General features: G+C 63.7%; 59 protein-coding genes (1 of these 59 cut by a window edge). 36 read left to right on the plus strand and 23 right to left on the minus strand.

Annotation, left to right across the window (positions count from 1 at the left end; translation table 11 throughout):
* Nucleotides 1–1,027: 1,027 nt before the first annotated feature.
* The 3 genes from ACTGJ9_RS18380 to ACTGJ9_RS18390 all read right to left on the minus strand — a co-directional run bounded on the left by ACTGJ9_RS18380 (nt 1,028) and on the right by ACTGJ9_RS18390 (nt 3,068).
* Complete coding sequence (locus ACTGJ9_RS18380) at nt 1,028–1,216, minus strand: hypothetical protein (RefSeq protein WP_456678191.1); 189 nt, start codon at nt 1,214–1,216, stop codon at nt 1,028–1,030.
* 170 nt (nt 1,217–1,386) lie between these two features.
* Nucleotides 1,387–1,716, minus strand: a complete 330-nt coding sequence (locus tag ACTGJ9_RS18385; protein WP_456678192.1) for a hypothetical protein — start codon at nt 1,714–1,716, stop codon at nt 1,387–1,389.
* A complete protein-coding gene (locus ACTGJ9_RS18390) occupies nt 1,716–3,068 on the minus strand; it encodes an AAA family ATPase (RefSeq protein WP_456678193.1) in 1,353 nt (450 codons plus the stop codon). The genes ACTGJ9_RS18385 and ACTGJ9_RS18390 overlap by 1 nt, the downstream gene beginning before the upstream one ends.
* Before the next feature lie 196 nt (nt 3,069–3,264).
* On the opposite strand from ACTGJ9_RS18390, the gene ACTGJ9_RS18395 reads away from it, so the two are divergent.
* The 6 genes from ACTGJ9_RS18395 (at nt 3,265) to ACTGJ9_RS18420 (ending at nt 6,497) form a co-directional block, all read left to right on the plus strand.
* Nucleotides 3,265–3,777: a hypothetical protein gene (locus ACTGJ9_RS18395; protein ID WP_456678194.1), complete on the plus strand. Its 513-nt coding sequence runs from the start codon at nt 3,265–3,267 to the stop codon at nt 3,775–3,777.
* Nucleotides 3,778–4,506: 729 nt separating this feature from the next.
* Complete coding sequence (locus tag ACTGJ9_RS18400) at nt 4,507–4,854, plus strand: hypothetical protein (protein WP_456678195.1); 348 nt, start codon at nt 4,507–4,509, stop codon at nt 4,852–4,854.
* A 26-nt stretch (nt 4,855–4,880) separates the two neighbouring features.
* Nucleotides 4,881–5,387 carry a hypothetical protein gene (locus ACTGJ9_RS18405; protein ID WP_456678196.1) on the plus strand — a complete coding sequence of 169 codons (507 nt, stop codon included), beginning with the start codon at nt 4,881–4,883 and terminating at the stop codon, nt 5,385–5,387.
* A gap of 20 nt (nt 5,388–5,407) precedes the next feature.
* The gene (locus ACTGJ9_RS18410) at nt 5,408–5,818 is read left to right on the plus strand and encodes a hypothetical protein (RefSeq protein WP_456678197.1); all 411 of its coding nucleotides are present in this window, start codon (nt 5,408–5,410) and stop codon (nt 5,816–5,818) included.
* Nucleotides 5,819–5,904: 86 nt separating this feature from the next.
* On the plus strand, nt 5,905–6,156 hold the full coding sequence (locus ACTGJ9_RS18415) for a hypothetical protein (protein ID WP_456678198.1): 252 nt from the start codon (nt 5,905–5,907) through the stop codon (nt 6,154–6,156).
* Nucleotides 6,135–6,497 (plus strand): hypothetical protein, encoded by a 363-nt coding sequence (locus ACTGJ9_RS18420; protein ID WP_456678199.1) that lies wholly within the window; start codon nt 6,135–6,137, stop codon nt 6,495–6,497. The genes ACTGJ9_RS18415 and ACTGJ9_RS18420 overlap by 22 nt, the downstream gene beginning before the upstream one ends.
* Before the next feature lie 240 nt (nt 6,498–6,737).
* Here ACTGJ9_RS18420 and ACTGJ9_RS18425 read toward each other — a convergent pair whose 3' ends face one another.
* The 3 genes from ACTGJ9_RS18425 to ACTGJ9_RS18435 form a co-directional block, all read right to left on the minus strand.
* Complete coding sequence (locus tag ACTGJ9_RS18425; RefSeq protein WP_456678200.1) at nt 6,738–7,343, minus strand: hypothetical protein; 606 nt, start codon at nt 7,341–7,343, stop codon at nt 6,738–6,740.
* 758 nt (nt 7,344–8,101) lie between these two features.
* Entirely contained in the window at nt 8,102–9,253 is a 1,152-nt protein-coding gene (locus tag ACTGJ9_RS18430; protein WP_456678201.1) for a hypothetical protein, read from the minus strand.
* A 770-nt stretch (nt 9,254–10,023) separates the two neighbouring features.
* Nucleotides 10,024–10,161 carry a hypothetical protein gene (locus tag ACTGJ9_RS18435; RefSeq protein ID WP_456678202.1) on the minus strand — a complete coding sequence of 46 codons (138 nt, stop codon included), beginning with the start codon at nt 10,159–10,161 and terminating at the stop codon, nt 10,024–10,026.
* A gap of 715 nt (nt 10,162–10,876) precedes the next feature.
* Between ACTGJ9_RS18435 and ACTGJ9_RS18440 the strand changes: the two genes are divergently transcribed.
* Nucleotides 10,877–11,395 carry a hypothetical protein gene (locus ACTGJ9_RS18440; protein WP_456678203.1) on the plus strand — a complete coding sequence of 173 codons (519 nt, stop codon included), beginning with the start codon at nt 10,877–10,879 and terminating at the stop codon, nt 11,393–11,395.
* On the opposite strand, the gene ACTGJ9_RS18445 is transcribed toward ACTGJ9_RS18440, so the two are convergent.
* Nucleotides 11,364–11,645, minus strand: a complete 282-nt coding sequence (locus tag ACTGJ9_RS18445; RefSeq protein ID WP_456678204.1) for a hypothetical protein — start codon at nt 11,643–11,645, stop codon at nt 11,364–11,366. The genes ACTGJ9_RS18440 and ACTGJ9_RS18445 overlap by 32 nt on opposite strands.
* Nucleotides 11,646–11,783: 138 nt before the next feature.
* On the opposite strand from ACTGJ9_RS18445, the gene ACTGJ9_RS18450 reads away from it, so the two are divergent.
* The 9 genes from ACTGJ9_RS18450 to ACTGJ9_RS18490 all read left to right on the plus strand — a co-directional run bounded on the left by ACTGJ9_RS18450 (nt 11,784) and on the right by ACTGJ9_RS18490 (nt 16,151).
* A complete protein-coding gene (locus ACTGJ9_RS18450) occupies nt 11,784–12,074 on the plus strand; it encodes a hypothetical protein (protein WP_456678205.1) in 291 nt (96 codons plus the stop codon).
* Nucleotides 12,071–12,655: a metallophosphoesterase gene (locus ACTGJ9_RS18455; protein ID WP_456678206.1), complete on the plus strand. Its 585-nt coding sequence runs from the start codon at nt 12,071–12,073 to the stop codon at nt 12,653–12,655. Before ACTGJ9_RS18450 ends, ACTGJ9_RS18455 begins: the two co-directional genes overlap by 4 nt.
* Nucleotides 12,652–13,560, plus strand: coding sequence for a metallophosphoesterase (locus tag ACTGJ9_RS18460; RefSeq protein ID WP_456678207.1), 909 nt, complete (start codon nt 12,652–12,654; stop codon nt 13,558–13,560). Before ACTGJ9_RS18455 ends, ACTGJ9_RS18460 begins: the two co-directional genes overlap by 4 nt.
* Complete coding sequence (locus ACTGJ9_RS18465; RefSeq protein WP_456678208.1) at nt 13,548–13,694, plus strand: hypothetical protein; 147 nt, start codon at nt 13,548–13,550, stop codon at nt 13,692–13,694. Before ACTGJ9_RS18460 ends, ACTGJ9_RS18465 begins: the two co-directional genes overlap by 13 nt.
* Nucleotides 13,694–13,999, plus strand: a complete 306-nt coding sequence (locus tag ACTGJ9_RS18470; RefSeq protein WP_456678209.1) for a hypothetical protein — start codon at nt 13,694–13,696, stop codon at nt 13,997–13,999. Before ACTGJ9_RS18465 ends, ACTGJ9_RS18470 begins: the two co-directional genes overlap by 1 nt.
* A 648-nt stretch (nt 14,000–14,647) precedes the next feature.
* On the plus strand, nt 14,648–14,980 hold the full coding sequence (locus ACTGJ9_RS18475; RefSeq protein WP_456678210.1) for a hypothetical protein: 333 nt from the start codon (nt 14,648–14,650) through the stop codon (nt 14,978–14,980).
* Between the two features lie 85 nt (nt 14,981–15,065).
* The gene (locus ACTGJ9_RS18480) at nt 15,066–15,590 is read left to right on the plus strand and encodes a hypothetical protein (protein WP_456678211.1); all 525 of its coding nucleotides are present in this window, start codon (nt 15,066–15,068) and stop codon (nt 15,588–15,590) included.
* A gap of 189 nt (nt 15,591–15,779) precedes the next feature.
* Nucleotides 15,780–15,953 carry a hypothetical protein gene (locus ACTGJ9_RS18485; protein WP_456678212.1) on the plus strand — a complete coding sequence of 58 codons (174 nt, stop codon included), beginning with the start codon at nt 15,780–15,782 and terminating at the stop codon, nt 15,951–15,953.
* 60 nt (nt 15,954–16,013) lie between these two features.
* Nucleotides 16,014–16,151 carry a hypothetical protein gene (locus tag ACTGJ9_RS18490; protein WP_456678213.1) on the plus strand — a complete coding sequence of 46 codons (138 nt, stop codon included), beginning with the start codon at nt 16,014–16,016 and terminating at the stop codon, nt 16,149–16,151.
* Between the two features lie 265 nt (nt 16,152–16,416).
* On the opposite strand, the gene ACTGJ9_RS18495 is transcribed toward ACTGJ9_RS18490, so the two are convergent.
* From ACTGJ9_RS18495 to ACTGJ9_RS18520, 6 genes are all read right to left on the minus strand, one after another.
* Nucleotides 16,417–16,587, minus strand: coding sequence for a hypothetical protein (locus ACTGJ9_RS18495; protein ID WP_456678214.1), 171 nt, complete (start codon nt 16,585–16,587; stop codon nt 16,417–16,419).
* A 17-nt stretch (nt 16,588–16,604) separates the two neighbouring features.
* On the minus strand, nt 16,605–16,754 hold the full coding sequence (locus ACTGJ9_RS18500) for a hypothetical protein (protein WP_456678215.1): 150 nt from the start codon (nt 16,752–16,754) through the stop codon (nt 16,605–16,607).
* Between the two features lie 61 nt (nt 16,755–16,815).
* The gene (locus tag ACTGJ9_RS18505) at nt 16,816–17,658 is read right to left on the minus strand and encodes a hypothetical protein (protein WP_456678216.1); all 843 of its coding nucleotides are present in this window, start codon (nt 17,656–17,658) and stop codon (nt 16,816–16,818) included.
* A 445-nt stretch (nt 17,659–18,103) separates the two neighbouring features.
* A complete protein-coding gene (locus ACTGJ9_RS18510; RefSeq protein ID WP_456678217.1) occupies nt 18,104–18,532 on the minus strand; it encodes a GlcG/HbpS family heme-binding protein in 429 nt (142 codons plus the stop codon).
* Nucleotides 18,525–21,497: an FAD-binding and (Fe-S)-binding domain-containing protein gene (locus ACTGJ9_RS18515; protein ID WP_456678218.1), complete on the minus strand. Its 2,973-nt coding sequence runs from the start codon at nt 21,495–21,497 to the stop codon at nt 18,525–18,527. Before ACTGJ9_RS18515 ends, ACTGJ9_RS18510 begins: the two co-directional genes overlap by 8 nt.
* Before the next feature lie 106 nt (nt 21,498–21,603).
* On the minus strand, nt 21,604–22,353 hold the full coding sequence (locus ACTGJ9_RS18520; RefSeq protein WP_456678219.1) for a GntR family transcriptional regulator: 750 nt from the start codon (nt 22,351–22,353) through the stop codon (nt 21,604–21,606).
* A 133-nt stretch (nt 22,354–22,486) separates the two neighbouring features.
* Here ACTGJ9_RS18520 and ACTGJ9_RS18525 point away from each other — a divergent pair, with 133 nt between their 5' ends.
* The 7 genes from ACTGJ9_RS18525 (at nt 22,487) to ACTGJ9_RS18555 (ending at nt 30,503) form a co-directional block, all read left to right on the plus strand.
* Entirely contained in the window at nt 22,487–23,689 is a 1,203-nt protein-coding gene (locus tag ACTGJ9_RS18525) for a pyridoxal-phosphate-dependent aminotransferase family protein (RefSeq protein ID WP_456678220.1), read from the plus strand.
* A gap of 52 nt (nt 23,690–23,741) precedes the next feature.
* Nucleotides 23,742–25,025, plus strand: coding sequence for an MFS transporter (locus ACTGJ9_RS18530; RefSeq protein ID WP_456678221.1), 1,284 nt, complete (start codon nt 23,742–23,744; stop codon nt 25,023–25,025).
* A gap of 115 nt (nt 25,026–25,140) precedes the next feature.
* Nucleotides 25,141–26,340, plus strand: a complete 1,200-nt coding sequence (locus ACTGJ9_RS18535; protein ID WP_456678222.1) for a pyridoxal-phosphate-dependent aminotransferase family protein — start codon at nt 25,141–25,143, stop codon at nt 26,338–26,340.
* Between the two features lie 30 nt (nt 26,341–26,370).
* Nucleotides 26,371–27,168, plus strand: a complete 798-nt coding sequence (locus ACTGJ9_RS18540; RefSeq protein WP_456678223.1) for an enoyl-CoA hydratase/isomerase family protein — start codon at nt 26,371–26,373, stop codon at nt 27,166–27,168.
* Between the two features lie 154 nt (nt 27,169–27,322).
* Nucleotides 27,323–28,297 (plus strand): Bug family tripartite tricarboxylate transporter substrate binding protein, encoded by a 975-nt coding sequence (locus tag ACTGJ9_RS18545; RefSeq protein ID WP_456678224.1) that lies wholly within the window; start codon nt 27,323–27,325, stop codon nt 28,295–28,297.
* 134 nt (nt 28,298–28,431) lie between these two features.
* On the plus strand, nt 28,432–28,974 hold the full coding sequence (locus ACTGJ9_RS18550; RefSeq protein ID WP_456678225.1) for a tripartite tricarboxylate transporter TctB family protein: 543 nt from the start codon (nt 28,432–28,434) through the stop codon (nt 28,972–28,974).
* An 11-nt stretch (nt 28,975–28,985) separates the two neighbouring features.
* Nucleotides 28,986–30,503: a tripartite tricarboxylate transporter permease gene (locus ACTGJ9_RS18555; protein WP_456678226.1), complete on the plus strand. Its 1,518-nt coding sequence runs from the start codon at nt 28,986–28,988 to the stop codon at nt 30,501–30,503.
* A gap of 288 nt (nt 30,504–30,791) precedes the next feature.
* On the opposite strand, the gene ACTGJ9_RS18560 is transcribed toward ACTGJ9_RS18555, so the two are convergent.
* A complete protein-coding gene (locus tag ACTGJ9_RS18560; RefSeq protein ID WP_456678227.1) occupies nt 30,792–31,721 on the minus strand; it encodes a dTDP-4-dehydrorhamnose reductase family protein in 930 nt (309 codons plus the stop codon).
* A 239-nt stretch (nt 31,722–31,960) separates the two neighbouring features.
* Nucleotides 31,961–33,154 carry a CaiB/BaiF CoA transferase family protein gene (locus ACTGJ9_RS18565; protein ID WP_456678228.1) on the minus strand — a complete coding sequence of 398 codons (1,194 nt, stop codon included), beginning with the start codon at nt 33,152–33,154 and terminating at the stop codon, nt 31,961–31,963.
* A gap of 359 nt (nt 33,155–33,513) precedes the next feature.
* On the opposite strand from ACTGJ9_RS18565, the gene ACTGJ9_RS18570 reads away from it, so the two are divergent.
* The 3 genes from ACTGJ9_RS18570 (at nt 33,514) to ACTGJ9_RS18580 (ending at nt 37,531) form a co-directional block, all read left to right on the plus strand.
* Nucleotides 33,514–35,721: an NF038122 family metalloprotease gene (locus ACTGJ9_RS18570; protein WP_456678229.1), complete on the plus strand. Its 2,208-nt coding sequence runs from the start codon at nt 33,514–33,516 to the stop codon at nt 35,719–35,721.
* Between the two features lie 110 nt (nt 35,722–35,831).
* Entirely contained in the window at nt 35,832–36,602 is a 771-nt protein-coding gene (locus tag ACTGJ9_RS18575; protein ID WP_246229849.1) for an acetyltransferase, read from the plus strand.
* Between the two features lie 50 nt (nt 36,603–36,652).
* Nucleotides 36,653–37,531, plus strand: coding sequence for a hypothetical protein (locus ACTGJ9_RS18580; RefSeq protein ID WP_456678230.1), 879 nt, complete (start codon nt 36,653–36,655; stop codon nt 37,529–37,531).
* A gap of 5 nt (nt 37,532–37,536) precedes the next feature.
* On the opposite strand, the gene ACTGJ9_RS18585 is transcribed toward ACTGJ9_RS18580, so the two are convergent.
* The 4 genes from ACTGJ9_RS18585 to ACTGJ9_RS18600 all read right to left on the minus strand — a co-directional run bounded on the left by ACTGJ9_RS18585 (nt 37,537) and on the right by ACTGJ9_RS18600 (nt 41,130).
* Nucleotides 37,537–38,364, minus strand: coding sequence for a phytanoyl-CoA dioxygenase family protein (locus ACTGJ9_RS18585; protein WP_456678231.1), 828 nt, complete (start codon nt 38,362–38,364; stop codon nt 37,537–37,539).
* Nucleotides 38,361–39,425, minus strand: coding sequence for a class I SAM-dependent methyltransferase (locus ACTGJ9_RS18590; RefSeq protein ID WP_456678232.1), 1,065 nt, complete (start codon nt 39,423–39,425; stop codon nt 38,361–38,363). Before ACTGJ9_RS18590 ends, ACTGJ9_RS18585 begins: the two co-directional genes overlap by 4 nt.
* A gap of 80 nt (nt 39,426–39,505) precedes the next feature.
* Nucleotides 39,506–40,153 (minus strand): class I SAM-dependent methyltransferase, encoded by a 648-nt coding sequence (locus ACTGJ9_RS18595; protein ID WP_456678233.1) that lies wholly within the window; start codon nt 40,151–40,153, stop codon nt 39,506–39,508.
* The gene (locus ACTGJ9_RS18600; RefSeq protein ID WP_456678234.1) at nt 40,150–41,130 is read right to left on the minus strand and encodes a glycosyltransferase family 2 protein; all 981 of its coding nucleotides are present in this window, start codon (nt 41,128–41,130) and stop codon (nt 40,150–40,152) included. The genes ACTGJ9_RS18595 and ACTGJ9_RS18600 overlap by 4 nt, the downstream gene beginning before the upstream one ends.
* Nucleotides 41,131–41,622: 492 nt before the next feature.
* On the opposite strand from ACTGJ9_RS18600, the gene ACTGJ9_RS18605 reads away from it, so the two are divergent.
* Complete coding sequence (locus ACTGJ9_RS18605) at nt 41,623–42,657, plus strand: right-handed parallel beta-helix repeat-containing protein (RefSeq protein ID WP_456678235.1); 1,035 nt, start codon at nt 41,623–41,625, stop codon at nt 42,655–42,657.
* Nucleotides 42,658–42,757: 100 nt separating this feature from the next.
* On the opposite strand, the gene ACTGJ9_RS18610 is transcribed toward ACTGJ9_RS18605, so the two are convergent.
* Together ACTGJ9_RS18610 and ACTGJ9_RS18615 are read right to left on the minus strand one after the other, a co-directional pair.
* Complete coding sequence (locus ACTGJ9_RS18610; RefSeq protein WP_456678236.1) at nt 42,758–43,453, minus strand: WbqC family protein; 696 nt, start codon at nt 43,451–43,453, stop codon at nt 42,758–42,760.
* A 137-nt stretch (nt 43,454–43,590) separates the two neighbouring features.
* The gene (locus ACTGJ9_RS18615) at nt 43,591–45,231 is read right to left on the minus strand and encodes a hypothetical protein (protein WP_456678237.1); all 1,641 of its coding nucleotides are present in this window, start codon (nt 45,229–45,231) and stop codon (nt 43,591–43,593) included.
* Between the two features lie 212 nt (nt 45,232–45,443).
* Between ACTGJ9_RS18615 and ACTGJ9_RS18620 the strand changes: the two genes are divergently transcribed.
* On the plus strand, nt 45,444–46,004 hold the full coding sequence (locus tag ACTGJ9_RS18620) for a tetratricopeptide repeat protein (protein WP_456678238.1): 561 nt from the start codon (nt 45,444–45,446) through the stop codon (nt 46,002–46,004).
* Nucleotides 46,005–46,144: 140 nt separating this feature from the next.
* On the opposite strand, the gene ACTGJ9_RS18625 is transcribed toward ACTGJ9_RS18620, so the two are convergent.
* Nucleotides 46,145–46,741 carry a prepilin peptidase gene (locus ACTGJ9_RS18625; RefSeq protein ID WP_148751213.1) on the minus strand — a complete coding sequence of 199 codons (597 nt, stop codon included), beginning with the start codon at nt 46,739–46,741 and terminating at the stop codon, nt 46,145–46,147.
* A gap of 4 nt (nt 46,742–46,745) precedes the next feature.
* Entirely contained in the window at nt 46,746–49,130 is a 2,385-nt protein-coding gene (gene gspD, locus ACTGJ9_RS18630) for a type II secretion system secretin GspD (RefSeq protein ID WP_456678239.1), read from the minus strand.
* A gap of 138 nt (nt 49,131–49,268) precedes the next feature.
* Between gspD and ACTGJ9_RS18635 the strand changes: the two genes are divergently transcribed.
* The 8 genes in view from ACTGJ9_RS18635 to ACTGJ9_RS18670 are tightly spaced (at most 25 nt apart) and all read left to right on the plus strand, a layout consistent with a single transcriptional unit that may run on beyond the window.
* The gene (locus ACTGJ9_RS18635; protein ID WP_456678240.1) at nt 49,269–50,954 is read left to right on the plus strand and encodes a GspE/PulE family protein; all 1,686 of its coding nucleotides are present in this window, start codon (nt 49,269–49,271) and stop codon (nt 50,952–50,954) included.
* A gap of 4 nt (nt 50,955–50,958) precedes the next feature.
* Complete coding sequence (locus ACTGJ9_RS18640; protein WP_456678241.1) at nt 50,959–52,170, plus strand: type II secretion system F family protein; 1,212 nt, start codon at nt 50,959–50,961, stop codon at nt 52,168–52,170.
* Between the two features lie 25 nt (nt 52,171–52,195).
* Entirely contained in the window at nt 52,196–52,651 is a 456-nt protein-coding gene (gspG, locus tag ACTGJ9_RS18645) for a type II secretion system major pseudopilin GspG (RefSeq protein ID WP_354110605.1), read from the plus strand.
* Complete coding sequence (locus tag ACTGJ9_RS18650) at nt 52,614–53,123, plus strand: pilus assembly FimT family protein (RefSeq protein WP_456678242.1); 510 nt, start codon at nt 52,614–52,616, stop codon at nt 53,121–53,123. The genes gspG and ACTGJ9_RS18650 overlap by 38 nt, the downstream gene beginning before the upstream one ends.
* Nucleotides 53,101–53,499 carry a type IV pilus modification PilV family protein gene (locus tag ACTGJ9_RS18655; RefSeq protein ID WP_354083147.1) on the plus strand — a complete coding sequence of 133 codons (399 nt, stop codon included), beginning with the start codon at nt 53,101–53,103 and terminating at the stop codon, nt 53,497–53,499. The genes ACTGJ9_RS18650 and ACTGJ9_RS18655 overlap by 23 nt, the downstream gene beginning before the upstream one ends.
* Nucleotides 53,496–54,236: a general secretion pathway protein GspJ gene (locus ACTGJ9_RS18660; RefSeq protein WP_246229852.1), complete on the plus strand. Its 741-nt coding sequence runs from the start codon at nt 53,496–53,498 to the stop codon at nt 54,234–54,236. The genes ACTGJ9_RS18655 and ACTGJ9_RS18660 overlap by 4 nt, the downstream gene beginning before the upstream one ends.
* Nucleotides 54,233–55,162: a general secretion pathway protein GspK gene (locus ACTGJ9_RS18665; RefSeq protein ID WP_456678243.1), complete on the plus strand. Its 930-nt coding sequence runs from the start codon at nt 54,233–54,235 to the stop codon at nt 55,160–55,162. The genes ACTGJ9_RS18660 and ACTGJ9_RS18665 overlap by 4 nt, the downstream gene beginning before the upstream one ends.
* A gap of 1 nt (nt 55,163) precedes the next feature.
* Nucleotides 55,164–55,529, plus strand: the beginning of a protein-coding gene (locus ACTGJ9_RS18670) for a PilN domain-containing protein (protein ID WP_456678244.1). 672 nt of this gene lie beyond the right edge of the window; 366 of the gene's 1,038 nt are visible here — the first part of the coding sequence; it begins with the start codon at nt 55,164–55,166; its stop codon lies beyond the right edge, outside the window.

A 55,529-nucleotide genomic window follows, 5' to 3' on the forward strand; every position in this document is an offset into this window, starting at 1 on the left:
CTCCACAGGGCAACTAAACGGAGCGACAGAATGTCAAAACCGAAAGATATGCAGCGCATCATCCGATCTTATAAGGATGAGACCGGAAGCCAGACAATCGACATGAAGAAAGTTGCGGCGTGCGCTAACCCTAAGGGCCGCTGCCTAAGCCGCAGGACCCACTGGACTTGCTCGCCAAGCAATTCACCGAGGCGGCGCGCGAAGGAGTCAGCCACGACAAGGAAACCGGAAAGCCGTTCTGGGTCCCCGCGCAGCAAACGACGCGGCCGCGCGCAAATCGCACGCTCGCCGAGCTCAGTCGCCTGAGCTTCGCGTCCGAATGCATGAAGTGCTTCCGGACGGTCTCGTTGACGCGCGAGGAGGCGCGGGCGCGCTACGATCCCGGATCACTGTGGAAGCCCGTCGCGTTGCGGCTGCTCGCCGACGGCTGCATGCACCGGACCGAGCGTCACGAGGAGGACGGTTGCGGGCCTGACTTGCGGTCGTCAGGCAAGGTCTCAAATTCTTCTCCTAGGTCCCAAATCGTTCTTTTTCGAGCGCCCAGGTCTCATATTCTTCCCCAGTCAGATCGCATCGTATCTCACCCGCATCATATGGTGCGATAGCTCTGCTGGGGCTCCGAGCGCGCCGCAGCCTGTAGTGCGTGAGCTATGTATACCTAAGCCGAATTAGCTTCCCCAAAAATCAGGAATCTTAGTCATTCCAATGGTTCCGCGCATATCCGCGCCAGACGAAATGCTCGATGTCGACGGCGTGCCAATGCTCCGCGTTTGCCTGGTCGGCGTAGCAGTCGAGCGCCACCGAACGCCGCTTTGGCGGCGGCATCGTCGGCGTTCTCGATTTTCATCGCCAGGTCGTACCTCGGGATGTGCCGGCCGGCGCGGGGCGTCACGCTCTGGATCTGGCCGATGCAGTGCGGGTTCGTCGTCGTCGGCATGGCCACGAGCAGACGCTCGCCGAGCCGGTGGGACACCGTTCGTGGAGAGGATTGCGTGCCAGTCCGAGTGAACAACTTTCACCATCGCACCTACTGCACCCTCTCCCGGTGGTGCTTGACGAGCATGCCGAGCAGCAGTGCGCGCTCGTATTCCGTCAGATCTGCGACCCGCACAGTCTCGACGCCGTTCGGCCCGGACCGCTCGACCGTCTCCATCTTGGCCATCGTCTGCATGGCGGATTTGACAGCCGGCGACTTGGCGACTTCTTCAGTCATCATGACAAAATCAGGAACTTGTCCGTCATCTGCGTAGCCTCACATATTGAACCGGCGCCGGCATCCGCGAACGCCCGGCATCGCCCACACGCCGGCGCGGCCGGAGGTCGCGGGCCTCGCCGGCGACGACAGCGAGCAGCGCCATGACGGCGAATCCGATCAGCGCGACCGCATCAGAGGTTCCCTGCGTCGATCCCGATCTCGTCGCCGGCGTGCTCGCCCAGGCGGTAGACCCGCTGCGCCGTCCGGATCCAGCGGCACTTGCGGTCGAACCAGATCACCGCGGCGGTGCATATGTCGTCGCCGTCCTGGAAGGCCGGGTCCGGGTGTCCCTTCACCTTGCCGCTCACGACCATTTTGAATTCATTGCCGACCGCCTCCACCTCGCTCTGCCACTGCTCGATGGTCGGCGCGTGCAGCATCAGCCGCGGCGAGGGATCGCGGTCCCACGTGTAGTCGGCCATGTCCCGCGCGAGGGTCTCCTTGAATCCTGTGTTCGACATCAGTGCCTCATTGCGTGTGCGTCGCGGGCTTCAAGCGTGGCTCGGACGATCTTCTGCAGCTTGCGCATGGAGAACTTCGCTTTTTCCCAGGCCTTCGCCATGACCTGCAGCTCGTCCGGGGCGAACGGCGCCACGAACCCGCCCCACTCATCTTCCTTCAGCATGTCGTCGACGATGCTTCCGGCCAGCAGCGGCAAATCCACGAGCCGCGGCGCCGGCACCTTCAGGATCCTGAATCGATCGCGCAGGAAATCCGGCAGCGCGCTGACGTCGTTGGCAGTGCAAAGGTACAGGCATCCCGAAAGATCCAGCTCGGCATCGAGGCTGGGATCGCGAAAGCGTGCCGCCGTCTCTGCTTCGGTGAGGCCCGCGAGAGCTTCCCATAGTGTACCGTTCAACCCACCACGCGGCGAACCCTTGTCGAGCTCGTCGACCAAGATCAGCGGGTTGCCCGTGCGCGACGCCAGCACCGCGCGCGCCGGAACGCTCGGCTCGGTCGTCGACCAAGATTTTGAAACGCCGCCGAAATGGTTGTCGCCGGATGCGCCGCCGTCCACTCGGTGCACATGCTGCACCCCGATTGCCGCCGCGAACTTGCGCACGAGCCGACTCTTGGAGCAGCCCGGCGGTCCCACGAGGATCGTCGGCCGCAGGCGCGCGGGCTTGCCCTCGCGCAGGTCGCGAAACAGAGCGCTCAGCGCCGCTGAGCAGTGCGGAAACTGGTAGCCTAGCTTGCGCTGCGCCTCGGTGAGGTTTCGTGCGACGGCCAGCGGCAGCGGCTTGTCGAGGATGGACTCGAACGCTCTGGTGTTGGGACCGAGCTTCGTCGCCTTCGCCCTCGGCATGACGACCAAGGTCGGGCCCGGGTAGGGCGCCGAGAACCATCGCGGCGGCGCGTGCGCGAGCTGTGGCTTCTGCATTTCGGTCAACTCGGTCTCGGCGAGGCTGTGCATGGACAGCTGCTGCGGCCGGTCGGCGAAATCCCCGCGCGCCGCCCGCCACCAGATGCGGAGGCGGTCGCGTAGGTCGGAGTGGTCGTCGGAATCCATGTCCGAGCAATCGAGCGCGGCCTGCAGCTGCGGCAGGATGCCTCGAAAGCTTGCCGGGCGGCTCGGGCTGCACCTCAGCATCGACCAGGCCAGCGCCAGCTCGCCCGCGGCGACCGTACCCCTCGCGTAGAGGGACTCGATCAGCTCCGGGATCGCTTGGGTGATCAGCGCGCGATCGCCGACGAGCGTACGCAGGTCGTCGGCGGCCCCGGCGCCGATGGACGGGTGGCTCTGCTCGAGCAGAGCGCGGAACGCTGCGTCCCATGTGGGCCGCCGCAGCGTAGCGAATGCGGGATGTGTCATGGGCGTCTCCTTCGCGGGCACCGGCGCGCTCTCGGCCCGGTCCTCTTCGATCAGGCGGAGCAACTCGGCCCGAGCGGCGGCGGGGCGACTGGACGAATCCTTCGGACGAGCGTATGCCAATGGTGCACCAAGTTGCCATCACTAGAGACACCGTAGTGGCACATCAGGTGTGACGAAGCAAGGATGAGCTACCGACATGGTTAAGGATTTGAAACCGAAACCGACTTCATTTCCAAGACCCGTCCCGAAGAAGGACGACCCCGCGGACGGGAAGGGCAATCGACTGACCCTGCGCATGCATCCGGACATCATGGAGTTGCTGTCGGCGCGCGCGCACGAGCAGGGCGTGTCCAGGTCTCACCTGGTCGAGCAGATCCTGGTCGGCTTCATGCGCCTCGACCCCCGCAACCCGAAAATGGACGCCGTCGGCCGGATAATCGACGGGGCCGAGACGCCTTTGGCGCTCTACGATAAGCCGCTCCAGCTCGCTGCCCGCTGGCAGAAATTCACCGAGGCGCACACCTTGGTCATCGGTACCCGCCCCGTTCCGACCTCATGGAAGACCGGTCGGGGTACTGGGACGCGCCGTCGCATGCCGCTCGAGAGCCCGACGAGGAGGAGGCCATCCAGGAGAGAGCGCAACGCGGCCGATGGGCGCGGCGCCGCCTGCGGAACCCGTGACGATACAACTCTTGGAACGTCGTTCTGAGTTGAATCAATAGGTTGGGTTTTTTTGCTCGCCGTTCCCAGCGATTACCCACTAGCGAGCGTTTGTGGGTAATCACGTCCTTGCCGCCTGTACACTTACGGTCTATGCTCCGGGGCGGATCGACCGCATGCACCCAGCTCAGAGCACCAGCACCGAAGGATCTGCGCGCCGGGCTTCCCATCCGATGGCGACGCGCGTCGTCGAGCCGCGCATCGACCATGCCATGCTCGAGGCCCTGCCTGAGACCGAGCGCGCGTCCTACTGGAAGGCACGCCAGAAGGTCCGGATACTCGAGAAGGCACGGGATAAGGCGGCCGAGCGCCGCGTACGGGACGATCTCTGGATCGAGGACTTAGCCAACAGTTTTCTCGACATCGGCGATATGGATCCTTTGAGGTTCGAGCGCATCTCCGATGCTCAGCTGGCCGTCGGTGCCGAGGTCCAACTCAGCCAGGCCAGGCGCTTGCGTAAAGATGCCCTCTGGCTGGCGCGCGATCAGGCCGAGACCGATCGGCTGCGCGGCCTGAACGACCGGACGCCGGACCAGGAACGCGAACTGGCGAAGCGGCAGGCTGAGACCGCCTGTGAGCGCGATCTCCGGATCGCCTACGACGCTTTAGCCTCCGGGACCGTCAAAACGAAGAATCTTAAGCCCGCGGAGAAGCACTACAGCCCGCGGCAGCGCCAGCTCGTCCGGGCGGATACCAACCGAAGGAGTATCTACGCCGCATGGCCGACGAGCCGCGCGACCAGTCCCACATCATCGAGCGCCGCGAGGCGGACGGGGTCGTCGTCACCCGCCATCAGAGCGCCAGCGACCGCTTCGACCCCGGCGGGCGCGGCTTCGTCGGCCAGCCCGGCTATGTCGGCGGATCGTCGACACAGGAAAATGGCGGCAGCTGCTGGCAGAACGCGTTCGTCGAGAAGGGCAAGCGTTCGGAGACGAGCGTCCTGGACCAGCGTTACCTCGCGGCGACCCCGAAGGCGCCCGGCAAGCGGCGGAAGGTTATCTCCAAGGACAAGGTTCTCCAGCGCATCGCGTACCTGGACGGGATCGGCAGAACTCCGAGGAGATAGCCGCCGACGATCTCGTCAATGAGACCGTGAGCCGCATCAAGGGCGCGCTGTACATCCTGCAAAACGACACCCGCCACTGGACCGGCGACAACAACGACCGCCGCCACGTCCACCAGGCGAAATGGGTGTCTCTCGACCAGATCCACGGCAACACGCGCACCGACTGCCGCGAGATCATCCGCGTGGACAAGGACTACGTCTTCGAGTCCTGGGATGAGTGCAATGCCTACCTGAACACGCTCAAGGTCAGGCCTCAGAAGGTCAACTACGTCCGCGACGACGAGTTTCCGGAGCGCGTGACCAAGCCGCACTGGATGTACTTCCTGCCTGCGGGGAGCGGCGTTTGGTACGACGAGCCGACTGGGATGGCCATGCTCGAGGCCGTCGCGGCCGCTCTGACGATCGATGCCGGTGGCGACATCGGCGGTCTGGCGAACATCGGCGACTGCAAGCAGCCGACCTCGCCGCGCGTCGTGAGCATCGAAGTCGAGACGCGCCCCTCTATGACCTCTCCGAGCTCTGCAAGATCCTGAACGTCGACCTGAAGGCGAATTTGGCCGTCACGATGCGGCAGCAGAGCGTCGCGCACATGGAAGCCGCTGGCATCTCGAAAACGCAGTCCGGCCTCATCTATTCGCTGGCGTGGAAGCGCGGCATCGAGCTTTGCATGCTGTGGGAGAGCACGAAGCAACTCCGCGTCGACGCCGATCTCGACCGCCGGATCCTGGGCGAGCAGATCGCCGAGGCCGTGCGTGAAGACCGTTGCATGGCCGACCAGCTCGGTCAACTATGCGCCTCCGCCCGCGATGCCGCCGAGAACAGCATCCGCGTCGCGGCAAAGAAGGCCGCCGAATCCTATGGCAAGGGTCCCCGCGCTTCGAGCCGGGGTATGACCTGCGCGCCGCCGAGGCTGAGGTCGCCGAGAAGGTCGCCGAGGTCCGCGCGAACGCGCCCGCCGACCTGACCCCTGCCGAACTCAAGAAGCTGGAGATCCGCGCCGCCCAGGTCGCCGGCCGGGTCTACTGCAATCGCACGCAGGTCCAGCGTAGCGTGCGCCGGATCGCCGACGCCATGCTCGAGATCTCCAAGACTGCGGTGCCGGACCGAAAGTCCGTCAAGACGCTGACCGGCATGGATATCCGCACCGTGGGCACCCACTGGGACGCCGCCGTCGCCCTGAACGCGGCGAATGCGATCGTTGCGGTCGTGCTCGACGCTCCGCCGACCGTTGCCGCGCCCGAAAACGAGGCCGTCACGACCCCTGCGACCGCGGATGCAAAATGCTCCGATGTACGGGGGTAACTGGAACAGGCCGCAGGGAGGAGCAGCCCGATCAGCCCGCCGACGAGACCAACGGGCGGGCCGGAAGCCCACCTGTCGAGACGCTGACCCTCGAAACCATCATCCCGGGGACCATCCTGCCCCTCGTCAACGCGCTCCGGCCCCGGAATACGGCCTCCGGCACCCCGCCGATCGGCGCGGTGCTCCTCAATTTCTGCCGACCCGGGGTCCGGGTGTACCGCTCCAAGCTGGGAATCCGGAAGCAAGAACGCCTCCGCTCGAAGGGCCGGCCGGCCCACGATAAATACCGACAATCGATCATCGATGACATCGACGCATGGCCGGAGGCGCTGCCGGCCTGACGGCCACAGACCTTCGGGTCTCGGTCGTGCAGCAACAGCGACCTTGGGACAGTCGCATTGTCCAGGCATGCTGAGGAGATCGACGACATCGTCGCGTGGAGCCGACCAACAGCAACGCCGGACACACCTCATCATTCGAGCGCCGCAGGCTCGTTGGCTCGATCGCAACGCGCGCGGCGCCGTCGAGGGCAAAGCCTCCGGCCGCAGCGTCTGTTGTCTTGGGCTTTGCCGACGCCTCCTCTAGAATCCTGGATCAGGATGGCGGGTCACCGGCACTGACGAGAGGCAAACCAGCAGATGAGCCAAAAGTTGAGAGACGAAGACGTCGACCGGATCCGTGAGATGGACTCCGTGCGCGGCACGCATTTTTTCCGTGATCCGGATCGCGCGGACGCATCGTTCGTGAAGGTGCGTCGCCGTGTGCCACCGGAGGTCCGGAGAGCCCAAGGCCGCATGCGGACGGCGCGCTGGCGCAGCGCCATGGACTCGCGCAAGGCGCCGACGGCAGAACAGATCGGCATGGCCATGGTCATGGCGTTGGCGACGACGAGCCGTCGGTCGGACCTGACCGTAGACGACCGGCAGCTGGTCCAGGCCGCGCTTCACTACCTCGGAGGAACGGATTCTCGATCGACGAAGCGAAGTCCACAATGCGCCGCCTGCGCAACAAGCTGCTCGATCCGGCCGGCCACGAGGGCGAGTCATCGCCATAACCGCCGCCGAACGCCAGCGCCGCTGCCGCGCCCACAGGCCGAGCGTGGAGAGCCCGCCGTCGCCGCGTTCGACGCGGCGCTGCGTGAGCACGTCCTTCGAACTCCACCACGACGGCCAGTTCTCGATCGACATTCCTGGCGTTCGTGCAGGCCGTCGTCGACCGCCTCAGCGCCGCAGGCGCTGCCTCCGAGCGCGGATGCCGCGATAAGGTGCGCACGCTCCTGGCCAAGGCGAAGCAGCTGGAGGCCGGCCATGCCGCAGTTTGATCCGAACCAAATCAACCGGAATCCCGTGCCATCGCCTCCGCCAGAGGCCGCTTGCGGCCGGTCCGTCAAGGCCATGGCCTGAACAACAAGCGCTCGGTCGCTCGGAGCGCTGGAAGTACGTCAACCGGCCCTCGCCGTTCATCCTGCGCAAGAGCGCGTCCACTATGGAGTCGCGAAGTCCGAGAAACACTTCCGGACCGGGCGAGGCCTGACGCCGAGGTCGCCAAGGCTCGATGACCGGATGCAGGTGAAGCCCGAACTTCGTCGTCCTCGAACAGCGGATTGCTCAGGCCGTCGCCTTCTGAAGCCGATTTCCTAAGGCCTTTTCTGGCGGCGTCATGGATTTTGCGCGCCGGCGGCCGGGGTCTCCTCACCGGGCGTAGCGCGGCGGTTCGGCAGCGAACGCTGCGCCGGCTGCCGGGCAGGGAACTCACCCTTAAATTAGCTTCCCATCCATCATCGACCTCAGGCAGCGATGCAACATTATCACACAGTAACTTACGGTATCTTGCCGTATCTTACCGTGCGATCGCTCGGCTGCGTCACGCGTGACGCCGTCACCGGTGATGGCTCAAACCTCGACACCCCCCGTTACTACCCAGGTAGCGTCACTATTGATTTTTACTACCCAGGTAGCGTCACTATTGATTTTTGGGTTTGTCTGATTTCGCCGCAATTCCGCTCGCCGCCAGCCAGGCGAACCCAGCGGCAGACGCGCGCCAGTCGAACCGGTCGATGGGCTCGACGAACCCGAGCCGGATCAACGTGCGCGGGGCTCGCGCATGAACGCTTTCGTAGGATCTCGAATTCGTCGGATGCACCTGGCGGCCGGATCAGACAGAACGAGGAGTTGCGGTCGTAGCGGCGGAGCACCGCTCCACGCGCGATGGAGACCAGCAGATGCAACGGCGCTGACGTCAGGCGAGGGATGTCAGGCTGGGACATCGGCGGTTTCGCGCAAACCGCGCTTGCCGAACACCACCACGTGCTGCCGACCCTGACCGAGCGGAATGCGTAGAGCGAGTCCGGCGTCGAGGAGGAGGGAGAGACAACGTCGTTGAGAGTCTCGGCGGATTCGGCGTGGCGCGGGTGCGGCTGACCCGGAACGCGCGCCCGTTCCGGTGAGTGGTAAACGCCGCACGATGTGAGCGAGCAGTGCGGCGTGCCGTTGTGGACGTTGGCTGGGTCCAGGAGCGACATGTAAATTGGGTCGTGGACACAGCGGATGCCGCGTTTGCCAAGCGGCTTGTAGCGCTCGCCCAGCGCGGTCATGAAATCCCCGGCTGGGTGGCAGCCCGGAGTGAAGTAGGCGAACACGCTCGCCGCAGTCGTCGATCGTCGGCGGCAGCGGGTCAGGCATCTTCCATTTCGACTGGCCGCGATGCCTTCCAGGAAGTCTCGCTGTGCCTTCGAGAGCGCGCCGGTGTTTTCGAGGTGCATGGCGATGGAAATGACGAATCCTGCGGTGCCAATCTGCATCGGCCTCGACCGCAGGTACCCGACGGCTACCGCATTGCGCGGGTCCATCGTGTAGTCCGTTGTGTTCATGCTCGGCTCTTCAAATGCTGCCGGCTTCGACGGCATCGTCGGCCGACGCGGACTCACGTTCGGACTGATCAGCCCGGCGGCCTGGGGGATCGGCTTCGCTGCCCCCGCCTCGATCTCCGGCGTCAATGCAGTCGGCGCCGGGCGCGGACCCGGTTGCACCGGCCGCCGGATCAACAATCGTCCATCTTCGTCGTGCGTATCCTCGTCATCGACGGCAGGATCCGCCATCGGCTGAGCGACGGTGCCGACCGAGGGCGTTGTCGGACGAAGATCCCGCTGCGCCGACTCTGTCAGGCGCCGCGCGGTCTCCGCCGCGTGCGCTTTCGCCGACCGAGCACCAGAATAGCGAGCACCTCTGGAGGCGCCGGCAACGGTCGCGGCGGAGGAGATTCTGCCGAGCCCATTCATCGCGTTGCCGAGGGCCGTCCGCGATGCGCTGCCACATCTCCGCGATCATCTTTGGGCGATCGAGGGCCCACGCAGCGCTCTCCTCGGGAGTCCGCATCGGCGGAGCCTTCGGCCGAGGGAGTGCCGACGTGGACGGCGCCGTGACCACGGGCGCCGGCGCCGGCTCGGCGGGCTTCGGTTGGGGGCGGGGCGTGAATCCTTTGATCAGCAAGGCGTTGCATCCAGTCGGTTATTGCGCTCGGTCAGGTCGAGCATGCCCGTGATGATTGCGTCGCACTCCGCGAGGTGCTTCTCGCGCTTGGCCTGCCGGATTTCGAACCTGCGATTCTCGACGCGAGCCTGAGCGTCTCGGCAGCGTCTCGGAGTGCGATCAGATTCATCTCGCGTTCAACGATCTTCAGGCGCATGTCACCGAGGATGCGATCCTCGATGTCGGAGAGCCTGTCGTTGGCGGCATCGACGTGCGGCCCGCAGGCCGCCGTACTCGACCCTCAGCAGGCGCCTGCCGCCAGGGAGAAATGACCTGCGGTAGAACTTCCGAATGCCGGCCTTGATGTATTTCCAGCGGCGGTCCTTCTCCTTTCGCTCGCTCACAGCGGGTCTCCTCCGGTGGACTGCGGACGGGGATTGGCGAGTGCGTCACGGCGGCCGACGTAGGCGCCGTCCAACCAGGCCATGATAAGGTCGCCAATGCGCTCTTGCGGGAAATCGGCCATCCGCAGGAACATGATGGAGCCGGCGGCATCCGCACGGTGAACCAGCCGCGGCCGGTCCGGGCGCAGACGGTGCGCCGGACCGTGAAATCGCGGCCGAGCACCGTCAATGGCGTCTCGGTCGTCACGACCACGGCCTCCGGCTGGCGGCGGATTTCGTCGAGAAGCACGTTGTTCATTAGGTGCACTCCTTGAACTCGGGGGTTGTTTGCACTGCCGACACCGACGGACCCGGCGGCGGTGCGCCGACCAGAAATCGTCGCGACACCGGAGGCAGCGCTTGCAGCGCGGCGTTCGGCCCGCCATTCTCGAACGAGGAGGCCGATGGGCGAGACCTGTGAATACGTTTTGCCCGTAGCTTTTGTGACAGCGACACGTCGGGGCGAGCGCTCACGACGGAGAGAGGAACATCCACAATACGTCAGCCTTCGGCCAAACGACGGACCACAGCCGTCGGCGCCGGACCAGAGAGGCTGGCGTGACGTGAAATTGAAGGCAAGCTCCATCGGCCAAGCGGCGGCGGCAGGCATAGCCGTAGAGGCCCGATGCCGGTCGTCTGGATCCGGTCCGACAAGGTCGAACTGTGTCACTTCAGACTTCCTAGTTACATCACTACGCACACCATATGTTCAGTTACTGAAGCGGTCAAGCGACCCCAAAGTGCTTGGGGCGGGGCTTTGGTTTTGCTGGCCGGCGTGAGAGGGTGCCCGCAATCAAGAGGAGGCTGCTCATGAAGATGATTTTCGCTGCCATCGGTGCCGCGCTGCGGGCCGTCATCTCGTGCATGAAGTTCGTGCTCTCGATGCCCGGAAAGTTGCTCGGCACGGCGTTCGGTGGGCCGCTCGCGGGACCGCCTGCCGGCGACTCTCCGGTCGTCGAAGACCTTGCTAGGCGCGTCGCCGAGGAGGACGCGAGGACCCGCGAGAATTGCAGGAAAATCGCGGAGGCGATCTGGTATTGGGCGATGGATTCCTTGATCGCCGGCGACCCCATTGCTGTCCCGACGTGGCTCCCGCGAGACGTCCAGGCGTGGTTACCAGGCGTGACCGCGGCGGAGGCTGAAAGGCTGGTTGCTGCTGATAACGCTGCAGTTCAAGCGCATTTTCGCGGTCTGTACGGCCTGCCGGGTGTTCGCAAGGTGCAGAAGCTGGTTCCCGTCAAGTGGCCGCCGGGGCCTCTCTACGTCGAGCCGACCCCGGGGTGGGCGTCACAGTTCGCTATGCCCGTGCCCGGCCGCGCGCCCGCTTGAGAGCGAGCATCTTGATCTTGCGGAGCTTACCCTCGGCCTTCTCGGCACGGTGCACCGCGTGCTTGCGGAGCGCCTCCGACAGGTCAAGGGTCTTCTCGAGCTGCTCGCGGTTGTAGTTCGCCCATGCGCTGGCGTTGGCCTGGGCAGCGTTCTGCATGCCGGAGACGAGCGCGCCGGCGATCGTCATGGCACCACCGACGGCGGCTCCAGTGAAACTCGGGGCGTGGAAGGCGGTGTGGCTGTCGCTCATGATGCGACTCCTCGTATGGTTGAACATGTCGTATCTACTGATATTGACATTAGTGGCACATAAGCATTAACGTTGCGCGCGGTCAACGGATCCTATTTTACGGATCGCGCTGATTTCGAGTCCTGCAGGAGGCACCGAATGAGCGACGCAAAGGCCACCACGACCGCCGCGCTCGCGGCGTCTCCGTTCTCTAAACATCACCGCAGCCTGCTCACCGAGCTGCTCGCCGGCGCTCAGGAGTTGACCGCCAAGATCGAGAGCGCCGCTTCGGTGACCGAGCTCTCTACTAACCTCGAGAGCGCCAAAGCCGCGCTCCTCAACTGCGCGCGGCACATCTATGAGCACTTCGAGACACTGGAAGCTAAGGTGAAGGCCGAAACGGACGCCAACTGGATGAGCATCAACACCGCTTTGGGGAGGATGAAGTGACGACTTGGTTCATTTCGGACCCGCATTTCTTCCACGCGTCCCCGGATAAGCCCGACGGTATCATTCGGATGTGCGCATCGACACGGCCGTTTGCCAACGGGCGAGAGATGAATTCTGCTCTTGCAGATGCCTGGCGATATCGTGTCGCGAACAATGACGACGTGATCTGCCTCGGCGACTTTGCGCACCGCGCCGATCCGACGGCACTCAAGAAGCTTTTCGAATCTTTGCCGGGACGGAAGCACTTGGTCGTCGGCAATCACGACGATGATGTCACCAAGAGCCTCGGTTGGCAGTGGGTAAAGGACATCGCGTTTGTGACAGTCGAATCCACGAAGTTGGTCCTCTGCCACTACCCGATGCTGAGCTGGCCCGGCTCTCGCAAACCGACAACACTCCAACTCTGGGGTCATCATCACGGCAAGCTGCGCGGCAACAACCAGTCGTGCGACATCGGCGTCGACGTGCTGGGATTTGCGCCGGTGAGGTTGTCGCAGATCAAGGCCCATATGGCGATGCTGCCGCCGCGCGTGGATCCCGAGGCGGGCGACGACTTCGAGGCCGTAGGAGTGAAGCCGTGAGCGTCATCCGCATGCATGTCGCCAGTGATTTTCACCACGACCACGCCGGCAACCGGATCACGAAGCGTCCGTACGTCCAGGCCGACGTGATCGTCGTTCCCGGCGATGCCATGGAGCCCGGATCGCACGCGCTGCGGCTGGTGCGGTGGATGTACCCCGACTTGTCGATTCCGGTGATTTACGTCCCCGGGAATCACGATTTCTACAGCGAGTCCAATCCGAAGCAGGTCCGCTTGGACCCGACGACGCGGACGACGTGGGAGGCCGAACGCGCCACTATGCGCGAGGTTGCCGCCGAGCTAGGGATCCTCTACGGGGACGACGACGTCATCCCATTGGAGATCAACGACGAGCCTCTGCGTTTCATCTGTAGCACGGGATGGAGCTCGTTCGCGGCGCGGCCGCCCTACATGATGTTCGGCGAGGCGGTGATGGAAGCCAAGAAGTGGATGCGCGACTACAGGGCGATCAAGGTCGGGCGGGGCCGCTCGAAGGACCGGCTGACGCCGGGCATGACGATTGATGCGCACAAAAAGTCCGTCGCTTTCATCGAGCAAACTTTGGCTGAACCCTTCGACGGCGAGACCGTGGTCGTGACTCACATGTGCCCTTCGTACCGATCGCTCGCAAAGTGGGATCCCGAGAAGCCGCGCGAATTCCAGCATCTCGACTGGTGCTACGCGTCTGATTTGGAGAAATTAATGCGCGGCGACAGCGCCCCGGCAATTTGGTGCCACGGTCACGTTCACGAGAACCGCGACTACGTGTGCGGCGACACGCGCGTTGTCAGCAACCCGCGCGGATATCCGGACCCGCGTGGCCCCGGCGGCCGCGAGAACCCACACTTCGATCCGTTGTTCGTGGTCGAGCTCGAGCCGAAGCCGAAGTTGGAATGGAAACCGTGAGCGCGATGCGTGGCATCCCGCGGGGCTACGTCTGGATCCGCCCCTTCGACAGCACGGCACTGCAGATCGTGCAGGTCGGCGGGTGCGCCTGGCAGGGCGGGATGACGCACTCGACAATGATGGAGAAGGCCTGATGCAGTCACAAATGTTCGACCCCCGGATTACGCCGACGGCTACGGCCGAGATGCTGGCAGACGGCGATCTGCACGACGCCATCAACGCTATGCGCCGCGGCGTGGTCCGCCAGTGGCCGTATGTCGAGCGATTGTGCAAAATCGATGATGCCCTCGTGTGGGCCGTCGACGACGAGGGCGAACGCTACGTGGTTGTCCGCGGCCTGGTCTGGACGATCCCGGATCTGGTGCTGGCGGAGCGTAAGATCCGCAACGCGGCGCTCGAGGCGTTCGCTCGGTTGGATGACTGCTGGAGCGCGGCCTGATACTGGAAAAAAGTCCGGGAATTAGTTTTTAGCTTACTCGGTGTCGAAAGCGGTTCTACGCACCTAGGAGCATGTGGTCGATACGGCTGGCGTCGGCGCTGAGGGGGCAAAGAACCGTGGTCTCCACCAAGACGAACTTGCTGAATCTGCATCAAATGTTCCTGAGGGCCATTCCGCCGACGAGAAGGACGTCGCATCTTGAAAGCACCAAAATATTGCTCGCGAGGTCTCTCGATCGCGCTCCTGCGGATGCGCTTTACCCAATCTCGCCACTTACGAGTTTATCGTCGGTAACGTGCGCAGCTTCATACACTGTCACTAACCTGACAATGTCAGGTCTGATTGCTAGAGCGCACAGTCAAACTCCAAAACGTTAGAGTTCTCGACGATTAACGACGGATCGCGCAGTGCAGTTTCGGATTGAACAGAGCCGCACCCTGTTGAAATCGTGGAGAGCGATCTGGTTTTTCAGCCCGCAGTAGCTTGCCAAAACTTCAATTTTGGTTGGTTTTGCAGGGAAATTTCCGTCGGTGGGAAGCTAAACTCTCAGACGTCAACAAAACATCGGATTGACCTCGGACCTCTTTTGCAACTTTTCCTACTCGTGACGGAGCACAATGGCGCTGCTGTCCCGAAGGAGAAGATCAGATGCCTGACTGGATTGTGATGACCGCAAGTGGCCAGATGCCAGCAAGATGCAAAGGCCGGTACCGCCGCGTGGTCGTCGTCGAGGTCGAGCAGGTCGGTTTCGCTCCGAGGATGATCAGCGAGCGCGCGAAGGGCGTCCGCCGCATCGTCAGGGACTTTGGCCCGTGCAGCGTCGGAAAAACGGAGGCCTGCGCCTACCGGCGCGCCCTCGACGCCGCCAACGCTCTCGCCGAGCGGCTCCGCGGCGAGCACGCCGCGGCAATCGCCCGCATCGCCGATGCTCTGAATGGCGGCACGCCGCTCTCGGCAGCGGAGATGGCGATGCTCGACTGACGCTACCGACTTTGCGTCTCGCCCGGCGCAGGCCCGCCTGCTTTGGGCCGTAGAGGCAACGCCTCGCAACAGCAAGGATCCGCCAATGCCTACCTTCTACGTCATCAAGTCCCTCAACGACCTCGGCGAGTCCGTCATGCTCGCCAATTTCCTCGGAGACGACCCCGCCGACGCTTGGAACGCGGACAACACCTCCGCGATGCGCCACACGCACCATGATGAAGCCAAGGCCGCGCTCGCCTGGTTCTACAAGCGCTGCCTCGAACTCGGCGCGAAGAACTTGGCCGGCACCTTCGAGCGCGCGGTCGTGTGCCGCGACACGAACCCGCCGTCCGAGAATCCGCGCAAGCGCGGCCTCGGCTCGACACCGAACAATGGCGAGGAGGGCGTCGACGCCGAGGGCCGCCGGTACGTCGTGTGCGGCATCCACGCGCCCTCGCTCGTCGAATGGTGCATGGCCGGCGGCGGCTACCATCTCCGCGCCGGGCTGCCGGCGATGGCTAACTTGCTGGCGGCGACGTGGCAGCTTCCTGCCTGGGTCGCGAACGCGATGTTGACCCGCCGCATGCCCTACGCGATCGACGGCGACACGGTCGTCATCGAATACTAGTCGCCACGCATCGACTTCACGCCCGGCGCCGCAAGGCCACCGGGCTCGGAGCGTCAGAGGTGCCGCAGTCGCGGCGCCGAGAGGAGAGGCCACAATGACCATCAAGCACGTCGTTGAACTCAACGTCGGCGGCCACGCTTTTTCGCGCCGCTACGATCCGAGGCGGTCGCTCGCGCCGTGGTGGATTGGGTGACCCAGTATGGTATGGGCATCAGGGACGCGCGCTACCTGCGCGATGGCGCCTTCGTTATGTCGTCGGACGATGTCGAGCTCGGACCCGAGCGCGCGGAGTGCGAAGAAGAGCTGGGCGAATTCGTCGACTGGTTCACCGCGAGCCAGAAACAGGCGAATGCGAGCCGCTAATCGCAACCTACCGAACGAGATGGCGAACCGCATGCTTGTCGAACTGGAGGAGTGACGAAAATGCCCCACTTCGTACTCCTGGAGGCGACGTTCATTGAACGCCGTTCAAACGCGAGCGGTGATGCCGAGTGGTATGAAGTCGACGGCAAGACATGCGGCATCAACCGCTGGCGCGCGATCAGCGACACCGCTGCTTAGTGCCTTCAGGTCCGGATCCAAATTCGACATGTCTGCGTTCGCACGGGTCGACTGATCCATTGGCGTCAGGGGATCCTTCAGAGCCAATTCCTTCGCAGGCGCAATCGCGGTAAGGCGCCCAAAACCCTGGCCTCACGGTCGGGTTTGCTTTGCTGGCGAGCGGCTCGGGCAACACGCCTTCCTGGTCCAGGTACGCCTTGATCAGAGCCTCGGATCACACCTTCATGCCGGCCGTCTTCTCGCGCATTCTTTGGCCGGTCAGATATCATTTGCGCGTCGTCGCTGCCGCTTCTTCGCCGTCGTTCTTCACTTTGTGAGACAGATCAGCGACGACGGCCACGCCGCTGACGTGCTCTTCGATGAGGTCGCCGACGGGAGAGCGGACGAGGCGCGGATTGAACAACGCTATGCCGTCAAGAGCGCCGTCGGCGCGCATGCGCTGCAAGTGTCGGTTTAGACTTTCGGATAAACGCGCAGGTCCTTGATCTCGAGACCGATGCCGCCCGGCTTGGCGCGTTGCTGCGTGGCGAACACCCACTCCGTCTTCGTTCCCGCGGTGCCAGCGCCGTGGTTGTAGTTGATGGCCTTCTGCCAGTCGGCCATGGCGCCCCGGCGACGCCGTAGACGACCGGCGGCAGCGGCAGCCAGAAACCCTCTTTCCCCGTCATCTGCGCGGCCGTCCACTCGGCGCGGCCCGAACCTGGCTCGCCGAATTCCGTCCTGCTCCTTCAGATTGTCGCGCAGCAGTTCGACGGTAGACAGACGACGCTTGCCGGTGAACGCCACCCACCAGAGACCCACCTGATCCCGGCAGTAACTGCGGGGAAGCCCGGTACGCGCTCGTGCGCTGCGCAGTATTTCTCGTGAGCGAGCAGTATTTCTCGTGAGCGATCAGGGTGGCCGCAACCGCGTCGACGTCGAGGTTGGCCTTGGCCTGGCGATGCGTCTTCCGGCGCTGCTCGATCTCCTGCATCGCCGTGGGATCCGGCTTTCCGGCGTTCACGTTCTCCCACCACGGCGACATCTTCTCGGTCAGCCCGCTCTCGTCGGGATGCTCGGCGGCGGCCCAGCTGATGGCGGCCTTGACGTACTCTGTGCATTTTCTGGCGCTGACGGTAAGACGAGACCCATCTCGCGCGGCGTTCAGCTGCACGCGGTCGAGCTGGAGGACCGGGGCGATCCCGAGATACTGATAGCTGGCCTGGCCGAACGCGCGCCTCACATCGTCGTTCGTGGCTTCGCTCGGCGGCTTGGTGCGGTCGTTGATCCAGCGGTCGTGAGCCAGGAACCCCTGATACCCGACGCAGACCTGTCCGAGCGTCCAGCCGGCGGGCGTCTCTTCGGCCGGCGTCTCGTCGGCGGAAACGGGGGTGTCGGTCTTGGCGTAGCGCAGTTCGGTATAGACGTCGGTGGCCCTCTTCCGGGCGGCCGCTACCGACAGATAGTCGGGGCCGCGCTCGCGGATGCCGCCGACGTGCGCAGCTTCTTTTTGGTGCACACCATCCATTTGACCGAGCCGCCCCGGCGTCGAAGCTGCAGCTATGGCAGCGTGGTGTCTGCCCAGATGTCGTTGACCTTCTGGTTCTCGCCGACCCCGATCGCCTTGCCGTCGTCACGGTCGAGGCACTCGCCCCTGGCCGCCTGAAGAGCGTCACGGACGTGCCTGGACGAGATTTCGACGCGGGAAACTCATCTATAACGTACTCACCCTTTGTACCCGCGCATCGCCCAGAATCTCGGCGGCGGAAGGTGATCAGGAGCAGTTTGCCACCATTCTTTTGCGGCTAAATCTTGGAAATAGCTGACCTCGCTCGCCCTGGAATGTGGGGCACGGGAATCATGATCCTGGAGTAGAGGGCTCGAGTTCCTTCGGGAACTAAAATCCATGACAATCCCGCGGCGGCCCCATCTGTGACCTATTACAGTGTGCAGCCCTCCAGTGAGCGACGCGGCTAACCCGCGTTGGCTTTCAAACCTGCCGCCTGGATCCCCGCGACCGCACAGGTCTCGTCATTGTCGGAGGTGTCTCCGGAGACGCCTACCGCGCCAAGCAGTGTGGTGCCGTCCATGATCAGTACGCCGCCGGGGACCGGCACCAGCGCGCCCTTGGCGATCGTGTTCATGGCATCGATGAAATAGGGCTGTTCCTGCGCCCGCTGCAACAGCGCGCGCGAGCCCAGGCCCATGGCGAGCGCGCCATAGGCTTTGCCGTGGGCGATCTCGGCGCGCATCAGGCTGGTGCCGTCCTGCGCGGCGGCGATCTTGAGCACGCCGCGGGCGTCAAGGACGGTGACGACGAGCGGCTTGAGCTTCAACTCAGCCGCCTTCGCTAATGCGGCGTCGAGGATCTTTCGGGCGGTGTCGAGCGTGAGGTCAGCCATGGCTGGGTTCCTTTGCGATGGGAGTGGAATTGGTTGTGGCGCGATCGAGGCTCATCGCCAGCACGCGCGCGACGTGAAGCGCCTCTCGCTGGGTGCCGTCGCGAATCTGGTGGCGGCAGGAGGTGCCGTCGGCGACGACCAACGTCGCCTGATCAGCCCTCCGCACAGCGGGCAGCAATGACAGCTCCGCCATCTCGATCGAGGCATCATAGGTATCGGCGCCGTATCCGAACGCGCCGGCCATGCCGCAGCAGCTCGACTCGATGGTCTCGACCTCGAGGCCGGGAACGAGCCGCAGCACCTGCTCGACCGCCTTGAAGGCGCCGAAGGATTTTTGATGGCAATGGCCGTGGACGACGGCTTTGTCGGCGAGGGTGCCGAGCAGCAGTTGCAGGCTTCCGGCCTCGGCCTCGCGCACCAGAAACTCCTCGAACGTCAGCGCGTGGGCGCCGACGGCCCTGGCGTCGTCGTCCTTGCGCAGCGAGGCGAGTTCGTCACGCAGCGTCAGCAGGCAGCTCGGCTCGAGGCCTATGATCGGCACGCCGCGCGCGGCAAAGGGCGCGAAAGCCGCGACGAGACGATCGAGCTCGGATCTGGCTTCATCGACCAGCCCGGCGGATAAGAATGTGCGGCCGCAGCACAGCGGGCGCTTGCCGCTGGCGGGCTTCGGCATATGCACGCGATAGCCGCCGGCCGCGAGCACGCGCAGCGCGGCCTCAAGATTTTCGCGCTCGTAGATGCGACTAAAAGTGTCGGCGAAGAGAACGACTTCGCGGCCGGTCTCCGGGCCGACGCTGTCGGCAGGCGGCACAAACAAGTCGCTGCGGAAGGCGGGCAGGGCGCGGCGCCCGCTGATCCCGGCAAAGCGCTCGAACAGCTTTCGCAAGAGCGGGCTTCGGTTGCGCAAGTTCGCGAGCGGCGCAAAACGCGACGCGAGGCCGGCGTAACGCGGGAGGTAGCCGACCAGCCGATCGCGCAGCGTCAGACCATGCGAGGCAGCCCGTGCGGCCAGCACCTCGATCTTCATCTTGGCCATGTCGACGCCGGTTGGGCATTCATGGCGGCAGGCCTTGCAGGAGACGCAGAGTTTCAGGGTCTCCATCATCTCGTCGGAGGACAACGCGTCGGGGCCGAGCTGGCCGGAGATCGCGAGCCGCAAAGTGTTCGCACGGCCTCGCGTGACATCCTTCTCGTTGCGCGTGGCGCGATAGGACGGGCACATCACACCGCCCTCGAGCTTGCGGCAGGCGCCGTTATTGTTGCACATCTCGACCGCGCCCTGGAAGCCGCCGCCAGCGCCGGGATAAGCGGACCAGTCGAGCTTTGTCTTGAGCTCCGCGACGCGATAGTCCGGCTTGAAACGGAACAGCGAGCGGTCGTCCATCTTCGGCGCGTCGACGATCTTGCCGGGATTGAGCACACCGTCGGGATCGAACCGGTGCTTGACCTCCCTGAAGTCGGCGACGAGGCGCTCGCCGAACATGGTCTCGTGGAATTCGGAGCGCACCAGACCGTCGCCATGTTCGCCGGAATGCGAGCCCTTGTACTCGCGCACCAGCGCGAACGTCTCTTCGGCGATGGCGCGCATCGCCTTGACGTCCCTCTCCAGCTTCAAATTCAGCACGGGCCGCACATGCAGGCAGCCTTCGGAGGCGTGCGCGTACATCGTACCGCTGGTGCCGTGCCTGGCAAACACCTCGTTCAGCCGCGCCGTGTAGTCGGCGAGATGCGGCAGCGGCACGGCACAGTCCTCGACGAAGGAAACCGGCTTGCCCTCCTGCTTCATCGACATCATGACGTTGAGGCCGGCGGCGCGGAAATCGGCAATGCCGCTCTGCAGTGCCGGCTTGGTGATCTCGACCACGCCGCCCCATTTGCGCCTGTCGTTATTCCAGCCGAAGCCGAGATCGCCCATCAACTCGCCGAGTTGCTTGAGACGCGCGAGATTGTCGGCCTGGTCCTCCTCGGCGAACTCGACCACCAGCACGGCATCCGGATCGCCCTTGATCGCAGCGGAGATGATCGACTGGAACATCGCAATGTCGCGGCCGAGCGCGATCATGGTGCGGTCGACCAGTTCGACCGAGATCGGCTTGAGCTTGACCAGATGCTGGGCCGCGTCCATCGCCTCGTAGAAGCTGCCGAAATGGCACACGCCGAGTGCCTTGTTGCGGATGACAGGCCACAGCTTCAGCTCGACCTTGGTCGTGAAAGCGAGTGTGCCTTCGGAGCCGACCAGGAGATGCGCCATGTTGTTGCGAGCATTGCGCGGCGTAAGCGCATCGAGATTGTAACCACCGACGCGGCGCTGCACTTTTGGGAAGCGCATCGCGATCTCGTCGGCCTCGCGTGAGCCGAGATCAAGCATGTCGCGAAACAGGGCGCGCATGCTGTCGCCGGCGTCGAGATCGGCGAGATCGCGCGAGACCTCGCCGAAGCGGCTCAGCTTGCCGTCGGCGAGCGAGGCCTCCAGCGACAGCGTGTTGTCGCGCATGGTGCCGTAGCGGAGCGAGCGGCCGCCGCAGGAATTGTTGCCCGCCATGCCACCGATGGTGGCGCGGGACGCCGTAGAGACGTCGACCGGAAACCAGAGGCCGTGCTTCTTGAGCTGGCGGTTGAGGTCGTCGAGCACGATGCCGGGTTCGACCACACAGGTCCGGCCCTCGACGTCGAGCGACAGGATGCGGTTGAGGTGTTTCGAGAGATCGACGACGAGGCCATCGTTGACGGTCTGGCCGCATTGCGAGGTGCCGCCGCCGCGCGGGGTGACCTTCACGCCTTCGTCACGGGCGATCGCCAAGGCCCGCAGCGCCTCGTCCATGGTCTTCGGGACGACGACGCCTGATGGCACGATCTGGTAGAACGAGGCATCTGTGGCGTAGCGGCCGCGGCTGAAGCCGTCGAACAGGACATCGCCTGTCATGTCCGCGCGCAGGCGCCGTTCGAGCGAGGAGGCGTTGGTCATCCCTGATCCCGGATTGATCCGACAAGGCCCCCGGCCCCGTCGGATTATTCATTCTTGTTTCTGACCGATTATATTATGAATTCAAAATGAGCAAGCCGGCCACCCTCTAGGACGAGGCTGGCGCCTCACCCTGGTACTCGGTCAGATGCTCGATCGCGGCCGTCCGCTTGTTGCGCAAATGCTGGAACAGGATGTCGCTGAGCTCGCTCGCGGCGCGGCGGCGCAGCGCGTCAAGGATCGCCTCGTGCTCGCGCATCGCCTCCGCCCAGCGCTGCCGCTTGCGGGCGAAATTGGCGGAGTAGCGGACGCGGCGGATCCGTCCGGCAAAGTTGGCGTAAGCGGTCTTCAGCGTCTCGTTGCGCGCGGCCGCGACGATGCTCTCGTGGATGCGTTGGTTGGCCTGGAAATAGCCGTGCATGTCGCGATGCAGATAGTGGCCGTACATCTCGTAATGCAGCTGCTCGATCGCGCTGATCTCTTCGTCCGTAATGGCCTCGCAGGCGAGGCGCCCGGCGAGGCTTTCCAGCCCCGCCATGACGTCGAACAGCTCTTCCAGGTCACGCTGGCTGAGCTGGCGGATCCGGGCGCCACGGTTGGGCAGAAGCTCGATCAGGCCCTCGGCCGCGAGCACCTTTAATGCCTCGCGCAGGGGCGTGCGGGAGATGCCGAACATCTCGCAGAGCTGGCGCTCGGGAACGCGGGCGCCGTCGGGAATGTTGCCTTCCACGACGTAGTCGCGGAGCCGCAGCAGGATCTCGCCATGGAGCGAGGCCTCGTGACGGTTTTCTTGGCGGTCGCCGCCATTTGTGGCGGGCGGGGTGATCGGAACCCCGGTGTCGGGAATCGTGGATTTCATTTGCAGCACAGTAGTTTGCTCGATTAACCGCGTCGACGGCCGTAATCGAATACCAAATTTCGATTGAAATGACAAAAAATGAATGCAAAATGGCCAACAGAGCCGGCCAGAATCCGCCGTCAGGGAGGTTTTCATGCATCAGGGACGCCATTTCCTTCAAATTCCGGGCCCGAGCCCGGTCCCCGAGCGCGTTCTTCGCGCCATGGACATGCCTGTCATCGACCACCGGAGCGCGGAATTCGGCGAGCTCGGCCGCACCGTGCTCGAAGGCAGCCAGAAGATTTTCCAAACCGCGGGCCCCGTCGTGATCTTCCCTTCCTCGGGGACCGGCGCCTGGGAGGCCGCGATCGTCAACACCCTGTCGCCGGGCGACAAGGTGCTGATGGTCGAGACCGGCCATTTCGCCACGCTGTGGCGGCAGATGGCGGGCCGCTTCGGCATCGAGGTCGATTTCGTGCCCGGCGACTGGCGCCGCGGCGCCGATCCGGCCGTGATCGAAGCCAAACTCACCGAGGACAAGGCGCGCGCGATCAAGGCGGTGATGGTCGTGCACAACGAGACCTCGACCGGTGCGACCAGCCGCATCGCCGAGATCCGTGCCGCGATCGACCGCACGGGCCATCCGGCGCTGCTGATGGTCGACACCATCTCCTCGCTCGGCTCGGTCGACTACCGCCACGACGAATGGAAGGTCGATGTCAGCGTCAGCTGCTCGCAGAAGGGGTTCATGCTGCCGCCCGGCCTTGGCTTCAACGCGATCTCGGAGAAGGCCCGCGCGGCTGCGAAGACCAACAAGATGCCGCGCTCCTATTTCGACTGGGAGGAGATGCTCAAGCCGAACGCCAACGGCTTCTTCCCCTACACGCCCGCGACCAACCTGCTTTACGGCCTGCGCGAGGCGATCGCGATGCTGCTCGAAGAGGGGCTCGACAACGTGTTCGCGCGTCATCAGCGGCTCGCCGCCGCAACGCGCGCCGCCGTCAATCATTGGGGGCTCGAAGTGCTGTGCCAGGAGCCGGCCGAGTTCTCGCCGGTGCTGACCGCGGTGCTGATGCCGCCCGGCCATGACGCCGGCCAGCTCCGCAAGATCGTGCTTGACAATTACAACATGTCGCTGGGCTCGGGCCTGTCGAAGGTTGCCGGAAAGGTTTTCCGCATCGGCCATCTCGGTGAATGCAATGCGCTGACGCTGCTCGGCGCGCTCACCGGCGTGGAGATGGGCCTGTCGGTTGCCGGCGTGCCGCACCGCTCCGGCGGCGTCGACGTCGCGATGAAGCTCCTGGAGCAGCGCCCGCAGGGCAATGCATCGCCACATCTGAAAGTGGTCAGCACTTAATTGCGCAGGGACACGCAAGGCCAATCATAAAACGCGATCAGGAGGGGTGGAGATGCGAATTCGGTTCAAGGCCACGCATGTCGTGCTGGCGATGCTCTGCGCGATGTATTTCATCACCTATGTCGACCGGGTGAACATCGGTACCGCCGCGGGCGAGATCCAGAAAGAGCTCGCTCTCTCGAACACGCAGCTCGGTCTCGTCTTCTCCGCCTTCGCCTATCCCTATCTGCTGTTCCAGGTGATCGGTGGCTGGATCGGTGATCGCCTCGGACCGCGCAAGACGCTGTTCTGGTGCGGCATGATCTGGGCGGTCGCCACCATCTCGACCGGCTTCGTCAACGGACTTGCCGCACTGTTCGTCGCGCGCTTCGCGCTCGGCTTCGGCGAGGGCGCGACGTTCCCGACCGCGACGCGCGCGATGCAGTACTGGACACCGGCAAACCGCCGTGGTTTTGCGCAAGGCCTGACCCATTCCTTCGCCCGGCTCGGCAATGCCGTGACGCCGCCGGTGGTGGCGCTCCTGATCCTGTGGCTGACCTGGCGCGGCGCGTTCGTCGTGCTCGGCTTCGTCAGCCTCGTCTGGGGCGTGATCTGGGTCTGGTACTTCCGCAACGAGCCGAAAGACCACGCTGCCATCACGGAAGCCGAGCTCGCCGCGCTGCCGCCGCGCCCGACCGGCGAGCGTCCGCGCGTGCCCTGGGGCCCGCTGTTGGGGCGGATGTGGCCGGTGACGCTGACCTATTTCTGCTACGGCTGGTGCCTGTGGCTCTATCTCAACTGGCTGCCGCTGTTCTTCAAGAACAACTATAATCTCGACATCAAGAACTCGGCGTTGTTCGCCTCCGGCGTCTTCTTCGCCGGTGTGATCGGCGACAGCGTCGGCGGCGTGATCTCGGACAAGATCCTCGACCGCACCGGCAATGTCCGGCTGGCGCGGCTCAGCGTCACCGTCACGGGATTTGCGGGGGCGCTGCTCTCGCTGTTCCCCATCCTGTTCGTCCACGACATCACGATCGTCGCGCTGTGCCTGTCGGCCGGCTTCTTCTGCGCCGAGCTCGTGATCGGCCCGATGTGGTCGATCCCGATGGACATTGCCCCAAAATATTCGGGGACCGCGTCGGGACTCATGAACACCGGCTCAGCCTTTGCAGCCATCGTCTCCCCGCTGGTCGCGGGCTTCGTGATCGATGCGACCGGAAACTGGTACCTGCCGTTCCTGATGTCGATGGGGCTGTTGCTGCTCGGCGGCCTCTCGGCCTTCCTGATGCACCCGGAGCGCCCGTTTACGGAGGCCGAGGGGAGCCTGCCGTCCGGCAAGGTGGTGGCCGCGGAGTAGGGGCGTCGGGACTCCGCCCCTGATGCATGGGAGTCGCCCTTTGGAGAGGGGACAAGCCGGTCAAATGGTGCTATTCGGCGGCCATCAAAACAAGGCTAGATCGGGAAGGACGCCTATGACCGTGCATACTGGAAGGCATTTTCTCCAGATTCCAGGACCGACCAACGTGCCCGACCGCGTGCTGCGGGCGATGGACATGCCGACGCTGGATCATCGCGGTGCGGAGTTCGCCGAGCTTGGTTTTGCCGCGCTTGCGGCGATGCAGCGCGTGTTCCGCACCAAGCAGCCCGTGATCATCTTCCCGTCGTCCGGCACCGGCGCCTGGGAAGCGGCGATGGTGAACGTGCTCGCGCCCGGCGACAAGGTTTTGATGTGCGAGACCGGCCAGTTCGCCGTGTTGTGGCGCGGCATCGCCGACAAGTTCAAGCTCGACGTCGACTTCATCCCGAGCGACTGGCGCCGCGGCGCTGACCTCGCCGAGATCGAGAAGCGCCTCGTCGCCGACAAGCAGCACGCGATCAAGGCGGTCTGCGTCGTCCACAACGAGACCTCGACCGGCTGCGTGACGCCGCCGCTCGAAGTGCGCAAGCTGCTCGACCGCACAAAACATCCGGCGCTGCTGATGGTCGACACCATCTCCGGCCTCGGCTCGATGGAATACGAGCACGATGCCTGGGGCATCGACGTCTCGGTCGCCGGCTCGCAGAAGGGCCTGATGCTGCCGCCCGGTCTCGGCTTCAACGCCGTCTCGGTGAAGGCGCTCAACGTCGCCAAAGCCAATCCCGGCATGCGCTCCTATTGGGACTGGCAGGAAGTGATCTCCTTCAATAAGCTCGGCACCTTCCCCTACACGCCTGCGACCAATCTGCTCTATGGCCTGCGCGAAGCGGTCAAGATGCTGGAAGAGGAGGGGCTGGAGAACGTCTGGTCCCGCCACAAGCGTCACAGCGCGGCGACGCGCGCGGCGGCCAAGGTCTGGGGCCTCGAGACGCAGTGCGCCGATCCCGCCGCGCATTCGCCGGCGCTGACCGGCGTGCGCGTGCCTGACGGCCACGACGCTGACGCCTTCCGCAAGATGGTGCTGGAGAATTTCGACATGTCGCTCGGCACCGGCCTGAACAAGGTCAAGGGCAAGGTGTTCCGCATCGGCCATATCGGCCATTTCAACGATCTGATGCTGATGGGTACGCTCGCCGGCGTCGAGATGGGCCTGGATCTTGCAAAGATTCCGCACCGGAGCGGCGGCGTGCTGGCGGCCATGGACGTCCTGAAGGGACGCGACGCGGTGCCGATGGCCAAGGCGCAGGTAGCTTAGGGTCCAACTAATCTGGAGAGTGAGCGCGCGATGAACGCACCGACGACTGCTAACGAAGACCTGCTCTACTCCGTCACGGACGGCATCGCGCGGATCACCTTCAACCGCCCGCAGGCGCGCAACGCCATGACCTTCGCCATGTATGACCGCATGGCGGAGATCTGCCTGGAGATCAACGCCGACCGCTCGATCAAGGTGCTGATCCTCACCGGCGCCGGCGACAAGGCGTTTGCCTCCGGCACCGACATCTCGCAATTCCGCGCGTTCAAGACGGCGCAGGATGCGCTCGACTACGAGGCGCGGATCGACCGCGTGCTCGGGACGCTCGAGCAGTGCCGCGTGCCCGTGATCGCGGCCATTGCGGGGGCCTGCACCGGTGGCGGCGCCGGCATCGCCGCCTGCTGCGATCTCCGGATCGGCACCGAGACGACGCGCATGGGTTTCCCGATCGCGCGCACGCTCGGCAACTGCCTGTCGATGTCCAATATCAGCCGCGTCGTTTCGCTGGTGGGTCCCGCACGCACCAAGGATCTGATCTTCAGGGCGCGGCTGGTCGAGGCGCAGGAAGCGCTGTCGCTCGGGCTGCTCACCGAAATCGTCCCTGATGTCGAGACGCTGCAGCGCCGCGCCGACGAGACCGCAAAGCTCGTCGCGAGCCATGCTCCGCTAACCCTCGAAACGACCAAGGAAGCGGTGCGCCGCATCCGCCCCACGCTGTCGCGCGAACAGGGCGAGGACCTGATCCTCAAGGCCTATATGAGCGAAGATTTCCGCGAAGGCATGGACGCCTTCCTCAACAAGCGCACGCCGAACTGGAAGGGCAAGTAGGGGCAAGTAGCGCGCGCTTCGTCAGCCGAAAGTCATATGCGGCCGAATGTCCGCCTGCTTGAACTCGCGATCTTTAGTCCGCACAATGCATCGATAGATTTCCCGGCGTCACAAAGCCAATAAGAACCAGGGGACGAAACTCGTGCGAATTCCAGTGAAAGCCGTCGGAGCTGCGACGGCCTTGTTGTTGAGCGCGCCAGCCTTTGCCGGCTGGGAGCCCACCAAGCCGGTCGAGATCGTCGTGGCCGCGGGCGCGGGCGGCGCCTCCGACCAGATGGCGCGGATGATGCAGGCCGCGATCCAGAAGAACAATCTGATGAAGCAGCCGATGGTGGTCTCGCTCAAGGGCGGCGCGTCGGGTGCGGAAGCGCTGATGTACATGAAGTCCAGCGAGGGCGATCCGAACAAGGTGCTGATCGCCTATTCGCTGATCTACATGCTGCCGCTGTCGGCCAAGATCCCGTTCAACTGGCGCGAGCTGACCCCGGTCTCGGTGATCGCGCTCGACCAGTTCGTGCTGTGGGACAACAGCGCCGGCCCCAAGACGGTGAAGGAATTCGTCGACGCCGCGAAGGCGGCGAGCGCCCCGTTCAAGATGGGCGGCACCGGCTCCAAGCGCGAGGATCACGTGCTGACCGTTTTCCTCGAGCAGAAGACCGGTGCGAAATTCTCCTACCTGCCCTACAAGTCCGGCGGCGAGGCCGCGACCCAGCTCGTCGGCAACCACACCGAATCCAACGTCAATAACCCTAGCGAAAATCTCGAAGTCTGGCGCGCCGGCCAGGTGCGACCGCTCTGCGTGTTCGACAAGGAGCGCATCGCCTACACCAGCAAGGTGACCGACACGCAGTCCTGGGCCGACATCCCGACCTGCAAGGAGGAGGGCATCGACGTCCAGTATCTGATGCTGCGCGCGATGTTCCTGCCCGGCAAGGTCACGCCGGAGCAGCAGGCGTTCTATGTCGAGCTGTTCCACAAGGTGACTCAGACCGCCGAATACAAGGACTACATGGAAAAGCAGGCATTGAAGCCGATCTTCCTCACCGGCAAGGACATGGTGCAATTCCTCGAGGAGGACGATGCCACCAACAAGTCGCTGATGACGGAAGCCGGATTCGTCGCGAAGTGATCCCACCTCCACGTCATGCCCCGCGAAGGCGGGGCATCCAGTACGCCGAAGCTTATCCGTACTCCTCGCCGCAGCTGGAATACTGGATCATCCGCCTTCGCGGATGATGACAGCGCATTTTGATTTGGCAGAGCATGTCCCAAACCGATCTCGAAATCGTCGTCGACGATCCGACCGCGCCTGAGGAAAACTCGCCTTCCGTCACGAGCTCGGGCACGGTCGAAATTATCGTCTGCCTGCTGCTGCTCGCGCTGGCAGCGATTCTCGGCTACGACAATTGGCGGACCGGGGCATCCTGGGATTCGACCGGGCCTGAGCCCGGCTATTTCCCGTTCTATCTCTGCCTCGTCCTCGGCGGCGGCAGCCTCTATGGCCTGATCGCCGCGCTCCTCGCGCGCCGCGGGGCCGCCGAAACCTTCGTCACGCGCGCGCAGGCCCCCCGCGTGCTGGCGGTGTTCGTGCCGACGCTGCTGTTCTGCCTGGTGACGCAGTTCCTCGGTCTCTACGTCGCGAGCTTCCTGCTGATCGCGGGCTTCATGCGGGCGATCGGCAAGATCGCGCTGTGGAAGTCGCTGCTCACCGCCTTCCTGTTCACGGCGATCATGTTCGTCACCTTCGACATCGCCTTTGACGTCATCATGCCGAAGGGCCCGCTCGAAGCGGCCTTCGGCTACTAGGCGGACCCGCGATGGAAGCTTTCGGTCTCCTGCTTCACGGCTTCGCCGTCCTGCTCACGTGGAAGACGCTCGCGCTGATGATGGTCGGGCTCGTGCTCGGCATCTTCGTCGGCGTGCTGCCGGGTCTCGGTGGCCCCAACGGCGTTGCGATCCTGCTGCCGCTCACCTTCACGATGGATCCGACCTCGGCGGTCGTGATGCTGTCCTGCATCTACTGGGGCGCGCTGTTCGGCGGCGCGATCACCTCGATCCTGTTCAACATCCCCGGTGAAGCCTGGTCGGTCGCCACCACCTTCGACGGCTATCCGATGGCGCAGCAGGGCAGGGCGGCGGAGGCGCTGACCGCGGCGTTCACGTCGTCCTTCATCGGCTCGCTGGTCGCGGTGCTGCTCATCACCTTCCTCGCGCCGATGATCTCGTCCTTTGCGCTGAAGTTCGGCCCGCCCGAGTTCTTCGCGGTGTATCTCTTGACCTTCTGCTCCTTCGTCGGCCTCGGGCGCGAGGCCAAGCACAAGACGGTCATCTCGATGTCGCTCGGGCTGTTGCTCGCAGGCATAGGCATGGACACGGTGTCGGGCCAGCTGCGCATGACTTTCGGCTCGTCCGAGCTCTTGCGCGGCATCAACTTTCTCGTCGCCGTCATCGGCCTGTTCGGCATCAGCGAGATCCTGCTGACGATGGAGGAGCGGCTGGCGCTGCGTGGCCACGCGGCGAGCATTTCGCTGCGCGTGGTGCTGAGCGTGTGGAAGGACCTGCCGAAATACTGGGTGACGCTGCTGCGCTCCTCCTTCATCGGCTGCTGGCTCGGCATCACACCGGGCGGCGCGATTGCGGCGTCCTTCATGGGCTACAATCTCGCCAAGCGCTTTTCCAAGGATCCCGAGAGCTTCGGCAAAGGCCGCATCGAAGGCGTGTTCGCGCCGGAGACCGCCGCGCACGCGTCCGGCACCGCGGCATTGCTGCCGATGCTGGCGCTCGGCATTCCCGGCTCCGGCACGGCTGCGATCCTGCTCGGCGGGTTGATGGTGTGGGGGCTCAATCCCGGACCGCTGCTGTTCATCGAGCACAAGGATTTCGTCTGGGGCCTGATCGCCTCGATGTATCTCGGCAATGTCGTGGGCCTCGTGCTGGTGCTGACCACGGTGCCGATCTTCGCCTCGATCCTGCGCGTGCCGTTCGCGGCGGTGGCGCCGATGATCGTGGTGTCCTGCGCGATCGGCGCCTATGCGATCCAGAATGCGATGTTCGACATCTGGCTGATGCTCGGCTTCGGTGTCGTCGGCTACGTCTTCAAGAAGATCGGCATTCCCTTGGCGCCGTTCACGCTGGCACTCGTGCTCGGCAGCCGCGCCGAGGATGCCTTCCGGCTGTCCATGATCGGCGCCGGTGGCGACCTCAAGGTGTTCTGGTCGAACGGCTTGGTCGGCTCGATCACGACGCTCGCGATCGTGTTGCTGTTCTGGCCGGCGATCGATGGGCTGCTCGCCCGCATCGGATGGATGCAGCGGAGCAGGACGATATCGCGCTAGGCCTGCGGGACAATGTTCTTTGATATCAATTATATATCGTTCGACTTGAATGGCGCCGTCGCGGGCGGCCAGGCCGCTACAACTGGCAGAGTTCGCACTGGGTGTTCGATATCGCGCCGATCACCGCGTCGACTGACCATCAGCAAAAATCGATGCAGAATTCCGGCGCGGATTTTTGCAGTATAATTATACCGCTCTTTCGATTGACCCACGGTGAAATCTGCCCGCGGGGCAACGCGAGGAATTGTGTGTGGCGGGGCCGAATGTGGCCCCTACGACCGCGGCGTTTCAATGCCCATCGTAGGGCGTCGGGTCGTCGTGCATTTCCCTGATCATGGTTTGCCAGTCGGATGCACGGAATCCGGTTCGCTTGGCGAAGTTGCTGCCGTCAAGCCTGCGATCGCAGAAAAACTTTTCGTCGCGCTCGAGGGCCACGCCGAGCCCGTATTGAGCGTTCACGATCTGCAAAAGCTCGTATTTGCTGATCGGCTCCGAGGCAACATGCCAGACGCCATCGACGTCCGGATGCTCTCTAATCAATTTGCCGACCAGATCCGACATGGCGTTGGTCGTAAGACCGGTATAGAGAGCGCCGGCGAATCCCTTCGCGTGCCCGCCGCGTTGCGACAGGAACCATTCGATCAGACTGGAGCGTCCGCGCAGTTCCCTGCCGACGATGGACGACCGAATGGTCAGGCAGTCTGGCCCCGAAACTTCGCCCAGCAGCTTGCTGCGTCCGTACAGATCCTCGGCATCGGTAGGCGAGTTTTCCGCGAATGGACCCTTCCGGCCAGCGAACACGCAATCCGTGCTGAACTGGATCAGGCGGGCGCCTCGCTTCCTGCAAAGTGCTGCGGCTCTGTGCGGAAGCATCGCGTTGGTCGCGATCGATGTAATGGCGTCCTTGGCCAGATCAATCTGCTTGATGACGCCGACCGCATTGATCACGACATCAGGATTTGCCGCCTCGATCGCGGCCTGGAGCGCCGTGTCCTGCAGAACATCTACATTCGGCTGGATCTGGTGTGCGCCAGCCAGGGCCAATCGGGCCGCGGGCGTATCGGGAATCGAAGACGAACGGATCGTTCCGGAAACCTGCAAGCCCTGCGCCGCCAGCCTGTGGACAAGCTTGTGCCCAAGCATACCCGTCGCCCCGAGCACGAGCACGTGCGGGGCGCGGCGAGCCGTGCGTGGATCAGGCGGCAATTCCGACGACATTCTTCATTTCCACTCACGATTGACGTGGCCGAATATCTCAGCGGATGGCATCTATCTCACCGGTCTGTCAAGAAAATCCGGACTTCATGGCAAACGCAGGCAGGATTTTTCATGACCAATCACACCAGGTTTTCACCTCCTCGTCCGCAACGGGCAGCTTCCGAGACACCAGTTCCCGCCGATTGCGCGCAGGCTCCGCGAGGGACCCGCGCCTTTTTGCGGGTTGGCCGCGCAGACGCCTACACCACCTTGGCCTGTCTTAGCTTCGCGATCTCCTCGGCATTGAAGCCGAACTCGGTGAGCACCTCGTCAGTCTGCTCGCCGAATTCCGGCGGCCGCGCCGCCATCTTACTGGGCGTGCGCGATAGCGTGACGGGCTGGCCGACCAGGCGGATATGGCGGTCTTCTTTGTTCGGCACGTCCTGGGCGATGCCGAGATGCCTGACCTGGGCGTCCTCGAACACCTGGTCGATGGCGTAGATCGGCCCGCAGGGCACGCCGGCCTCGTTGAATTCGCGTACCCAGGTCTCGGTCGACTTCGTCAATGTGCGCTTCTCGATCTCGGCGTTGAGCGCATCGCGGTTCTTGGAACGGGCGGGGGCCGTCGCATAATCGGGATGGCTGTAGAGTTCCGGCGCGCCGATCGCCCGCGCACAGCGCTCCCAGATCCGCCCGCCCGTCGTGGCGATGTTGATGTAGCCGTCCGTGGTCTTGAACACGCCGGTCGGGATGCTGGTCGGATGGTTGTTGCCGGCCTGCCTGGCAACTTCCTTCTCCATCAGCCAGCGCGCGGCTTGGAAGTCCAGCATAAAGATCTGGGCCTGGAGTAGCGACGTCTGCACCCACTGGCCCATGCCGGAAACCTCGCGCTCGAGCAGCGCGGTGAGGATGCCCATGGCGCAGAACAGGCCGGCGGTGAGGTCGGCAACGGGAATGCCGACCCGCATCGGGCCTTCGCCCGGCGCGCCGGTGATCGACATCAGCCCGCCCATGCCCTGCGCGATCTGATCGAAGCCCGGCCGCTTGTGATAGGGGCCGTCCTGGCCGAAGCCGGAAATGCTGCCATAGACGATGCGCGGGTTGATCTCGCGCAGGCTCTCGTAATCGATGCCGAGCTTCTTCTTCACGTCGGGCCGGAAATTCTCGACCACGACGTCGGCCTTGGCGGCGAGACGCGTGAACACGGCGAGGCCGCGCTCGTCCTTCAGGTTCAGCGTCACCGCCCGCTTGTTGCGGTGCAAATTCTGGAAGTCGGCCCCTAGCCTCGGCCCGCCCGGCTGCTCGCCGCCGGCATCCTCGGTGAGCGCGTCGATCTTGATGACATTGGCGCCCCAGTCCGCGAGCTGTCGCACGCAGGTGGGGCCGGACCGCACGCGGGTCAGATCGAGCACGGTGAAGCGCGACAGGGCCTGGGAGGCATGCGGGACTGGCATTTTCGGGAGTCTCCGGGAGGGGCTGGCGGAATTGCAATCTTTTGATCGAGCAAATCTAGCAGAAGTTCAATGGCGTCCTCGCGGGAGACGCTGGCAAGGCTGCCCGCGCGCAGCAATGAGGGTTTCCGCCGGAACCCTTAACGCACGGCAGCTGCCCTCGATTTGGTGCATGGCACATGGTAAATAAAGTGGCTGCTCCGTCGGTCGCCTCTACCGGTTCCGTTGAAACCGGAATTTAACGCCGCCGGGGCAATCCTTTAGGCTCCAGGCACGATATCGTCGCTGTCGAGCGTGGCGATCTGTATCTGGCCAGGCTTTCGCGCCGCCTCCGAGGGCCACGAACCGAACGAGATGAGACGATGAGAAGGGCATCTACCCAGGACAATCTGCTTTCCGACGATCCCTTCTACACGGTTGTCGGCAACAGCATTCAGGGGAGCTACATCCCCGCCGATGCGGGAGGCTCGACATCGGGCAGCTCCACATCCGGCTCGGTCATGTCGGTCACCGCGGGTGGCATCACCATCAACCTGATCCTCGATGCGGCGGCACAGGCGGCGCCAGCCAGCTTCAAGAACGGCCTACAGCAGGCAGTTGCGATCCTGGCTGCCAATATCACCGACAAGATCACCGTCAACATCAATATTGACTATAGCGGCACGGGCGGCGGCGCCGCGGCCGGCCCCGACAGCGGCTATTATGAAACCTATGCGTGGACCCGCTCGGAGTTGATCAACAACGCGAGCGTCGGCGACACCACGTTCAACAAGTTGTCGAACGGCTCGACGATTCAGGGACAGTCGAACGTCGCGATCTGGAATGCGCAGCTCAAGCTCTGGGGCGTCATTGGCGCCAACGACACCACGACCGACGATGCCAGCGCGAACTTTTCCACCGACATCAATTCCAACCTGCTGGTGGGCGTTGCGCTGCACGAGCTGACCCACGCAATGGGCCGCGTGCCCTATGGTTCGGCGCCCGACGTCTTCGACTTCTACCGGTTCACGAGCCCCGGCGCACGTCTGTTCCAGGGCAGCGCGACCGCGCCTGCGGCATATTTCTCGCTGGACGGCGGCGTTACCAAGATCGCCGATTACGGCCAGAACTCCGACCCGAGCGACTTCCTCAACAGTGGCGTGCAGGGGCCCAACGATCCCTTCAACGAATACTACACCAGCACCACCATTCAGGGCTTGACGACGATCGACCTGAAGCAACTCGACGCGCTCGGATTTCATCTCGCGATCGACTCGCCGACGACGATCGAGGCGTATGGCTCGACGAGCCTGCTGCAGGCCGGCAGCAATTACTTTATGAACCCGGTCGCCGGAGGGGCTGGGCCTGAACTTAAATACAGCGGCTCGGGGGTGGTTGTCGGACAGTTCGGCGGCTATACGCCGATCGGCGTAGAAGCTGTCACGAACGGCTATGAGGTCGCTTGGAAGAACACTTCGACGGGCCAATATTCGGTCTGGAGCACGGACACGAGCGGCAACTACACCGGCAATTTCTACATGCCGGGTCCGGGCAACTCTGCTGCGTTCGAAACGCTGGAAACCAGCTTCCACCAGGATCTGAACGGTGATGGCATAATCGGGCTTGCCAGATCGGCGATGATCTCCTCGATCGAAGCGATTGGAACGACCGCGTTAGACCTTGTGGGAGGTAACTACTCCCTCGATCCGGTCGCCGGCGGCACAGGGCCAACTGTCAAATATCAGGGGGCCCCTGTTACGGTAGGTCAGTTCGGCGCCTATGTGCCGCTTGGCGCCGAGCAGATTTCGAACGGCTACGAGGTCGCGTGGAAGAATGCGACCATCGGCCAATATTCGGTCTGGTCCACCGACAGCAATGGCAACTATACCGGCAACCTCTATATGCCCGGTCCGGGCAATGCGACGGCATTCGAGGCGCTGGAAACCAGCTTCCATCAGGACCTGAACGGCGATGGGACCATTGGAGTCCGTTCGTCTGTGATCGAGGCGATCGGTGCAACCGCACTGGTCTCTTCGGCGAACAATTACCTTCTCAATCCAGTCGGCGGAGGCACTGGACCGGCACTGAAATATCAGGGCGCCGTGGTGAACGCCGGCCAGTTCGGCAGTTATGTTCCGATCGGCGCTGAGGCGGTTTCGAACGGCTACGAGGTGGCGTGGAAAAACGCGGCCACGGGCCGGTATTCGGTCTGGAGTACAGATAGCGACGGCAACTACACGGGCAATTTCTACATGCCTGGGCCGGGTAATACCAACGCGTTCCAAAGTCTGGAGATCAGCTTCCAGCAGGACTTGAACGGCGATGGGACGATCGGCACTCCCAGCCTTTCGAACACCGTGGCGGCCGTTGCCCGCGATGGTTTTACTTTCGCGGTTGACGCCAATGGGCCATCGAGCCCAGGTACCGTCGGCGCCTCGCAACTACAAATCCGGACGACTGATGCGGGGGACGTGATCGGCCAATTGGAAGCCGGCATTGGATCGGGTCTCGGCGAACCCATCGTCGGTGACGGTGGACACCACTTCACGTTCCATCAAGATCTGCTTGGCGCCTTTATCCTGTACCACTGAAGCGCCTGATGTTGCGTCGGCGCGCCGGCTCCGACCGACGGCCAGTCTCTCACGAAACGGATTGGACGCGGCGGATTGCTTCGGAGTAGGATGCCGACGCAAATTCCCCGGTGCCGACGCCGCTGTGGTCGGGCGTGGTAGCATCGATGATCAGGTGCTTCACGATTGAGATGTGCGGCAAATCGCGATGGGAAATTTCACTGGGAGTTGTCGTGCAGAAGCAGCCTATTGTCGTGTTCGGAACGGGTGAAATCGCCGAGTTGGCGGATTTCTATTTTACGCATGATTCGAACTACGAGGTCGCCGCATTCACGGTCGATGCTGCCTTTGTGAAGCAGCTTGAGTTTCGCGGGCGGCCGGTCGTCGCCTTTGAGGATATTGCCGAAAGGTTCCCGCCGGAGCGTTTTGACTGCTTTGTGGCCGTCAGCTACGCCAAGATCAACGCGGTACGGACCGAGAAGGTCGCAGCCGCGCGGGCAAAGGGCTATCGACTCGCGAGCTACCTGAGCAGCAATGCGACCGTCTTCCCCGGCTTCGAGCTCAAGGAAAACTGCTTCATCCTCGAAGACAACACGATCCAGCCGTTCGCGACGGTTGGTGCCAACGTGACCTTGTGGAGCGGCAACCATATCGGTCATCATTCGACGATCGAGGATGACGTGTTCATCGCTTCGCACATCGTGGTGTCCGGTGGCGTGCGGATCGGGCAGGGGAGTTTCGTGGGCGTCAACGTGACGATCCGCGATCATGTCACGATCGGCAACAAATGTGTCCTCGGCGCCGGCGCTCTAGTGCTGGAGAGTCAGCCGGATTTCTCGGTCGTTGCGCCGCGCGGATCCGAGCGCTCGCCGGTGCCGAGCAATCGCCTTAGAAACCTCTGAGATACGCGATGTCGTGGCGGCGCCTCGGTCTGGTCCATGCTTCGAGAGGAATGCTGCCTTGGGCGCGTAGCCATGCGGCGCTGCCTACGCCGGTCCATCTGGCGGGCGACACCTTTCGCTTCTTCTTCAGTTCACGGGATGCGGACAAGCGCTCGCATGTCGGATGGGCGGATGTAGAGATATGCGAGACACCTCGTGTCCACGAGGTGGCGCAAATGCCCGTCCTTGCACCGGGACCCGACGGCGCGTTCGACGATAGCGGGGTTGGCATCGGGAGCGTAGTCGTGACGGAAGACGGGGTTTCGCTCTACTATATGGGCTGGAATCTCGGAATTCGCTCACCTTGGCGAAATGCCATCGGGCTTGCACGGTCCTCATCGCCGAACGGCACATTCACGCGGTACTCGCCCGGTCCAATTCTGGACCGCTCGCCGGAAGATCCTTACACGTTGTCCTATCCTCATGTGCTGCTGTTCGGTCCCGATGACTGGCGGATGTGGTACGGTTCAAATGTCGCGCCTGCGGTCGGCAATGCCGACATGCAGCACGTGATCAAGCAGGCTCGATCGGCCGATGGGATCGACTGGACCAGGGACGGCAAGACGGTGATTGGGTTCGCCAACGAAGCCGAGTACGCGCTGGCGCGTCCGAGCGTGGCGAAGATCGGTGACAATCTCCTGATGTGCTTCGCCTGCCGCGGTGCGACCTACCGCATCGGCGCCGCCATATCCCGCGACGGCGGATTGAGTTGGAAGCGGTACGATGTCGAGATGGGACTTGGTGTTTCGGAGGGCGGATGGGATAGCGAGATGACCTGCTACCCCGCACTGTTCTGGCACAAGACGCGCCTATGGCTGGCCCACAACGGCAATGGATACGGGGCGACCGGCTTTGGCCTGGCGGTATGGGAAGGTTTGTTGCCCCTCTGAGAATGTCAGGACTTTTGCGGGCGTGCGGCGAGGTACTCGGCGACAGATTCAGGCTGACGCACGTCGTAGCCGAGCAATCGGCGCAGCTTGCTGTCGCTGGTGAAATCATCTCCCAGCGCGCGCGGCAGGTCAATCTGCTGGCGGATCAACGGAATGGTGTAAACGTGATTGACGGCGCGCCGCGGTCTCACCGTCGTGTTGACGCCACCGCTATGGAATACCATGCAGTCGAGCACAATAAACGAGCCCGCAGGCGCGGCGACAGGCAGGGCTTGCGTGCTCACGAAATGATCCGACGGAAAGGCTTCCTGACTGTGCGACGCAGGCAGCACCATCGTGGCCCCATTTTCCAACGTGAACGCGTCGAGGCAGAACAGCGCATTGATGGCCAGCTGGCGCGAAGCAACGAAATGCTGATACGGCAGATCCCTGTGCCATGCCCCCTGGTTGTATGGCTTTCCGTTCGGCGGATTGATGATGCCGTTCTGCTGGTTGAGCACCGCGTAACCGGAGATCAGGCGGCTGCATATCTCCAGGACTCTGGCGTTGGTTGCCAGTTCGAGAAAGACTGGATTGTGGGCCAGAGGCAACCTGATCGTGTTGTGCTCGTCGATCGATCTCAGCGCATCGGCGCCGTGACGGATGGTATAATCCTTCTGCATCCGGTCAAAAGCATCGGCCAGCGCTGCCAACTGTTCGGGGCCATAGCCGCCATCGATCACGCCATATCCCAACTGGCGAATGGACTCGCACGTCCGCTCGACCTCGGTGGTCGATTGAGCTTGCTCCAGGACGCCGTAGCGCGTGGGGGCTTCGTCTTGGGAAATATTCATCTGGGGATCAATTCGTTCCAGGTGACAGGGTGAAAGCCATCGCGTTTCAGACGCTTGGCGACAGCTTGCTGAACGTGAGGCGTGGTCGCGATCAGCGCGGACCCGCCGGGATTCTGAACTGCATCCCGATAGGATGCAACAGGCCGCCCAAGATTCCAGGCCTCGGTCGGATCGTCGAGCACGAGCGAGGCGACCCGCGCCCAGGTTTGCGGCGCATAAGCCCGCAGCAGGGCCGCCGTCTGGCCGGCACCGAAGCTCAGCAGGTCCACAGCGGATCGCGACCTTTCGAGGAGAAACTGGTCTAGCATTCGCCAGCTCTCCAGATAGGACCGCCGCTCGGAACGAAGCCGTGCTGGATCGGTGTCATTCGCTGGAGGCGTGTCGCGATCATCGGTCTGCCCAGTGAAGACCAACATTTGGAAATCGCCGATGTTGCTCGGTGCCGACATCTGCCTTTCCGCTTGCAGCCCCGCGCGTCTGCCGCAGATCCGAAGACCCTCTCGCGTCAGGCTGTAGAGATGGTCGAAGAACAGCAACTCCACGTTCGGCGAATGTCCCTCCGGACATATGATGACGATGCGTCCGTTCGGGGCAAGATGATCACGGAGCGACCGAAGGAATGCGCTCGGGTCGATCGTATGTTCGATGACATTCACTGCGACGATTAGATCGAAGGGACCGGCGCCGGAGGGGACATCATCGACAAACCCGCGAACAAGCCTGATGTTCTGCTGTGATCCGGCCGTCGTCGGCAAGGCAGGATCCAAGCCGCAGGCATGCGTATCGGGCCAGATTCGTAGGAGCTCGGACAGCAGAGCTCCCGAGCCGCAGCCGATTTCTAGAACGGCCTTCGCTGGATTGAATTCAGTGCGGATCCAGTCGCCGTACGCCCGCGCCCGGGCGGCATCCGACTTCGGGGCAGTCGAGGCGAGTGTGTAGCCATCGTCGTAGATGGCGCGAATGTCGGCTTCTGCCGTACTCGACGCGTGGAAAGTCGAGCCGCAGGTCAGGCAAGACATTTTGGCCAGTGCGCGGGGTATCACCCTTCCGTCGCTCAGCATCGATCGGCTCGGATGCGGGAGCGTCAGTGCGACAGCGCCGCCCGCGCAAAGCGGGCAGTCCGTCGATGAGGATCCGTCGATCAAGGCTTCACCTCTGGATGCCGCACCAGAACGGTGAATTCGTATAGTCCGTAGTCCTGCAAGAGCGCGACAGACCGGCCATACCGTGAAAGGCAGTAGCCGAGCATCTCCGTCGGGTCGGCATAGTACAGGTTCGGTCTTCGCCGGTCAGGGTCGCTCGACAGGCTCAGGACATTGAAGCCAAACCCTTTGCGTCCGGCGCGGGCGAGCACGTCCAGAGTTTCGCAAATATAGCCGAGCCATATGTCGTCCCCGACCTCCCCCCTGACATTGAATATCCCGCTGGCGATGGCGAAGTCGGCCGTTGCTTCCGGAGAAGCGCCGACATGCCAGCACCGGTCGTTGCCTTCTCCGTGAAGCTTGCGAGCCGTCTCGATCATGCTGGGGGCGACATCGTACCCCCTGAAATGTCCACGATGGCCCACGCTTCTGAGAAATCCTAGAAAATCTCCAAAACCGCAGCCGAGATCGATGACCGATCCGTCTAGTTCGTGCTCGATTAGCCGGAGAAACTGGCGGTGGCGAATCTGATGCGATTCGGCTCCGTTCCAATCGACGCCGCGCGACGTCGCGCCGTGCGCCTTGAGCCTGGCGGCATAGTACGCGGCGGCCTCGGACAGGATCTGTTCTTGTCTCGCGTCTGTCACTCCGAGCCTTCGGCATCAAGGATGGAAACCGGCTGCATTAGCTTCCCGGCGGGCGGGTTGGATGAGCGGTGGACGGAGCGCACGATGGTGTAGGGCCTCCGCTTGGTTTCGGCCAGGATGCTAGCCATGTAGATACCCAAAATGCCGAGGATCAGTGTGATGAGTCCTCCGAGAAACCACAGAGAAATGATCTGCGAGGTAAACCCACTCACCCCGATTCCATTCGTGAGGTAACGCAACAGAAAGTAGATCACGACGCCTATCGAGGTGATGAAAATCGACAGCCCAGTATAAAAGACAAGATACAGCAGTCGGGTTGACGAGGTCGTCAGGTGCTTCACCGCAAGATCGATCCGCCGCCAGATCGAGTAGGTCGACGGCGAGCTCGAGAGCTTTGCGACGATCATCGGGATCTGACGAAAACCGGTGATCTCCCAGAGATCGGACATGACGAACTCCCGGTCGCGATGGCGGACCAACGCCTTGACATAGGCGGCCGTCATCAATCGCGAGGTCACGAGGTTACGCGGCAGCGGGCGGTCGCCAAGCGCATCGACCAGTGCGAAAAACACCGCGCCTCCGGTGCGCTCCAGAAAACCGCCGCGTCGGGTCTGCTGTATACCGTACACGACGTCGCAATCGCCCCGGCGAAAGCGTTCGTAGAACGAGGCAAGATCTTCCGGCTGCTCCTCAAGGTCGCTGTCGATCAGGAATACGAGCTCGCCCGAAGCGTGGGCTAGGCCAGTCATCATCGCCTTGTAATGTCCGAAGTTGCGGGAAAGATCGACGATGACGACGCGTGGGTCCGATCTCTGCACCTGCAATGCAATCTCCAGGCTGTCGTCCGGGGACCCGTCATTCACCATGATCAGTTCGACGTCTTCGGTGATCTTGCGCGCCGCCTCAATCGCGCGCCGATGGAATTCCTTGACATAGGAGGCGGACCGATAGAGCGTGCTGACAATCGAGATCTTCATTTCCAGAGCTCCCGCTCAGGGAAATCCGTTGGACGCGAGGGATTCCTGCTCCCCCGGCGGTTCACCGCAGTAATTGCCATTTGCAACCCGGGCCGAGGCAGTCCGGTTGCGCGGAACGACGGTGTTGCGTCGCTGTATCCAGTCAACTCTGCAGTCTGCATCAGCTTCTCTATGGGAACCGCGACGGTTAGTAAACCCCGTGGACTTGCAACATCTTGCGGGCATGCGGAGTGACCGCGGAGCCTACCTTTCATACGGCAAGTGTGCCGGGGGCGCAAACGCGCCGTGATCGGAATCAACCCCAGGGGGATGTGCGATAAAAGTGCACCAGCATTGAACCGCTGTCGCATTTTGGGGACATAGTAGCAGGGTGCGGTGCCGTCATTCGGCGAAGACCTGCGACCTCGGCTTGATCTATTCCTGAAATTTTGTTGTTTGCTTAACCTTTCCACCCCATCGACCCGTTGGGCTGCAATCTGTGGAGCGATTGTCGTGCCTGTTCCTTTCCCGAAAATGCCGCGCTACACAATGCCGGTGGGCAGTTCCGGATTCGACGAATATTGCATTCATTTCAGCAGGCTGGAAGGAAGTTCCGGTCAACAAGGAGGGTTCATTATGCGCCGCTTAGCCTTTCTCGCATTCGCCATCGGTCTATTTCTACCATTGCTTGCGTCGGCTCCGGCCCATGCCCAGGCGTCACGCACTTGGGTGTCTGGCGTGGGTGACGACGCCAATCCTTGTAGCCGTACCGCTCCGTGCAAGACGTTCGCAGGCGCGATCTCCAAGACCGCAGCCTTCGGAGAGATCAATTGCTTCGATCCGGGCGGATTCGGCGCGCTGACGATCACCAAGTCGATCACGCTGAACTGCAGCTCCACCATCGGATCGGTGCTGGTCGCAGGCACGAACGGCATCGTCATCAATGCGGCTACGACCGACAAGGTCACCCTTCGCAGCATCCAGGTTCAAGGTCTCGCAGGCACGGCTTCCCCTGGTCTCAACGGCGTCAGGATCCTCTCCGCGGCATCGGTCTCGATCGAGAATTGCGTGATCACCCAGTTCTCGCAAGCCGGCATCAGCGACGCGCGAACCGCGGGCAATACCCAGCTCTACATTCGCAATACCATCGTCAGCAACAATACCGGCAGCGGAATAGCTCTCGGCGCGACCGGCCCGAACAACGCCATCGTTGATGGCACCGAGTCAGTCGGAAACCTATTCGGCATCGCGGCGGGTAGCGGCAACAGTGCGATGGTCGCGCGCTCGGTATTTTCCGGCAACACCAATGGCGTGGAGGCGGACGCCGGCGGCGCGGTCAATGTCGACAGCAGTTCCATCACCGGCAACGGCACCGGTGTGCAGTCCGCCAGCAACATCCGTCTGTCGAACTCCGACGTGTCGTTCAACACGACGGGATTTAGCGGTGTGTCCATCACCTACGGCAACAATCGGATGCAGGGGAATACGGCGCTCGGAACGTCGCCTTCGGCGGCCGGCGGCGCTGTCAGCAATCTCGGCGAGCAATAGACGCCGTCTCCGTCGATTGACCGTCCATGCGGTGAATCGCGGCGCCTGATGACAAATCCCGGGACCTGGTCCGGGAGTTTTTATTCACCGCAGCTCGGCGTCAGGCCGTGACCTCACGGCGAGCAAACAGAGGTGCTTCGGGACCGGTGTGGAATAGCAAGTCGAGCACGCTGACGGCGTGTTCGAATCCGCCGTGAAGCTGCGGATATTGCGGATAGCCGTCGTAGCGCATCCACTCCGCGGTGACCCCGCCCGCGGCGAGAAGCGGTTCGTCGAGATAGGCGCGTGCGGAAGGGCCGCTGAGATAGGAATCGGCGCCCGCGGCCTGCGCGATCGCGAGAAGCCGCGCAGTCTTTGCGCCGTCTACCGGATAGGCGGTATCCCTGACGATCCGAGTCCTCAGGCTGAGCAGTCCTGCGATCTCACGCGTGAACAGCTCGTTGATGTCGGTTAGACGCCTCTCCTTGTCGGCCCTCTCGTACCAAGCTTGCACGCGGGGTGCCAGAGCGTCAAAGAACGGTGCGTGACGGTACGCAAGTTCCAGCGCCCGCCAGTGCTTTTCTGCCCAGGGCTTCTCGATCAAGACCTCGTCGATCGGCTGACTAAAGCGCCCCTTGGTGATGACGGGGATCGTGAGCCACTCGATGCCATTGGCGGTCTTGATCCGGTTCCGATTGTGCCAGTGACGCTTCACGAATTGCATACGATCGTAGATGACGTACTCGTCGCACTGCCCGATCAGGTCGAAAAAACCCTTCCACGGAATGTAGCAGGACTGGATGATCGAGATGCGCACTTTCGGTATCCTGTCAGAAGTCACGTTGTCAAACGTTCAAGAATGCGTCGCTTGGCTTCGCCGCTCGCACCGGTTCGGACGGCGAGGCCTTCCGAGCCCGCACCCCTCACGTCGGCTGCCGGCAGGGCCCGGTACACCTATTGAGCCGAACTTGCACAGCTTGCATTCTTTATCGTCCACAGTGGAGTTCGCGTTGCAACCGACGTCTTGAGCGGCGCCCCGTAGTGCTCCACACAATAGGTGTTTAGAAGAGATTCCTCGTAAGCGTTGGCGATCAGGGGAATGCCGGCCTGAGAGCGCAATCGTATGAGAAACCCTTGACCTCTCGCCTCGTCTGCGGTGGGTACGGAGTAGGGCGCGAGGGTCAGTACGCCCAGCCCGTAGATCCGGGTGGAATGAACGTCCCGCTCACGTGTAAACAAGGGAAACACCAATTCATAGGGCAGCGAGGCGCCCCAAACGAATATTGATTCCGGCGAGACAAATCTGTTTTGACGGGCCTGCGCGACGGCTCTATCGCTTGCCATGGCCTCGCCAACCAGATTCCAGGTATTGACGAGAGCGCCGGCGAGCAGCGTGACGAACAGGATGAGGCGTCTCCATCGCGGCACTCGAATATCCATCGTAACCGCGGCGATGGTTAGAAGAGCCAAGAGCGGGAGGCAGACGCGAACCGGGGGGCTGCGTCCGGCCGCCGTAAAGGCAAGAAAGGCTGCGAGGCAGATGAACCAGGCGACAAACAGGCGCGGTTGCAGCAAGATCATCAGCAGCGCGGCCCCGAGCAGCGTCAATGTTAGCAGCTGGGGCCCGAGCAGCAAGGAAAGGTCAGAAACGCTGGATGTGAGGTTCTTCTCAAGGGCCGTCCGCGGCGGGATCTCCCTCATGAGTGCCCACAGTAACTCCGGATTGGAGAGATGCGGGTCGACGAAGAACCAGCGGCTCACCAGCACAATGTCGTTTGGGGACAGGCCATGACGTTGCATCAGGTCCGGTCGCTCCAGGATGAACTTGGCAGCACCGAAATCGGTGAGCGGGGCCCGCGCGAGGTTCTGTTGGCGGAATGTCTGCCATTCAGGCGACGAGTATGCACGGACGTTGGCGACGGTCGCGGCGAGCATGCAAATCGCAAGCCCCGCTGCCGCAATGCGTGCGGCGCGGGACGCGGCCAGTTTCCGCCACGGCACCAGAGGCAGGGCCACGGTGACCACCAGAGCCAGCTCCTGGTCGCGGACGAGATAGGCGAGGAACGCCAGACAGCAGGCGAGCACGAGATCGAAAGCCGATCTGTGGCGATCATAGGCCAGCAGCCCTAGCACCCCCGCGATAGCCAGCAGTCCAGCTGTCTCCGTGAATTGCGGGAACAGGATCGGACGCGTGAAAGCGACCGTCAGGATCAAACCGGCGACGATCGGCCTGACGCTGACGCGGAGCAGGAAATAGACGACTGCGGATCCTGCCAACGTCAACGCCAGCAACGTTGCGATGGAATAGCCGAGTATATCATCGATCGAGGGAAGACTACGGACGATGAAACCCCACACTACATTAGAAAAGAGCAGGAGATCGGAGCCGTAGTCGACACTCCCGTAGCCGTGCGCAATCATCGACATCCCGACGTCGTCGTTGGTATCCCATTTCGGATCGAAGGTTGCGCAGAGCAGGACCACCCAGGCGATCGAGATCGCGGCAGCCATGAGCAGATGGCGGACCAACCGCGCGTCGCCATGTCGGCGCGCTGCCGCCGGCATCAATTGGCTGGTCGAAACGTTCGTATCCATTGATCGGATCGGAGCAATTTCCGCTGTCTCGGCCGCCCATCACGACCGATTGGCAGATCGCCGGTTCGCGCCGATGGATATCCGGGTCATAGTAGAATGAACAATCGTTGGCAATGCTGACTGGCGCGGATGACTCGAGCGAAGGCATGGATTCCGTTAAGGGACCAGAATAGTCTGCCGGGCGTTACCGACGAGAAGGCTGGATGATGAGCATGATTAGTCCCGATCAGAGCGGGCGCGGCCGCGTTCTGAGGCTTCGAGGTTCGCTTTTGGCGTTTGGCGTCGCTGGGCTGATGGTCGTATGCGTCGCTGGGCTGATGGTCGTATGCGTCGCTGGCGCAAAGGCCCAATCCCTCGGTCAGGGCATCTCGGCGTTCCATCGCCAGGACTATGTGACGGCTGTACGCGTCTTCATTCCGCTGGCTGAGCGCGGCAACGTGGCGGCGCAGTCCTATCTCGGCTTCCTGTTCGAGACCGGCCGCGGCGTGCCGCAGAACTACACGGAAGCTGCGATGTGGTACCGGCGGGCGGCGGAGCAGGGCGACAGCCGCGCGCAATACTCGCTGGGGCTGCTCTACGATCGCGGCCAGGGCGTGCCGCAGGACATCGTCGAAGCCTCCAAATGGCTGAACCTGTCGACCGCCGCGTCGCCGCCGCGGATGCGCGAGTCCCGGGCCCGGATCCGCGACGCCGTCACCACCAAGATGACGCGCGGGGAGATCGCCCAAGCCCGCCTGCGGGCGCTGCAATGGGCGCCGAGCCGCGAACCGTGACGCCGGGCGCCTGGGGTTCCACGACCCCTCCGACCAAAAAGTCGAAAACAACCCCATGCATAGTAGGCGATGGCAGCCGGCGGGATGTCCCGCGCCTGCGCCACGATGAGGATTCACCCTGAGAGCGCGTCAGGCTTTAGTTAGCCGAGCCAGCCGCCGAGCCAGTTCAGATACCAGGTCTCGCCCAGCCAGCCGATCCAGATGGACGGCGCCAGGAACAGGCCGAACGGGAGGAAGGCGGTCCCGCGCAGCGGTTTCCTGTGCAATGCAGCATTGGCGACATAGACACCGATCGCAAGGAGCGCCGCGAGCTCGATCACCGCAGCCACCGTTGCGAGGTCGAGCCAGGCCCCGCTGATGGCGGCGAGCTTGACGTCGCCGAGCCCGAGCCCGTCGCGGCCGCGCCAGTACCGGTAGGCCAGCATCAGCAGCAGCAGCGGAAGCGCCACGGCCAAGGCGCGGGCGACCGGCCAGAGCAGCGCCTCGGCACCGACATCGGGCACGAAGGCGGCAGCGCGGAGCAGGGCGAGCGCGAAGGCGGCCCCGGTCAGCTCGTTCGGGATCAGATAATGGCGGGCATCGTTCGCCGCGATGGCGAGCATGAGAGCGGCCAGGAACGCGCCATAGAGGCCTTCCGCGGCGGGGGCCGTGACGAGGCTTGCGAACACGGCGACGAGCAGCGCGAGGCTGACGACGAGCGGGGCGCGTATCCCGTCATGCGCATCTTCCCCGGTCACGCCGTCAGCGCGCGGCCTTGGGCGGGCTGACGGTGACCACGGGATTGCTGGTCCCGACCAGGCGGCTGTTCATTTTGCTGCGCATCTCCTCGGCGATGACATGCGCATCGACGCCGTCCTTGATGACGGTCGGGCGGATGAACAGGATCAGCTCGGTGCGGGCGCGCGCAGTGGTCTGGTGCGAGAAGGCGTCGCCCATGCCGGGAATGGAATCCAGGATCGGCAGGCCCTGGCGTTGCTTGTTTTCGGTCTCGCTGATCAGGCCGGCGAGCAGCACGGTCTGTCCGCTCGTCACCGCGATCGAGCTCTTGACACGGCGCTGCGAGATCGTCGGCGTCAGCGAGTTGGCACTGCCGGCGGCCACGCTCGAGATTTCCTGCTCGATATCGAGCACGACATTGCCGTTGGCATTGGCGCGCGGCAGCACGCGCAGGATGATGCCCGTGTTCTTGTAGTCGATGGTGTTGACCACGGTGTTGTTGGCGGTCAGCACCGTTGCGGTGCCGGTCGAGAACGGCACCTGGTCGCCGACCTGCAACGTCGCCGGCTGGTTGTCGAGCACCACCAGCGACGGGTTCGACAACACCTTGACATTGGTGACGCCGTGCAGCGCGTCGAGAATGACACGCGGCGAGTTTTCCGAGCCGATCAGGAAGTTGAAGCCCGGCAAGACACGTCCGAGCAGCGCGCCGGACGCGGCGTTGACGGCGTTGGACGCCGCTTCGACGGCACCGCTGCCAACAGTCGCGGCATTGCTGACGCCGGAGATGGTGTTGGAGATCGAACCTTTCTGACTCGCCAGGAAGAACTGCACGCCGTAATTCAACTGGTCGTTCAGCGTCACCTCGGCGATCGTCGCCTCGATCGCGATCTGGCGCTGCGGCCGGTCGATCTGGCGTATCGTCTGCTCGACGACGCGCTGTGCGTCCTGGTTGGCATAGACGAGAACGGCATTGTTGGTGACGTCGGCGGTGATCCGCACGTTCTGCAGGATGCCGTTGATGCCGGACTTCGCACCGTTGCCGTTGCCCGACATTCCACCGGCGCTGTTGTCCAGCGCAGGTGTTGCGGCCGCGGCAGGCGCGGGGCGGGCGCCGAATGACGATCCCGGAGCTCCGGTGACCGGGGTCGCGGCGCCGGACGCAGCCGTCGGCAGAGCGCTCAGTGAGGCGACAGGATTAGTTGAGGTCGACGTCGCGATGCCCGCACCGGGCGCGACCTGGCTCGACCCGCTGTCGAGCGTCGAGCTGCTCGTCGCGCTCTGGTTGAACAGCATGTCGTTCAGCATCGCCACGACCAGCTTGGAATTGCCGTAGCGCAACGGATAGGATTTCAGGTTCACGCCGTCGGTATCGGAACGGTCGAGTCGCGCAATCCAGGCCTGCGCGCGCTTCAGATATTCCGGCTTCTGGCTCACCACGAGGATCGAGTTGAGCCGTGCGATCGGCTGGAGCTTGATGACGTTCTGGCCCATGCCGCCTTCGCCGGAGTCCATGATCTTCTCGATCTCGGCGATGACAGGCTCGGGCGAGGAATTGCGCACAGGGAAGATGCCGACCGATTGTCCACGCATCCAGTCGGCGTCGAATGACAGAATTGTGTCGACCGCAGTCGCCCGGTCCGTTCCGCTGCCGCTGACGATCAGGGTGTTGCGGGAATTGTCGGGGCGCATGGTCGAGGCTTTCACGCCGAAAGCATCGAGCAGCTTGAAGATGTTCTGTGCCGACGTGTAGCGCAGCGGCACAACGGTGATGCCCTGGCCGGCTTCGGTGCTTGCCGAGCGGTCGATGCCGCCGGGCCCGGCCTCCGGCGCCGGTAGCAGGCGATAACCGGTGCGGTCGCGCACCAGCGCCACGCCGGACATGCGCAGTGCATTCTCCAGCACATAGACCGCATCCGCCTTGGGCACCGGACGCACCGAGGCGAGCGTCACGGTCCCCTGCACGCGGGGATCGATGGTGTAGCCGACGTTGAGTACGTCACCGAGAATGACCTTTGCGACGGTCGCCACTGGGGCGTTCTCGAAATTGAGATCATAGCCACTGCCGGCGCCATCGTCGCGCTCGACAAGCCCGCCGCCCTGCGGCGATGCACCATCGCTGAGATAGATCGCAGGTTTGGACGATTTCGCCTGACCTATGCCGCTGGCCCCTGCATCCGCAGGTTGCCGCGGCTGGAGATCGAGGGCGCGGATCTTGTCGACAAGATCCTGGGCGCGCGGATCCTTGGGGTCCGCTTCGACGGATTGGTCGGCTGTGACGATGCAGGCGGTGAGCAGGAACGCGGACGACAAAAGGACAAGCGTACCAGTCAACGCTGAGCGCAGGCGCAAAAGCGGCTGGACCACTTCAAACAAGATACGCCTACCAACGCTGCGAGAATAAAGCATCCGATCCCCCTTGGCTCGGACGCGCAATAATTTGCCGCACGATTATGTTTTTGCTAAGAAATAAGTCAAGGGCAAAGGACCTTCCGTGCTCCGCCAAAGCTGTTGTATTCAAGTAACAAGGTCAACGCCGTGAATGCGATGCGCGACCGTTCCGCCGATAGCTTCAGGCAGCACCTCCTGGAAAAATATTCGCTGCCGCCGCGAGCGCATGTCCGTGTCGAACGGTCAGCCAATCCGGCACTGATGCGTCGACTGCGCGAATTTTGGGAGGCCACTGATCTGTCGGCGGCGGAATTCGCCGACGAGCTGTCGGATTATTTTGCTCTGCCGCGGATTAGCCTTCCACAACTGCTCACGACCACGCCCCGCCTCGAGGGTTTTTCGCGGCGATTCCTGCGAGAATCCACCATCTTTCCCTTTGGCGCGCCGGATGGTGGATTTCGCCTGGCTGTTGCCGATCCCTCCGACACGGCGGCCGTTCGTGCCGCCGAAATCGTGTTCGGAACGCTGGTCGATGTCGTGGTAGCGTCTTATGAGGACATTACGACAGTCCTGGACCAACGAGCCGATGCCGACGATGCAAATGCAGACCAAAGCACCGGCCGCACGGTGCAGTCCGACGACGACATCGAGAGCCTGCGCGATCTCGCCAGCGGCGCGCCGGTGGTGCGCGCGCTCAACGATCTCCTGGAGCGCGCGGTCGATCTGCGTGCCAGCGACATCCACGTCGAGCCGTTCCGCGCTGGTCTCGTAGTGCGCATGCGCGTCGACGGCTTGTTGCGCGCGCTACCGTCGCCGCACGGCATCCCGCCGCAGGCGCTGATCTCGCGCATCAAGATCCTCGCCAGCCTCAATATCGCTGAGCGGCGATTGCCGCAGGACGGCGCGGCGCGTGTTCGCGTCGGACGCAGCGAGCTCGACGTCCGTGTCGCCACCATGCCAACGCAGCATGGCGAGAGCGCCGTCATCCGCCTGCTGCCACGAGACCGCGGCCTGCTGGAGATGAGCAAGCTCGGGCTCGGCGCGCGCGACGAGAACGTGATGACGCGGCTGCTCGCGATGCCGCATGGCATGATCGTGATCACCGGGCCGACAGGCAGCGGCAAGACCACGACGCTTGCCACCATGCTGTCGATCCTCAACGAGCCGACCCGCAAGATCCTCACCATCGAGGATCCCGTCGAGTACGAGATTCCTGGCATCAACCAGTCCCAGGTCAAGCCGTCGATCGGCCTGACTTTCGCCTCCGCCATGCGCGCCTTCGTGCGTCAGGATCCCGACGTGATCATGGTTGGCGAGGTCCGCGACGCCGAGACTGCGCATATTGCAATCCATGCCGCGCTAACCGGCCATCTCGTGCTGACGACGCTGCATACCGAGACGGCAGCCGCCGCCGTACCGCGTCTGATCGATCTCGGCATCGAGGGGTTCCTGCTCAAGTCGACGCTGCGCGCGGTGGTGGCGCAGCGGCTGGTTCGAATGCTGTGCGACCGTTGCAAGGTGCCGCACGCGCTGACCGAGGCCGATCTCGCCAAGGATCCGCGCTTTGCCGTGATCGGCTTCAAGTGCGGCGAGGTCGTGCACGAGGCCGGCGGCTGCGAACGCTGCGGCGGCACCGGCTATCGCGGCCGTAACGGCGTGTTCGAAATCCTGGAAATGTCCGACGAGGTCCGTACGCTGATCGGGCCGCAGACTGACTCCCACTCCATCGACGCCGCCGCGATGCGGAGCGGCATGACGACGATGCTCGAGGATGCTGTCGCCAAATGCCGAGCCGGGTTGACGACGGTGCCTGAGGTCTTCCGCGTCACGACGGTGCGGTAGAACCATGCCGAACTATCGCTATCGCGCGCTCAATGCCAATGGCGAACTGGTCTCCGGGGCCATCGCCGCGCCTGCGCCTGGCGACGTGGCGCAGCGGATCGAGCGGCTCGGCCTGGTGCTGGTCGACAATGTCACGCCGGAAGAGGGCGGCGCGACGCGTGGCGCGCTCAGCCTCATTAACAGGCCGAAGGCCGAGGACGTCACCATCTTCACCCGCGACCTCGCGCTGCTGCTGCGCGCCGGCGCCCGCATCAATGACGGGCTGGAGCTGCTCGCCGCCGATCCGGATTTCGGACGGCTGAGGTCCGTCGTCGCCGACATCCGCGCGCACGTCGTCTCCGGCGAGAGCTTTGGCGAGGCGCTGGCGCGACATGAGGGGCTGTTTCCACCGATGTACATCGCGCTGGTGCGGGTCGGCGAAGCATCGGGATCGTTGGACCAGGTGCTGGAGGTACTGGCCGGCGAACGCGCGCGCGGCGAGGCGCTGAAGCGGCGCCTGACGGATGCGATCCGCTATCCCATCTTCGTGCTCGGCGCGGCTGGCTGCGTGCTGCTGTTCTTCCTCACTTTCGTGCTGCCGCAATTTGCCAGCGTCTTGCAGGATTTCGGCGCCAAGGTCGATCCGATCGTCGGCGTGTTTCTGAACATCTCGACGTTTTTGCGCGGCAATTCAGAGGCGGTGCTGGCCGGGCTTGCTGCCACGATCCTCGCCGCTTGGTTGCTGTTGCGTCAGGAGCGCGTCCGCAGCGGCATGACCAATGCGATCACGCGGCTGCCGGCGATCCGCAACGTGATGCGCTCGTACCGCACGGCGCTGTTCTGCCGCAATCTCGGCTTGCTGCTCGGTAGCGGCGTCAACCTCACCACCACGCTGCGCATCCTGATCGACATGATGGCAACGACGGGCCCGTCCGCGGTCTGGAGCGATGCTGCCGACCGAGTCCGCCATGGTTCAAAGCTCTCCGACGCGCTCGCCGAAACGGACGCGCTGCCGACGATGGCGGTGCGCATGCTGAGGCTCGGCGACGAGACGGGGCAGTTGCCGATGCTGTCCGGCCGGGTCGCCGAGTTTTATGAGGTGAAGCTGCAGCGTACGCTCGACCGCGCGGTCGGCATTGCGGGGCCTGCGGCGATCATCGCGATCTCGCTCGTTGTCGCCGGCCTGATCACATCGGTGATGACGGCGCTGATGTCGGTGAGCCAGATTGTCGGCTAGACGGATGTAATGGGAGGGGCATGAAGTGACCAGATATCCATCGTCAAGGCGACGCCTGCGGCGCGCCCCCTGCGGAGAGGCCGGCTTCACCCTGGTCGAGATGCTCGTCGTCATCACCATCATCGGCATGATCATGGCGCTGGTCGGCCCGCGGGTGCTGAACTATCTCAGCGAGTCCAAGGCCAAGGCGGCGAAAATCCAGATCGAGAGCTTCTCCAGCGCGCTCGACCTCTACTATCTCGATCTCGGCCGCTACCCGACGTCGAATGAGGGCCTCACCGGGCTGACGCGCAGCAACAACCAGACCGGCTGGAACGGGCCTTACTTGCGCGGCGGCGTGGTGCCTAACGATCCCTGGGGCCACGTCTATGTCTATCGGTCGCCGGGCGCCAGCGGTCCCTATGACATCATCTCGCTCGGATCAGACGGTCAGGAAGGCGGCAGTGGAACGGCAGCCGACATTGTCAGCGGTGCACGCTGAGCCACTTCGCGATGTGCAAGCCTTCGATGCAGAAGGCTTCGCGCTGATCGAGATCCTGTGCGTGCTCGCGATCATCGGACTGCTTGCAGCGATCATTCTGCCGGCGATCCCACGCTCGACGACGCGGGCGAAGCTCGAGAGTTACGCGGTCGAGACCGCGGCTTTGCTGAAATCCGATCGCAACAGCGCGCTGCGCCGTCAGGTCAGGGTCGCAACCCAGGTCGATGCGGAGGCGCGCGCGATCCGCTCCGGTGTCACTGGGCAGACCATCCGCCTGCCGCGCGACGTGGTCATGGAGGCGACGCTGGCTTCGCGCTGCGCCGATCGCGCCACGGGGCGGTCGATCGATTTCTTTCCGTCGGGCATGTCGTGCGGCGGGACGATCGCGCTGGCGCGGCCCGGCATGGGTTATGAGGTGCGCGTCAACTGGCTGACCGGAGGCGTCGAGATTGTCCCGCAGAAGCTGCTCTGACGGCGCCGCCGGCTTCACGTTGATCGAGGCACTGGTCGCGCTCGCGATCATCGCCATCGTGCTCGGAACCATCGGCTCGGTCATATCAGTCACGACCAAGGGCACGCGCTCGATCGACCAGCACCTGGCGCTGGCCAGCACGGCCGAGACCTTGCTTGCGGATTTGCCGGCGCGTGGACTGCTGAAACCCGGCCGGCAGAGCGGGCAGCTCGCCGGCAGCCGCTGGCGCGTCGATATTGCGCCGATGAATGTTGCCGGCGGCAATCCCGCCACCGATCGCTTCGTGCCACTCGCAGTCAATTTGCGGCTCCAGCGCGCCGACGGTAGCGCGATCCAGGTTACGACGGTGAAGCTGGTGCCGAGGTCGACGCAATGATCCGCGCCAAGAAACGCGTCATGAAACGTGTCAGGAAACGCCTGCACCGCGCGTGCGCTTCCGAGGCGGGCTTCACTCTGCTCGAAGTGCTGCTGGCGACGCTGCTGATGACCGTGATCCTGGCCGCGCTCGCGACGGTGACAGCACAGTGGCTGCCGAACTGGAATCGCGGTATTGCGCGGGTGCAGCGCGCGGAGCGTCTCGCCACCGGGCTCGACCGCATCGTCGCCGATCTCTCCGTCGCGGAGCAGATGACCGTGAACGGCGACGCCAGGGTGCCGCTGTTCGACGGTGCCGAATTGTCGGTGACCTTCCTGCGCACCGCGCTCGGCCCGAGCGCGCGACCCGGCCTGGAATTCATCCGCCTGATCGAGAAGGCCGACGCGCGGGGGTTGGCATTGGTGCGTGAGCGGGCGCCGTTTCAGCCGATGCCGACCGACGGACGGATCCGTTTCGTCGACCAGGTGGTGCTGATCCGCGCGCCCTTCCGCGTCAGTTTTGCCTATGCCGGGCCCGACAGGCAGTGGCAGCCGACCTGGCAGGGGCAGTCGCAACTGCCGGATCGCATCCGCATCACGGTGCGCGACGGCGCCACTGGTCAGGTGCTGGCGGTTTCGGCCGCCGTGTTGCCGCATATCACGGCGCCGGCCGAATGCGCGCGGGCCAAGAATCCGACGACCTGTGTGGCGGGCACAAGGCCGCAACAGGCGGAGAAAAAAGAGGAGCAGCAGCTGTGAATGGCGCGGCGCAGGGTCGGGGAACACTTGGCCAGGAAATACTTGGCGAAGACCGCGGCTTCATCGTCATCGTGGTGCTCTGGATGCTGGCTGCGCTGGCCACGCTCGCGCTGATCTATCTGACCTATGTCACCAACACCGCGGTCACGGTCGCCGTTAACACCGACCGCTTGCAGGCCGATGCATTGATGAATGCGGGGCTCGAGCTCGCGGCCTACCGGCTGACGGCGCAAGGCGAGGCAACGCGCCCCACCAGCGGCACCTTCAATGCCCGCGTCGGGGCGGGCCGGGTGGCCGTGACGTTCCGCTCGGAGGCCGCGCGCATCGATCTCAACATGGCGCCGAAAGCCGTCCTCGCAGGCCTGATGACGGGGCTCGGCGTCTTTGCGTCGGACGCGCCTGACTACGCCGACCGGATCCTGGCGTGGCGGTCGTCGACGGAGACCGGCCAGGACAATCCGGAGGATTCCTACTACCGCACGCTCGGCGCGCCCTACCTGCCGCGCCACGCGCCGTTTCCGCACAGCGACGAGCTGTGGCTGGTGCGCGGCATCCCGTCAGCGGTGATCGAGCGCGTGCTGCCCTTCGTCACCGTGTTCAGCAACATGCGCACCGTGAATGTGCTGGATGCCGCGCCGCAGGTGGTGGCGGCGCTGCCGAATATGACGCCGGAGACCCTGCAACGCCTGCTGCGCGACCGTGCCGATCCCAACGTGGACCCGCGGTCCCTGATTGGGCTCGCCAGCAGCGCCAGCGCGACGATCGAGGGCTCGAAGGCCTACCGCGTGACGGTTGCCGCCGAGGCGCCATCGCACCGGCAGAGCTCGGCCGAGATCGTCATCCTGCTTCTCGAAAGCGGCGATGAGCCTTATCGTGTATTGTCGTGGCACAATGCCTTCGACGGCTCCGCCGGAAAGCCTCTGTGAGATGAGCTCGCTCAATTCTATCCGTACCATTGTCGACGCCTGGACGGGCACGGTGGCCGGTGCCATCGTCGCCGGACTGGAGCGGATGGTGTCGCCGCGCCTGGTGCGGCTGATCGAGGACGAGAGCGGCACCTTCGCGCTGGAGGCTGCGAAGCTGGAGAACGCGGCGAAGGAGATCGCGTTCGAGGACGGCAAGTTTGCGGCCGCCAATCTGGCGCAGATCGTCCGCGGCAGCCGCGTCGAGATCGTGCTGCGGCCGGCGCGCTTCCTGTTCCGTCCGCTGGAGCTGCCGGCGCGTGCGGCCGATTTCCTCGACGGCATCGTGCGCGCGCAGATCGATCGGCTGACGCCGTGGAGCGCGGGCGAC

The organism is Bradyrhizobium sp. RDM12, assembly GCF_051917485.1.
Lineage (GTDB): Bacteria > Pseudomonadota > Alphaproteobacteria > Rhizobiales > Xanthobacteraceae > Bradyrhizobium.

Bases quoted from the DNA above. Each gene is read 5' to 3' on its own strand.
- ACTGJ9_RS18395 (WP_456678194.1), top strand. From the start codon at position 3,265: ATGGTTAAGGATTTGAAACCGAAACCGACTTCATTTCCAAGACCCGTC.
- ACTGJ9_RS18495 (WP_456678214.1), bottom strand. From the start codon at position 16,587: ATGCGCGCCGACGGCGCTCTTGACGGCATAGCGTTGTTCAATCCGCGC.
- ACTGJ9_RS18475 (WP_456678210.1), top strand. From the start codon at position 14,648: ATGCCTGACTGGATTGTGATGACCGCAAGTGGCCAGATGCCAGCAAGA.
- ACTGJ9_RS18515 (WP_456678218.1), bottom strand. From the start codon at position 21,497: ATGACCAACGCCTCCTCGCTCGAACGGCGCCTGCGCGCGGACATGACA.
- ACTGJ9_RS18425 (WP_456678200.1), bottom strand. From the start codon at position 7,343: ATGTCGATCGAGAACTGGCCGTCGTGGTGGAGTTCGAAGGACGTGCTC.
- ACTGJ9_RS18555 (WP_456678226.1), top strand. From the start codon at position 28,986: ATGGAAGCTTTCGGTCTCCTGCTTCACGGCTTCGCCGTCCTGCTCACG.
- ACTGJ9_RS18600 (WP_456678234.1), bottom strand. From the start codon at position 41,130: ATGAAGATCTCGATTGTCAGCACGCTCTATCGGTCCGCCTCCTATGTC.
- ACTGJ9_RS18445 (WP_456678204.1), bottom strand. From the start codon at position 11,645: ATGAGCGACAGCCACACCGCCTTCCACGCCCCGAGTTTCACTGGAGCC.
- ACTGJ9_RS18465 (WP_456678208.1), top strand. From the start codon at position 13,548: ATGGAAACCGTGAGCGCGATGCGTGGCATCCCGCGGGGCTACGTCTGG.
- ACTGJ9_RS18620 (WP_456678238.1), top strand. From the start codon at position 45,444: ATGATTAGTCCCGATCAGAGCGGGCGCGGCCGCGTTCTGAGGCTTCGA.
- ACTGJ9_RS18585 (WP_456678231.1), bottom strand. From the start codon at position 38,364: ATGAATATTTCCCAAGACGAAGCCCCCACGCGCTACGGCGTCCTGGAG.
- ACTGJ9_RS18380 (WP_456678191.1), bottom strand. From the start codon at position 1,216: ATGATGACTGAAGAAGTCGCCAAGTCGCCGGCTGTCAAATCCGCCATG.
- ACTGJ9_RS18520 (WP_456678219.1), bottom strand. From the start codon at position 22,353: ATGAAATCCACGATTCCCGACACCGGGGTTCCGATCACCCCGCCCGCC.
- ACTGJ9_RS18615 (WP_456678237.1), bottom strand. From the start codon at position 45,231: ATGGATACGAACGTTTCGACCAGCCAATTGATGCCGGCGGCAGCGCGC.
- ACTGJ9_RS18640 (WP_456678241.1), top strand. From the start codon at position 50,959: ATGCCGAACTATCGCTATCGCGCGCTCAATGCCAATGGCGAACTGGTC.
- ACTGJ9_RS18570 (WP_456678229.1), top strand. From the start codon at position 33,514: ATGAGAAGGGCATCTACCCAGGACAATCTGCTTTCCGACGATCCCTTC.
- ACTGJ9_RS18580 (WP_456678230.1), top strand. From the start codon at position 36,653: ATGCTGCCTTGGGCGCGTAGCCATGCGGCGCTGCCTACGCCGGTCCAT.
- ACTGJ9_RS18510 (WP_456678217.1), bottom strand. From the start codon at position 18,532: ATGGCTGACCTCACGCTCGACACCGCCCGAAAGATCCTCGACGCCGCA.
- ACTGJ9_RS18590 (WP_456678232.1), bottom strand. From the start codon at position 39,425: ATGCTGAGCGACGGAAGGGTGATACCCCGCGCACTGGCCAAAATGTCT.
- gspD (WP_456678239.1), bottom strand. From the start codon at position 49,130: ATGCTTTATTCTCGCAGCGTTGGTAGGCGTATCTTGTTTGAAGTGGTC.
- ACTGJ9_RS18435 (WP_456678202.1), bottom strand. From the start codon at position 10,161: ATGTTCCTGCGGATGGCCGATTTCCCGCAAGAGCGCATTGGCGACCTT.
- ACTGJ9_RS18400 (WP_456678195.1), top strand. From the start codon at position 4,507: ATGGCCGACGAGCCGCGCGACCAGTCCCACATCATCGAGCGCCGCGAG.
- ACTGJ9_RS18440 (WP_456678203.1), top strand. From the start codon at position 10,877: ATGAAGATGATTTTCGCTGCCATCGGTGCCGCGCTGCGGGCCGTCATC.
- ACTGJ9_RS18660 (WP_246229852.1), top strand. From the start codon at position 53,496: ATGATCCGCGCCAAGAAACGCGTCATGAAACGTGTCAGGAAACGCCTG.
- ACTGJ9_RS18500 (WP_456678215.1), bottom strand. From the start codon at position 16,754: ATGGCCGACTGGCAGAAGGCCATCAACTACAACCACGGCGCTGGCACC.
- ACTGJ9_RS18505 (WP_456678216.1), bottom strand. From the start codon at position 17,658: ATGGATGGTGTGCACCAAAAAGAAGCTGCGCACGTCGGCGGCATCCGC.
- ACTGJ9_RS18430 (WP_456678201.1), bottom strand. From the start codon at position 9,253: ATGGCGGATCCTGCCGTCGATGACGAGGATACGCACGACGAAGATGGA.
- ACTGJ9_RS18480 (WP_456678211.1), top strand. From the start codon at position 15,066: ATGCCTACCTTCTACGTCATCAAGTCCCTCAACGACCTCGGCGAGTCC.
- ACTGJ9_RS18470 (WP_456678209.1), top strand. From the start codon at position 13,694: ATGCAGTCACAAATGTTCGACCCCCGGATTACGCCGACGGCTACGGCC.
- ACTGJ9_RS18420 (WP_456678199.1), top strand. From the start codon at position 6,135: ATGCTCCGATGTACGGGGGTAACTGGAACAGGCCGCAGGGAGGAGCAG.
- ACTGJ9_RS18535 (WP_456678222.1), top strand. From the start codon at position 25,141: ATGACCGTGCATACTGGAAGGCATTTTCTCCAGATTCCAGGACCGACC.
- ACTGJ9_RS18635 (WP_456678240.1), top strand. From the start codon at position 49,269: ATGCGCGACCGTTCCGCCGATAGCTTCAGGCAGCACCTCCTGGAAAAA.
- ACTGJ9_RS18525 (WP_456678220.1), top strand. From the start codon at position 22,487: ATGCATCAGGGACGCCATTTCCTTCAAATTCCGGGCCCGAGCCCGGTC.
- ACTGJ9_RS18450 (WP_456678205.1), top strand. From the start codon at position 11,784: ATGAGCGACGCAAAGGCCACCACGACCGCCGCGCTCGCGGCGTCTCCG.
- ACTGJ9_RS18490 (WP_456678213.1), top strand. From the start codon at position 16,014: ATGCCCCACTTCGTACTCCTGGAGGCGACGTTCATTGAACGCCGTTCA.
- ACTGJ9_RS18560 (WP_456678227.1), bottom strand. From the start codon at position 31,721: ATGTCGTCGGAATTGCCGCCTGATCCACGCACGGCTCGCCGCGCCCCG.
- ACTGJ9_RS18390 (WP_456678193.1), bottom strand. From the start codon at position 3,068: ATGACACATCCCGCATTCGCTACGCTGCGGCGGCCCACATGGGACGCA.
- ACTGJ9_RS18385 (WP_456678192.1), bottom strand. From the start codon at position 1,716: ATGTCGAACACAGGATTCAAGGAGACCCTCGCGCGGGACATGGCCGAC.
- ACTGJ9_RS18530 (WP_456678221.1), top strand. From the start codon at position 23,742: ATGCGAATTCGGTTCAAGGCCACGCATGTCGTGCTGGCGATGCTCTGC.
- ACTGJ9_RS18540 (WP_456678223.1), top strand. From the start codon at position 26,371: ATGAACGCACCGACGACTGCTAACGAAGACCTGCTCTACTCCGTCACG.
- ACTGJ9_RS18565 (WP_456678228.1), bottom strand. From the start codon at position 33,154: ATGCCAGTCCCGCATGCCTCCCAGGCCCTGTCGCGCTTCACCGTGCTC.
- ACTGJ9_RS18550 (WP_456678225.1), top strand. From the start codon at position 28,432: ATGTCCCAAACCGATCTCGAAATCGTCGTCGACGATCCGACCGCGCCT.